General features: G+C 63.2%; 44 protein-coding genes, 1 tRNA gene and 2 pseudogenes. 23 read left to right on the top strand and 24 right to left on the bottom strand.

The window, feature by feature from the left end; all coding sequences use genetic code 11:
- The first annotated feature begins 395 nt into the window (after positions 1–395).
- On the top strand, positions 396–1592 hold the full coding sequence (locus KUO17_RS07205; RefSeq protein WP_217974598.1) for an HPP family protein: 1197 nt from the start codon (positions 396–398) through the stop codon (positions 1590–1592).
- Here the strand turns inward: KUO17_RS07205 and KUO17_RS07200 are convergent.
- On the bottom strand, positions 1533–2396 hold the full coding sequence (locus KUO17_RS07200) for a LysR family transcriptional regulator (protein ID WP_217974596.1): 864 nt from the start codon (positions 2394–2396) through the stop codon (positions 1533–1535). The two genes, KUO17_RS07205 and KUO17_RS07200, sit on opposite strands and share 60 nt — an antisense overlap.
- Before the next feature lie 60 nt (positions 2397–2456).
- The gene (locus KUO17_RS07195) at positions 2457–2966 is read right to left on the bottom strand and encodes an Lrp/AsnC family transcriptional regulator (RefSeq protein WP_217974594.1); all 510 of its coding nucleotides are present in this window, start codon (positions 2964–2966) and stop codon (positions 2457–2459) included.
- Between the two features lie 123 nt (positions 2967–3089).
- Here KUO17_RS07195 and KUO17_RS07190 point away from each other — a divergent pair, with 123 nt between their 5' ends.
- The 6 genes from KUO17_RS07190 to KUO17_RS07165 all read left to right on the top strand — a co-directional run bounded on the left by KUO17_RS07190 (position 3090) and on the right by KUO17_RS07165 (position 10526).
- Positions 3090–4124, top strand: a complete 1035-nt coding sequence (locus KUO17_RS07190) for a histone deacetylase family protein (RefSeq protein ID WP_217974593.1) — start codon at positions 3090–3092, stop codon at positions 4122–4124.
- Positions 4125–4222: 98 nt separating this feature from the next.
- Positions 4223–5623, top strand: coding sequence for an amino acid permease (locus KUO17_RS07185; protein WP_217974592.1), 1401 nt, complete (start codon positions 4223–4225; stop codon positions 5621–5623).
- A gap of 52 nt (positions 5624–5675) precedes the next feature.
- A complete protein-coding gene (locus KUO17_RS07180) occupies positions 5676–6620 on the top strand; it encodes a LysR family transcriptional regulator (RefSeq protein WP_217974591.1) in 945 nt (314 codons plus the stop codon).
- Between the two features lie 82 nt (positions 6621–6702).
- Complete coding sequence (locus KUO17_RS07175) at positions 6703–8124, top strand: DOPA decarboxylase (protein WP_217974590.1); 1422 nt, start codon at positions 6703–6705, stop codon at positions 8122–8124.
- 225 nt (positions 8125–8349) lie between these two features.
- Positions 8350–9519, top strand: coding sequence for a p-hydroxyphenylacetate 3-hydroxylase oxygenase component (locus KUO17_RS07170; RefSeq protein ID WP_217974589.1), 1170 nt, complete (start codon positions 8350–8352; stop codon positions 9517–9519).
- Positions 9520–9581: 62 nt separating this feature from the next.
- Entirely contained in the window at positions 9582–10526 is a 945-nt protein-coding gene (locus tag KUO17_RS07165; RefSeq protein WP_217974587.1) for a p-hydroxyphenylacetate 3-hydroxylase reductase component, read from the top strand.
- A gap of 13 nt (positions 10527–10539) precedes the next feature.
- Here KUO17_RS07165 and KUO17_RS07160 read toward each other — a convergent pair whose 3' ends face one another.
- Together KUO17_RS07160 and KUO17_RS07155 are read right to left on the bottom strand one after the other, a co-directional pair.
- A complete protein-coding gene (locus KUO17_RS07160; RefSeq protein ID WP_217974585.1) occupies positions 10540–10929 on the bottom strand; it encodes a VOC family protein in 390 nt (129 codons plus the stop codon).
- Between the two features lie 35 nt (positions 10930–10964).
- A complete protein-coding gene (locus KUO17_RS07155) occupies positions 10965–12902 on the bottom strand; it encodes a DNA topoisomerase III (RefSeq protein ID WP_217974584.1) in 1938 nt (645 codons plus the stop codon).
- A 198-nt stretch (positions 12903–13100) separates the two neighbouring features.
- Between KUO17_RS07155 and KUO17_RS07150 the strand changes: the two genes are divergently transcribed.
- Positions 13101–15527: a TonB-dependent receptor gene (locus KUO17_RS07150; protein ID WP_217974582.1), complete on the top strand. Its 2427-nt coding sequence runs from the start codon at positions 13101–13103 to the stop codon at positions 15525–15527.
- A 148-nt stretch (positions 15528–15675) separates the two neighbouring features.
- Here KUO17_RS07150 and KUO17_RS07145 read toward each other — a convergent pair whose 3' ends face one another.
- Entirely contained in the window at positions 15676–16956 is a 1281-nt protein-coding gene (locus KUO17_RS07145) for a bifunctional O-acetylhomoserine aminocarboxypropyltransferase/cysteine synthase (protein ID WP_217974581.1), read from the bottom strand.
- Positions 16957–17143: 187 nt separating this feature from the next.
- Here KUO17_RS07145 and KUO17_RS07140 point away from each other — a divergent pair, with 187 nt between their 5' ends.
- Entirely contained in the window at positions 17144–18610 is a 1467-nt protein-coding gene (locus tag KUO17_RS07140) for a SulP family inorganic anion transporter (RefSeq protein ID WP_217974579.1), read from the top strand.
- Here KUO17_RS07140 and fusA read toward each other — a convergent pair whose 3' ends face one another.
- The 7 genes from fusA to KUO17_RS07105 form a co-directional block, all read right to left on the bottom strand.
- On the bottom strand, positions 18611–20716 hold the full coding sequence (fusA, locus tag KUO17_RS07135; protein WP_217974577.1) for an elongation factor G: 2106 nt from the start codon (positions 20714–20716) through the stop codon (positions 18611–18613).
- Positions 20717–20813: 97 nt separating this feature from the next.
- Positions 20814–21203, bottom strand: coding sequence for a tautomerase family protein (locus tag KUO17_RS07130; protein ID WP_217974575.1), 390 nt, complete (start codon positions 21201–21203; stop codon positions 20814–20816).
- Positions 21204–21351: 148 nt separating this feature from the next.
- Positions 21352–21750: an ACT domain-containing protein gene (locus KUO17_RS07125; RefSeq protein ID WP_217974573.1), complete on the bottom strand. Its 399-nt coding sequence runs from the start codon at positions 21748–21750 to the stop codon at positions 21352–21354.
- A 100-nt stretch (positions 21751–21850) separates the two neighbouring features.
- Positions 21851–22747, bottom strand: a complete 897-nt coding sequence (locus KUO17_RS07120) for a Gfo/Idh/MocA family protein (RefSeq protein WP_217974571.1) — start codon at positions 22745–22747, stop codon at positions 21851–21853.
- Entirely contained in the window at positions 22684–23013 is a 330-nt protein-coding gene (locus KUO17_RS07115; RefSeq protein ID WP_217974569.1) for a hypothetical protein, read from the bottom strand. Before KUO17_RS07115 ends, KUO17_RS07120 begins: the two co-directional genes overlap by 64 nt.
- Positions 23010–23468 (bottom strand): type II 3-dehydroquinate dehydratase, encoded by a 459-nt coding sequence (gene aroQ / locus KUO17_RS07110; RefSeq protein ID WP_217974568.1) that lies wholly within the window; start codon positions 23466–23468, stop codon positions 23010–23012. Before aroQ ends, KUO17_RS07115 begins: the two co-directional genes overlap by 4 nt.
- Before the next feature lie 34 nt (positions 23469–23502).
- Positions 23503–24555 carry a Gfo/Idh/MocA family protein gene (locus tag KUO17_RS07105; protein ID WP_217974567.1) on the bottom strand — a complete coding sequence of 351 codons (1053 nt, stop codon included), beginning with the start codon at positions 24553–24555 and terminating at the stop codon, positions 23503–23505.
- Between the two features lie 78 nt (positions 24556–24633).
- Between KUO17_RS07105 and KUO17_RS07100 the strand changes: the two genes are divergently transcribed.
- Entirely contained in the window at positions 24634–25575 is a 942-nt protein-coding gene (locus KUO17_RS07100; protein WP_217974566.1) for a LysR family transcriptional regulator, read from the top strand.
- A gap of 39 nt (positions 25576–25614) precedes the next feature.
- Here KUO17_RS07100 and KUO17_RS07095 read toward each other — a convergent pair whose 3' ends face one another.
- Positions 25615–26262: a TIGR04211 family SH3 domain-containing protein gene (locus tag KUO17_RS07095; RefSeq protein WP_217974565.1), complete on the bottom strand. Its 648-nt coding sequence runs from the start codon at positions 26260–26262 to the stop codon at positions 25615–25617.
- Between the two features lie 211 nt (positions 26263–26473).
- On the opposite strand from KUO17_RS07095, the gene KUO17_RS07090 reads away from it, so the two are divergent.
- Positions 26474–26881 (top strand): DUF4398 domain-containing protein, encoded by a 408-nt coding sequence (locus KUO17_RS07090; protein WP_217974564.1) that lies wholly within the window; start codon positions 26474–26476, stop codon positions 26879–26881.
- Positions 26882–26892: 11 nt separating this feature from the next.
- Positions 26893–27663, top strand: a complete 771-nt coding sequence (locus KUO17_RS07085; protein ID WP_217974563.1) for an OmpA family protein — start codon at positions 26893–26895, stop codon at positions 27661–27663.
- A gap of 3 nt (positions 27664–27666) precedes the next feature.
- Here the strand turns inward: KUO17_RS07085 and KUO17_RS07080 are convergent, their stop codons facing one another.
- The gene (locus tag KUO17_RS07080) at positions 27667–29283 is read right to left on the bottom strand and encodes an inorganic phosphate transporter (protein WP_217974561.1); all 1617 of its coding nucleotides are present in this window, start codon (positions 29281–29283) and stop codon (positions 27667–27669) included.
- Between the two features lie 117 nt (positions 29284–29400).
- Here KUO17_RS07080 and KUO17_RS26565 point away from each other — a divergent pair.
- The 9 genes and pseudogenes from KUO17_RS26565 to KUO17_RS07040 all read left to right on the top strand — a co-directional run.
- Positions 29401–29556, top strand: a pseudogene (locus KUO17_RS26565) (DUF488 family protein, N3 subclade); the annotation flags it as partial.
- 51 nt (positions 29557–29607) lie between these two features.
- Entirely contained in the window at positions 29608–30069 is a 462-nt protein-coding gene (locus KUO17_RS07075; RefSeq protein WP_217974559.1) for a GNAT family N-acetyltransferase, read from the top strand.
- Positions 30070–30255: 186 nt separating this feature from the next.
- A complete protein-coding gene (locus tag KUO17_RS07070) occupies positions 30256–30600 on the top strand; it encodes a helix-turn-helix domain-containing protein (RefSeq protein ID WP_217974557.1) in 345 nt (114 codons plus the stop codon).
- Positions 30601–30701: 101 nt separating this feature from the next.
- Positions 30702–31343, top strand: a complete 642-nt coding sequence (gacA, locus tag KUO17_RS07065) for a response regulator transcription factor GacA (protein ID WP_163941957.1) — start codon at positions 30702–30704, stop codon at positions 31341–31343.
- Between the two features lie 2 nt (positions 31344–31345).
- Positions 31346–33169 carry an excinuclease ABC subunit UvrC gene (uvrC, locus tag KUO17_RS07060; protein WP_217974555.1) on the top strand — a complete coding sequence of 608 codons (1824 nt, stop codon included), beginning with the start codon at positions 31346–31348 and terminating at the stop codon, positions 33167–33169.
- Between the two features lie 32 nt (positions 33170–33201).
- Positions 33202–33762 (top strand): CDP-diacylglycerol--glycerol-3-phosphate 3-phosphatidyltransferase, encoded by a 561-nt coding sequence (pgsA, locus tag KUO17_RS07055; protein ID WP_217974553.1) that lies wholly within the window; start codon positions 33202–33204, stop codon positions 33760–33762.
- Positions 33763–33827: 65 nt separating this feature from the next.
- Positions 33828–33903 (top strand) — tRNA-Gly (locus KUO17_RS07050).
- A 228-nt stretch (positions 33904–34131) separates the two neighbouring features.
- A complete protein-coding gene (locus tag KUO17_RS07045; RefSeq protein ID WP_217974551.1) occupies positions 34132–34392 on the top strand; it encodes an Arm DNA-binding domain-containing protein in 261 nt (86 codons plus the stop codon).
- A gap of 605 nt (positions 34393–34997) precedes the next feature.
- Positions 34998–35300: a thioredoxin family protein gene (locus KUO17_RS07040; protein WP_217974549.1), complete on the top strand. Its 303-nt coding sequence runs from the start codon at positions 34998–35000 to the stop codon at positions 35298–35300.
- A gap of 221 nt (positions 35301–35521) precedes the next feature.
- Here the strand turns inward: KUO17_RS07040 and KUO17_RS07035 are convergent, their stop codons facing one another.
- From KUO17_RS07035 to tssB, 10 genes and pseudogenes are all read right to left on the bottom strand, one after another.
- A complete protein-coding gene (locus KUO17_RS07035; RefSeq protein ID WP_217974547.1) occupies positions 35522–36040 on the bottom strand; it encodes an Hcp family type VI secretion system effector in 519 nt (172 codons plus the stop codon).
- A gap of 425 nt (positions 36041–36465) precedes the next feature.
- Positions 36466–37305: a type IVB secretion system protein IcmH/DotU gene (gene icmH, locus KUO17_RS07030; protein ID WP_255263459.1), complete on the bottom strand. Its 840-nt coding sequence runs from the start codon at positions 37303–37305 to the stop codon at positions 36466–36468.
- A 1-nt stretch (position 37306) separates the two neighbouring features.
- On the bottom strand, positions 37307–38644 hold the full coding sequence (gene tssK / locus KUO17_RS07025) for a type VI secretion system baseplate subunit TssK (RefSeq protein ID WP_217974545.1): 1338 nt from the start codon (positions 38642–38644) through the stop codon (positions 37307–37309).
- Positions 38645–38687: 43 nt separating this feature from the next.
- Positions 38688–39467, bottom strand: coding sequence for a type VI secretion system lipoprotein TssJ (tssJ, locus tag KUO17_RS07020; RefSeq protein ID WP_217974543.1), 780 nt, complete (start codon positions 39465–39467; stop codon positions 38688–38690).
- Complete coding sequence (locus KUO17_RS07015; RefSeq protein ID WP_255263460.1) at positions 39464–39970, bottom strand: FHA domain-containing protein; 507 nt, start codon at positions 39968–39970, stop codon at positions 39464–39466. The genes tssJ and KUO17_RS07015 overlap by 4 nt, the downstream gene beginning before the upstream one ends.
- Before the next feature lie 56 nt (positions 39971–40026).
- Positions 40027–41041, bottom strand: a pseudogene (gene tssG / locus KUO17_RS07010) (type VI secretion system baseplate subunit TssG).
- Positions 41005–42771, bottom strand: coding sequence for a type VI secretion system baseplate subunit TssF (gene tssF, locus KUO17_RS07005; protein WP_217974541.1), 1767 nt, complete (start codon positions 42769–42771; stop codon positions 41005–41007). The pseudogene tssG and the gene tssF overlap by 37 nt, the downstream one beginning before the upstream one ends.
- 7 nt (positions 42772–42778) lie before the next feature.
- Positions 42779–43198: a type VI secretion system baseplate subunit TssE gene (gene tssE, locus KUO17_RS07000; protein ID WP_217974540.1), complete on the bottom strand. Its 420-nt coding sequence runs from the start codon at positions 43196–43198 to the stop codon at positions 42779–42781.
- 12 nt (positions 43199–43210) lie between these two features.
- Positions 43211–44689 carry a type VI secretion system contractile sheath large subunit gene (gene tssC / locus KUO17_RS06995; RefSeq protein WP_217974539.1) on the bottom strand — a complete coding sequence of 493 codons (1479 nt, stop codon included), beginning with the start codon at positions 44687–44689 and terminating at the stop codon, positions 43211–43213.
- An 82-nt stretch (positions 44690–44771) separates the two neighbouring features.
- A complete protein-coding gene (gene tssB / locus KUO17_RS06990; protein WP_217974538.1) occupies positions 44772–45275 on the bottom strand; it encodes a type VI secretion system contractile sheath small subunit in 504 nt (167 codons plus the stop codon).
- Positions 45276–45727: 452 nt separating this feature from the next.
- On the opposite strand from tssB, the gene KUO17_RS06985 reads away from it, so the two are divergent.
- Both KUO17_RS06985 and KUO17_RS06980 read left to right on the top strand, forming a co-directional pair.
- Positions 45728–47293, top strand: a complete 1566-nt coding sequence (locus KUO17_RS06985) for a sigma 54-interacting transcriptional regulator (RefSeq protein ID WP_217974537.1) — start codon at positions 45728–45730, stop codon at positions 47291–47293.
- Positions 47286–47555 (top strand): type VI secretion system-associated protein TagO (locus KUO17_RS06980; RefSeq protein WP_217974536.1); only part of this gene is annotated, 270 nt, incomplete at its 3' end. The genes KUO17_RS06985 and KUO17_RS06980, both read left to right, overlap by 8 nt.

Genomic DNA, 47555 nt, shown 5'->3' with positions numbered 1-47555 from the left:
GCGGCGCTTCGCTGGCAAGCCAGCTCCCACATTTGCTTAAACGCACCATGGCCTGTGAGATTCGAGTTGTCAGCCTTGGTGGCCCGGCGACAGATCCCGGCGTGGCCACCAGGCGCCAGTCAATACATCTCCTGCGACCTCAAGATCGAGCGCCGCTAGCCTTGTTTGACCCACTTCAACTCTCGCCAAGGCATCCAACCAGCAAAATTATTGCAGTCAGGCTGCATTTTTTTGCATTGGAGTCACGCCACGCTTTTGTTCAGACTGCGCGCATCCGCAAACCCTGCCGGTTTCCATCTCCAGGGACGGAGCCCTTTGCGTATTGCCCCCTCGCGATACAAAGCCCCTTCGTCTTGAACGGGCTTATTTTCTTTCCACAGGTAACCGGTTTTCCCATGCCTACCCGTAGTCTGAATACCTGGCTCGACCGCTTCATCCCCGCCGCATTGCATATCCCACCCAAGGAATGGCTGCGTGCCGGCCTCGGGGCGGTACTCGGTCTGCTGCTGGCCGGCGGGCTGTGCAGCCTGGCGTTCGGCAACGCAGTGACGCTGCACCTGATGGCGCCACTGGCCGCCTCGGCCGTGCTGCTGTTCGGTGTGTCCTCCGGCGCACTCTCTCAACCCTGGCCGCTGCTGGGCAGCTACGGCTGCGCCATGCTGGTCGGGCTGGGCCTGCACCATTGGCTCGGGGCCAGCCTGGCCGTGGTGTGCATGGCACTGGTGCTGGTGGTGCTGCTGATGTGTCTGCTGCGCTGCCTGCACCCGCCAGGCGCGGCACTGGCCGTGAGCCTGGCACTGGCCGACCCGTCGCTGGCCAGCATGGGCATGCAGGTGATCGAGCCCGTACTGCTCAACGCACTCTGCCTGCTGCTGGTCGCGGTGGTGTACAACCGCCTGACCGGCGTGCGCTACCCGAAGATCGTGGCACCGCGCAAAGACCTGCATCACACCCAGGACGCACCCGTCAGCGAACGGATAGGCGTCAGCGCCGGTGACCTGGACATGGCCCTGGACGAACTGGGTGAGTTCGTCGACGTCACCCGCGACGACCTGGAACGCATCATCCTGGCCACCGAGCGGCATGCCTTGCAACGCAGCCTGGGCGGCATGACCGCTGCGCGGGTGATGTCGCGCGATGTGCAGCTCGCAAGCACTGCCACCACCCTTGAGCAGGCGTGGGCGCTGTTGGCCAACCATCGGCTCAAGGCCTTGCCGGTCGTGGACCAGGCACGCAAGCTGGTGGGCATCGTCAGCCTCAGCGACCTGATGGCCCCGGCCATGGCAGCACGCCGTTTCAGCTGGCGGTCGCTGTTCGGCAAACGCCGCCCGGTACTGCTTGAGCAGGTCATGACCCACCCGGTACGCAGTGTCGACAGCGATGAACCTGCCGTGGCGCTGATCCCGCTGCTGTGCGATCAGGGCCTGCATTGCCTGCCTGTACTGGAGGCTGGCGCGTTGGTGGGCGTGATCACCCAGACCGACCTGATCGGTGCCCTGCACCGGCAATTGCTGCAACGCGAACAGGCCGGCCTAGATGAGCGGGTCCCAGCGCTGGGACCAGTCGCATTCCCCCGCGACCACGCCGCGTAGCAGGCTGAAGGCCTGCTGCAACGCCGCCGAGTCGCGCTCGCGGGCATACACCAGGTAGGTCGGGTAGGTGAACTCGGGGGCATGTGGCACCCGTTCGAGCACGCCGTTGTCCAGGTAGCTCTGCACCACACGTGTGCGGAAATAGCCGCTGCCGCCATGTTCGAGGATGTACTGCAGGGCCAGCGGGCCGAGGTTGAAACTCAGCGCCGGGCGGGCGCACTCGGGTAGCGCGATGTCATGCTGGCGGCGGAAGGCTTCACCCCAGTCGATGTAGATGTAGGGTTCGGGCTGGCTCACGCGGCGTACCCGCACCAGCTTCTCTTCCAGCAGTTGCTCTACCTGAAGCCCCGGGCCATAGGCCGGCTGGTACACCAGCACCGCATCCAGCACACCCATCTCCAGCTTGCGCAGCAACGTCTCGCTGTCACCCACTTCGCTGCGGATCGCATGGCTGGGCACCTCCTGGTGCAGCACCCTTACCCAGTCCAGCACCAGCGGGTTGCACAGGCTGACCTCGCCGCCGATGTGCAGCACCTGATGACACCCCTCCGGCAAGGGCAGGTCACGACGCGCCGCCTCCCAGGTGTGCACCAGCTGGTTGGCATAGGCCACGAACCCTTCGCCGTCGGCGGTCAGGCTGGCGCCGCTGCGGCTGCGCACGAACAGCTGGCAGCCGAGCAACTGCTCGAGTTTCTGCACCCGCGCGCTGATGGCGGTCTGGGTCACGTGCAGGCGTTCGGCGGCGGCGACCAGGCTGCCGCTGCGCACGATTTCGATAAAGGTACGCGCCAGGTCGATATCCATGGGGGCCTCGTGTTCAACAAGCGCTCATTCTAGAGCTTTCGTCGTCTGCGCGCTGGCCGATCAGTCGTGTTCGTGCCGGCTTGGCGCAGGTATTGCGATACGGTGGGTGGCCTTGACCTCGCGCAGGGCCAGGCTCGACTGGATCGAGGCGATGCCCAGTTGGCGGCGCAATACCCCCTCGACAAAATCGCTGTAGCTGTCCAGGTCCTGCGCCAGCACCTGCAGCAGGTAGTCGGCGTCGCCGGTGATCTTGTGGCAGGCAATTACCTCGGGCAGGGTGTTGATCACCGCCTCGAACGCCTCGGGGGTATGGTCGGTGTGGGTCGAGAAGCGGATATGCACGAAGGCCATGATGTTCAGCCCCAGCAGGCGTCGGTCGAGGTTGGCCTGGTAGTCCTGGATCACGCCTGCCTCTTCCAGGCGCCGGCGCCTGCGCCAGCACGGCGTAAGGCTCAGCGACAGCCGCTCGCTGAGTTCGGCATTGGAGATGCTGGCGTCGGCCTGCAGCAGCGCAAGGATGGCGCGGTCGGTATCGTCGAGAACAATGCGTTTGGATATTTTTTTCGACATGCTGATATCTCGGGGTAAAACTGACTCAAAAAGCTATCACGGACAGAAGAAATAGCAAAAAAAGATCACGAGCTCCGGAATAGGCTATTTGCACACCCACACTGTGCAAAGACGAGCCTTTCCATGCTGACCATCTTTAGCGAGTCCCACCGTTTGCATCACGGCACCGAGTTGAAGGACGGCGTACTCAAGCCGTCCTTCGAGCAGCCCAGCCGCGCTGACACCGTCTGCCGGCGGGTCATGAGCGAAGGGTTGGGCGACATCATCGCGCCGCGCCGCTTCGACCGTGCCTGCTACGTCAACGCGCACAGCGAGCGCTACGTCGCCTTCCTGGAGTCGGCCTGGGACCAGTGGAGCGCCATTGGCCGCAGCCACGACGCGCTGCCGCTGGTGTGGCCGGTGCGCGACCTGGCCAATGACCAGGTGCCCGACTTCATCGACGGCAAGCTGGGCTTTTTCGCCATGGATGCCGGCGCACCGATCACCGCCAGCACCTGGCAGGCGGTGAAGACCAGCGCCGACATCGCCCTGACCGGCCTGGCCCTGCTCGACGAAGGCCAGCACAGCGCGTTCGCCCTGTGCCGGCCACCGGGGCACCACGCCGCGCGTGAATACATGGGCGGCTATTGCTACCTGAACAATGCCGCGATCGCCGCGCAGCAGGCGATTACCCAGGGTGCCAGGCGCGTGGCGGTGCTGGATGTGGATTTCCATCACGGCAACGGCACCCAGAACATCTTCTACGACCGCGCCGATGTGCTGTTCGTGTCCCTGCATGGCGAGCCGGCAGTGTCCTACCCGTATTTCAGCGGCTTTGCCGATGAGCGCGGCGCCGGCGCCGGGGAGGGCATGAACCTCAATTACCCACTGCCCAAGCACACGCGCTGGGCCCAGTACCAGGCCGCCCTGGTGGATGCCTGCCAGCGTCTGCGCGCGTTCGGGCCAGAGGTGCTGGTGATTTCGCTTGGGGTGGACACCTTCAAGGACGACCCGATCAGCCACTTCCTGCTCGAGAGTGATGACTATTTCGGTATCGGCGAGGCGATAGCGGCCGTTGGCGTCCCGACCCTGTTCGTGATGGAGGGCGGCTACATGGTCGACGAGATCGGCATCAACGCGGTCAACGTGCTGCAGGGCTTCGAAGGCAAAACCCGCTGAACCCACGGCTGGCTGCAGGCCAGCCGTACCCCACATGACAAGATCGTTCTTCCCATTGCTGCCTCAACTCCAGAACACAAAAACCAAGAGGTTGAGTTATGAATTCTTCCGTGCGTGACGCCGCGTCATCGCCTCAGTTGCAACGTACCCTGAGCAACCGCCACATCCAGTTGATCTCGATTGGCGGTGCCATCGGTACAGGGCTGTTCATGGGCTCGGGCAAGATCATCGCCCTGTCCGGTACCTCGATCCTGCTGATCTACATGATCATCGGTTTCTTCCTGTATTTCGTCATGCGGGCCATGGGTGAACTGTTGCTGTCCAACCTGCAGTTCAAGTCATTCGCAGACTTTGCGGGTGCCTACATCGGCCCGCGCGCCGCATTTTTCCTGGGCTGGTCGTACTGGCTGAGCTGGTGCGTGGCGGTGGTGGGGGACGCCGTGGTGGTGGGCGGCTTCTTCCAGCACTGGTATCCCGACCTGCCGGCCTGGGGGCCGGCGATCGGCATGATGATCACCTTGTTCGCCCTGAACGTGCTCACGGTGCGCCTGTTTGGCGAAGTGGAGTTCTGGTTTGCCATCGTCAAGATCATCGCCGTGCTGGCGTTGATTGCGGTGAGTGGTGTACTGATCGCGACTTCGTTCGTTTCACCTACCGGGGTCACGGCCTCGCTGGGGCACCTGTTCGAAGCCAAGGCGGCGTTCCCGAATGGCCTGATGGGGTTCTTCGCGGGCTTTCAGATCGCGATCTTCTCGTTCGCCGGCACTGAGCTGGTGGGCACCACGGCCGCCGAAACCCGCTCGCCCGAAAAGGTCCTGCCCAAGGCGATCAATGCGATCCCGCTGCGCATCATCCTGTTCTACGTGGTGTCGCTGGCGTGCATCATCGCGGTGACGTCGTGGCAGCAGGTGTCGCCCAGCAAGAGCCCATTCGTGGAGCTGTTTCTGGTGGCCGGCTTTCCAGCGGCGGCAGGTATCGTCAACTTCGTCGTGCTGACCTCGGCCGCATCGTCGGCCAACAGCGGGGTGTTCTCCACCAGCCGCATGCTGTTCGGCCTGGCCCGCCAGGGCAATGCCCCCGCGCGCCTGGGCCGCCTGTCGCGCCACAGCGTGCCGGTGGCGAGCCTGGCATTTTCGACCGTGCTGATGTTGCTGGGGGTGTTGCTGCTGTTCATCTTCCCGGAAGTGATGACGGTGTTCACCATCGTCTCGACCATTTCGGCCATCCTGGTGATCTTCACCTGGTCGACGATACTGGTGTCGTATATCTGCTACCGCAAGGCGCGACCTGACCTGCATGCGCAGTCGCGCTACAAGATGCCGGGCGGTGTGGCGATGGCCTGGGCGACCCTGGGGTTCCTGGCGTTCGTGCTGTCGCTGCTGGCGCTCAGGCCGGACACCCGGTTGGCCTTGTGCGTGATGCCGTTGTGGTTCGTCGGCCTGGCCATTGCCTACCAGCGCACCCGGGGCAGGGCGCAGCGTGCGGTGGCGGCGCTGTAAAAACCTGGAAAAACCCCTTAGCCTTGGGCCTTCATCCGTGCCGGAGCCCGCCGTGAACCCCACCTTTGCCTCGTTGAGCCTGGCGCACCTGCACGCCCTCGATACGCTGCTGCAGTTGAAGAACCTCAGCCATGCCGCCCAGCGGCTGGGCAGCAGCCAGTCGGTACTCAGTCGGCAACTGGCGCACATGCGTCAGGCCTTCGGCGACCCGTTGCTGGTGCGTCAGGGCCGTGGCTATGTATTGAGTGAGCAGGCCCAGGCGCTGGTGGGGCCATTGCGCCAGGTGCTGGAGGACCTGGAGGCATTGCGCCAACCGGGCACCTTCAGCCCGCAACGCTGCGAGCGGCGCTTCTGCCTGGCGGCTTCCGACTATATCGCCGAGCACATGCTGCCGCTGCTGGTGAGCCGCCTGGCCGAGTTGGCACCGGGCGTTTCGCTGGAGTACCGCAGTTGGTCGCCCGACCAGTTCGAGCGCCTGGCCAGTGGCGAAATCGACCTGGCCACGACCCTGTTCGACCACGCCCCGGCCAACCTGCACGGGCGCATGCTCGGCGAGGACCGTGCGGTGTGCCTGATGCACCGTGACCACCCGCTGGCGCAGTGCGCCGAACTGAGCCAGGACGATTATCGCGCCTGGGGGCATGTGCGCATTTCCGGTGGCGGCGACAAGGACAGCTTCATCGACCAGCACTTGCGTGCCCAGGGGCTGAGCCGGCGCATCACCCTGCAGGTGCCGTTCTTTGCGGCGGCGGTGCAGGTGGTCTGCGCCAGTCAGGCGCTGGTGACAGTGCCGGAACATATCGCCCGCCAGCTCAGCCGCCTGCACCCGGTGGTATGGCGCCCGCTGGGGTTTGTCGAGCGCACCCAGCGCTACTGGGTGGTGTGGCACCAACGTTTGCAGGCGTCGGCCGAGCATCGCTGGTTTCGCGCGCTGGTGTTCGAGCTGTGGCAGCAGTCGCAGTTCGGTGTGACCGGCAACTATGTGGATTCGCCATAGCAGCTATGCGCCGCGTGGCGTATTTCACGGTTCAAGCAGCGCCTAGACTCGGTGGCAGTGCAACCACCACAGGAGCAAGCGCGTGAGCCCAGAAGAATTTCGCCAGCAGGGTCATCGACTGATCGACCGTATCGCCGACTACCGCAGCAGTGTCGCCAGCCGGCCGGTGATGGCGCAGGTCGCACCGGGCTACCTGAAGAACGCCTTGCCGCCGGCAGCGCCGCAGCAGGGCGAAGCGTTCGAGCAGATCCTGGCAGATGTCGACCAGTTGGTGATGCCGGGCCTGTCACATTGGCAGCACCCGGATTTTTTCGGCTACTTCCCCTCCAACGGTACCCTGTCCTCGGTGCTGGGTGATTTTCTCAGTACCGGCCTGGGCGTGCTGGGCTTGTCCTGGCAGTCGAGCCCGGCGTTGAGCGAACTGGAAGAGACCACGGTGGACTGGCTGCGCCAGATGGTCGGCCTGTCCGGCGCCTGGAGCGGCGTGATCCAGGACACCGCGTCGAGCAGCACCCTGGTAGCGCTGATCTGTGCCCGCGAGCGCGCCAGCGACTATGCGCTGGTCAAGGGTGGCCTGCAGGGCCTGGCCAAACCGCTGATGATCTACACCAGCGCCCAGGCCCACAGCTCGGTGGACAAGGCCGCCTTGCTGGCCGGTTTCGGCAAGCACAACATTCGCTACATCGAGGTCGACGAAGCCTTCGCCATGCGCCCCGAGGCCCTGGCCGCAGCGATCGAACAGGACCTGGCGGCCGGGTTGCAGCCGTGTGCGGTGGTTGCCACCACCGGCACCACGACCACCACGGCACTGGACCCGCTGGCGCCGATCGGGCGGATTGCCCGCGCCCATGGGCTGTGGCTGCATGTCGACTCGGCCATGGCCGGTTCGGCGATGATCCTGCCGGAGTGCCGCTGGATGTGGGAGGGCATCGAGCAGGCCGACTCCATCGTGGTCAATGCGCACAAGTGGCTGGGCGTGGCGTTCGACTGCTCGCTGTATTTCGTGCGCGACCCGCAGCACCTGATCCGCGTGATGAGCACCAACCCCAGCTACCTGCAGTCGGCGGTCGACAGCGAGGTGAAGAACCTGCGTGACTGGGGCATCCCGTTGGGGCGCCGGTTCCGTGCGCTGAAGCTGTGGTTCATGGTGCGCAGCGAAGGGGTGGAGGGTTTGCAGCAGCGTCTGCGGCGCGACCTGGACAACGCACGCTGGCTGGCCGAGCAGGTGAGTGGTGCGGCGCAGTGGGAGGTGCTGGCGCCGGTGCACCTGCAGACCTTGTGCATTCGTCATCAGCCGGGCGGGCTGGAAGGTGATGCGCTGGACCAGCACACGCGGGCCTGGGCGGATCGCTTGAATGCCTCGGGGGCGGCGTATGTGACCCCGGCCACCTTGAACGGTGAGTGGATGGTGCGGGTGTCGGTGGGCGCATTGCCGACCGAGCGCGAGCATGTGGCACGGCTGTGGGCGCGGTTGCAGGAGGTCGTTCAGGTACAGCCCCGCTGACGCCTTCGCTGGCAAGCCCGCTCCCACAGTGCTTTGTGTAGACTGCATGACCTGTGGGAGCTGGCTTGCCAGCGAAGAGGCCCTCAAGGCCCATGAAAAGTACAATCTTGCCTCTGGAAGGTGCATTTTCCCGTCGCCTTGCCCCTCCCATACTGGCCCTGCATCCAGCGCTGACTGCCTTTGTCGCAGCCCGGCGCGGACATCCAATAATAAGCAGGGCCACCCATGAAAAAGCCAAACCCGCTGCTTGAAGACCTCAAGCCACTGTTGCCGATCATCGCCGCCAACGCCGCCCGCGCCGAGCAGGAACGCCAGGTCCCCGCCGAGAATATCGCCCTGCTCAAGGGCATCGGCCTGCACCGCGCCTTCCAGCCCCAGGCCTACGGCGGCATGGAGATACCGCTGCCCGCATTCGCCGATTGCATCGCCTTGCTGGCCGGCGCCTGCGCCAGCACCGCCTGGGCCATGAGCCTGCTGTGCACCCACAGCCATCAGTTGGCGATGTTCCCGGCGCGCTTGCAGGAAGAGATCTGGGGGCGTGACCGCAATGCCACTGCCAGCAGCAGCATCGCCCCCTTCGGGCGTGTCGAGGAAGTCGAAGGCGGCCTGCTGTTCAGCGGCGAAATGGGTTGGAGCAGCGGCAGTGACCATGCCGAATGGGCCATCGTCGGCTGCCGTCGCACCAATGCCGAAGGTGGCCAGGACTATTGCTTCGCCGTGCTGCCGCGCAGCGACTACCAGATCCGTGACGACTGGCACGCCGCCGGCATGAAGGGCAGTGGTACCAAGACCCTGCTCATCGACAACGCCTTCGTGCCCGAGTACCGCATCCAGAAAGCCAAGGACATGATGGAAGGCAAGTCGGCCGGCTTCGGCCTGTACCCGGATAGCAAGGTATTCTATTCGCCTTACCGCCCCTACTTTGCCAGCGGCTTCTCCACGGTCAGCCTGGGCATTGCCGAACGCATGCTCGAGGCGTTCCGCGAAAAGACCCGCACCCGCGTGCGCGCCTATACCGGTGCCGCAGTGGGGGCGGCCACCCCGGCGCTGATGCGCCTGGCCGAATCGACCCATCAGGTGGCTGCTGCCCGCGCCTTCCTGGAGAAAACCTGGCAGGAGCATGCCGAACACAGCGAACGCCACCAGTACCCGAGCCGCGAGACCCTGGCGTTCTGGCGCACCAACCAGGGCTACGCGGTAAAGATGTGCATCCAGGCCGTGGACCGCCTGTTCGACGCCGCGGGCGGCACCGCCTGGTTCGAGTCCAACGAGATGCAGCGCCTGTGGCGTGATGCGCACATGACCGGCGCACATGCCTACACCGACTACGACGTGTGCACCCAGATCCTCGGCCGTGAGCTGATGGGCCTGGAACCCGACCCGAGCATGGTCTGAACCACGCGGTCCTCACATAACAACAACGTACGGCTGCCCTGGCGGCGGCCGGGGAGTCTTGCATGTCTGATCAACCCCTGACGGGCTTCGACAGTCGCGCGTTTCGTCGCGCCCTGGGCAACTTCGCCACCGGCGTCACCGTGGTCACGGCCGCCGATGCGGCCGGCAACAAGGTCGGCGTCACGGCCAACAGTTTCAACTCTGTCTCGCTTGACCCGCCGTTGATTCTCTGGAGCCTGGACAAACGCTCCAGCAGCCTGGAGGTGTTCCAGGCGGCCAGCCACTTTGCGGTAAACATACTGGCGGCCGACCAGATCGAGCTGTCGAACAACTTCGCCAAACCCAGGGACGATCGCTTCGTCGGTATCGAGTACCGCGCGGGTGAGGGCGGGGCGCCGCTGCTGGCCGATTGCTCGGCGAGTTTCCAGTGCCTGACGCACAAGTTGATCGATGGGGGGGACCACTGGATCCTGCTGGGCAAGGTGGTTGCCTTCGAAGACGGTGGACGTTCGCCCTTGCTCTATCATCAGGGTGCGTACTCCATGGTGCTGCCGCACACCCGCATGACCCGCCGTGAAGAAGGCCAGGCGCCGAGCAGCCACTTCCAGGGACGCCTGAGCCACAACCTGTACTACCTGATGACCCAGGCGTTGCGTGCCTATCAGGCCAGCTATCAGCCCAGGCAACTGTCCAGTGGCCTGCGCACCAGCGAGGCACGCATGCTGATGGTGCTGGAGAACGATGCAGGGTTGAACCTGGCCGATTTGCAGCGGGAGGTGGCGATGTCGGCGCGCGAGATCGACGAGGCGGTGGCCAACCTCAAGCGCAAGGGCCTGGTATGTGACAGCGAGGCGGCGGGGCATGTGCGCCTGAGCGTGGCGGGCATCGACCAGACCGAGGCCTTGTGGACGATTGCCCGCGAGCAGCAGGACGCGGTATTTGCAGCCTTCAGTGACGAGCAGATCGAGACGTTCAAGGCGGTGCTCAAGGCCGTGATCCGCGCTTGAGCGAAGCGCCAGATCAATTCATCGGCGAGCACAGCTCCACCAGCACACCGGCCGGGCAGCGTACGTAGGAGACGGTCTGCCCCCAGGGCTTGGTTTCGGGTGCCTTGAGTTCGGTGGCACCGTTGACCAGTGCCTCGGCGTGGGCGGCTGCCACGGTGTCGGTCACCAGGGCGATTTCCATGCCCAGTGGGCGCTGGCTGTCGCTGGCCGCGACAAAACCCTCCGGGAAGTTGCTGTTGCCCAGTTCCAGCGAGGCGAACGCCAGGGTCGTCGGGCCGGTGTCCAGCTCGCCATAGTCGCCGGACTCGTGCAAGAAGCGCCGGGTCAAACCGAAGGCGTTCTCGAAAAAGCTCAGCGATGCCTCGACATCGGGTACATAGACGATCGTGTAGCCCAGTTTCATGAACAGTCCTTTGTCAGTAGGTAAAGGTGTGAAGGCTAACCCTTTTTCGCCTTGGGCGCCCGTGGCCGCTTGGCCGCCCCGGTACTCTTGCGCTTCTTCTTCCACGGTGCGCCGCCACGCCCGGCAGGCGCCGCAGGCCCGGCAATACTCAGGCTCATGCCCGAGCAGCGTTGCACCTGCTTGCTCATCCAGGCCGATTGCTTGGCAACGAAGTCTTCCAGGCTCATCTCGCCGCTCTGCACCATGTCCAGCGCCTGCTCCCAGATTGCCGTGGTGCCCGGGTCGGCAATCGCCCGGGGTACCGCGTCGATCAGGCTGAACGCGGCGGGGGTGGCCGACAGCGCCTTGCCCTGCTTGACCAGGTAACCCCGGTCGAGCAGGCCCTGGATGATCCCGGCGCGGGTCGCCTCGGTGCCGATCCCGGTGGTGTCCTTGAGCTTCTGCTTCAGGCGCGGGTCGTCCACCAGCTTGGCCACGTTCTTCATGGCCTTGATCAGGTCGCCCTCGGTGAAGGGCTTGGGCGGCTGGGTCCACAGGTCTTTCAGGTTGACCCCGGCCACCTCGCACCGTTGCCCTTGCTGCAATGCCGGCAGCACTTGTGCCACCGGGGCCTCACGGCCCTTGGGCGGTGTCAGCGCCTCGGGCAGTGCCCGCCGCCAGCCTGGCTCGACGATCTGCTTGCCCACCGCGCGCAGGGCCTGCCCGGCGCAGTCGAAATCGGCCTGTGTGCGGTCGTATTCGTGGTTGGGCAGGAACTGCGCCAGGTAGCGGGCGCGGATCAGCACGTACACCGCCTTGTGCTTGGGCGGCAGGCGCGACGGGTCGACGGCGGCAGCGGTGGGGATGATGCCGTGGTGGGCGCTGACCTTGGCGTCGTTCCAGGCGCGTGAACGGCGTTGCGCCTGCAGGTGCGGCTGCAGCGGCGCCAGGCTCGGGTCGCTGCGCCCCAGCGCGGCCAGAATGGCCGGCGCTTCGGCATGCTGGCTAAGGGGCAGATAACCGCAGTCGCTGCGCGGGTAGGTGATGACCTTGTGGGTTTCATACAGGGCCTGGGCGATGTCGAGGGTTTCCTGTGCGCCCAGGCCGTACTTTTTCGAGCACAGCTCCTGCAGGGTGCCAAGGTCGAAGGGCAATGGCGCCGCTTCACGTACCCGGTCGGTGGCAAGGGTCAGCAACTGCGCCGTGCCTGCGGCCTGCATGGCCGCCGCGGCCTGCTGGGCGAAGGGCTGGTTCAGGCAGCGCCCCTGGTCGTCGCACAGCTCGTCCGGGGCGCGCCATTGCGCGGTGAACAGGCTGCCGGCACTGCCCAGCTGCACCTCGATGGCCCAGAAGGCCACGGGCACGAAGTCGGCGATGCTGCGGTCGCGATCCACCACCAGGCGCAGGGTCGGGGTTTGCACGCGGCCCACTGGCAGCACGCCCTGATAGCCGGACTGGCGGCCCAGCAGGGTGAACAGCCGGCTCATGTTCATGCCGATCAGCCAGTCGGCCCGCGAACGCCCCAGCGCCGAGTGGTACAGGTTGAAGGTGTCGGCGCCCGGGCGCAGTGCCGCCAGTGCCTTGCGGATAGAGGCGTCGTCCAGCGCCGACAGCCACAGGCGCTGGACAGGCCCGCGATAGCGGCAATGCTCCATCAGCTCGCGTGCGATCATCTCGCCTTCGCGGTCGGCGTCGGTGGCGATCACCAGCTCGGCAGCTTCGCCCAGCAGGCGCTTGACTGCCTTGAACTGGCTGGCGGTTCTGGGTTTGACCTGCATTTTCCACTGTGCCGGAATGATCGGCAGGTCGGCCAGTGCCCAGCGCTTGTAGCGGGCATCGTAGGCATCGGGCGGGGCGGTCTCGAGCAGGTGACCGATGCACCAGGTGACGGTGACGCCCGTGCCGACCCAGCAGCCATCGCCGCGTCGGGTGGCGCCGAGGACCTTGGCGATGTCCTTGGCCTGGGAGGGTTTTTCGCAGAGGTACAGGCGCATGCCGTGAGGGCTTCTTCATCAGGCTTGGATGGGCGCTAGCATGCGCAGGAAGCGCAAGGCAGGCAAGTTTTATCTGTATGGATATACAGATAAATGTGACGTGGCGGGGTGCCCTGCAAGAAAACGCGAAAAAAGCCTGTCCCCTTTTTGCCGCTCGCTTGTCATCAGGAACACGTGAACCTAACAGAGAGTGCACCAATGCCCGTACTGACCCGCCAGCGGACCCGCCTGGCGTCTTCGCTGTCCCGCCCAACCCTGTGCCTGAGCCTGTTGCTCGCGGCCGGCTCGTTGACGCCCGTGGTGGTTTTCGCCGAAACCGCGCAACGCCTGTACAACGTGCCTGCCGGTGACCTGGGCAGTAGCCTCACGCGCTTCGCGGGCCAGGCCGGGGTGAGCATTTCGGTAGACCCTGCCTTGGTCAGTGGCCGCCGCAGCCCGGGCCTTGCCGGCAGCTACAGCGTCGAAGGTGGTTTTACCGGGTTGCTGCAAGGCAGTGGCCTGCAGCTGTTGCCGGTGGGCGATGGCGCCTACACCCTGGTGCCGGCACCGCAGGATGCCTCGACCCTTGAAATCGCCCCCACCAGCATCACCGGTGCGCGCACCGCGCCGCTGGATGCCGACAGCGAGCATTACGCCGGTGGGCAAGTGGCGCGGCGTGGTTCGCAGGGCCTGCTCGGCTCGCGTGACTTCATGGAAACCCCGTTCAGCATGACCACCTACACCAGTGCGGCGGTCAAGAACCAGCAGGCGCGCACCCTGGGCGACCTGATTGCCAGCGACCCGTCGGTACGCGCAACCAACCCGGCCGGCGGGCGTTTCGAGCAGTTCACCATCCGCGGCTTCAGCCTGTTCAACAGCGATGTGTCGTACAACGGCCTGTTCGGCATCCTGCCGACCTATTCGATCGACATGGAAATGGCCGATCGAGTGGATGTGATCAAGGGGCCCGGCCAGTTGATCAACGGCATCTCGCCGCGCGGCAGCGTGGGTGGTGGTATCAACGTGGTGCCCAAGCGCGCCGGCGACACGCCACTCACCGAGCTGACCGCCAACTATGCCTCGGCGGGCCAGGCGGGTGGGGCGGTGGACATCGGCCGCCGATTTGGCGACGAGAACCAGTTCGGCGTGCGTTTCAACGGTGCGAAGCAGGGCGGTGATACCGAGTGGGAGCATCAGCGCGTGGAGCGCGAGATGGCCGTGCTGGGCCTGGATTTTCGCGGTGAGCGGGTGCGCCTTTCCGCTGACATGGGGCACACCGAGCGCGACACCGACGCGCCGCAGGAGCGCGTACTGGTGGGCGCCAGCGCCAAGGTGCCGGACGCCGAGCGCGTGCACCACAACTACGCCCAGCCGTGGAGCAAGGCACGCACCCACGATACCTTTGGCGCGCTCAAGGGCGAGTTCGACGTGAGTGACGCGCTCATGCTGTACGGTGCGGTGGGGGCGCGCAAAAGCAGCTATGACTTCCTGCGCCACAATGTCTCGATCTCCAATGATGCGGGCGACTTCACCGTACAGCCGCGGGTATTCACCCGTGACGAGGATGTGCGCACCGCTGCCGCCGGTGTGCGCAGCTGGTTTGCTACCGGGCCGGTCAGCCATGAGGTCAACCTGGCGGCCAGCTACTTTTCCCTCGACTTCGAAAACGGCGGCGCGCGCTACGCCAGTGGGCTCAGCAACCTGTACAACCCGGTACGGATACCGGCTCCAGGCGCGCCCACGCGTGATGATGGGAAGGACTACACCGAGAACCGCTTCAGCGGCGTGGCGTTGTCCGACACCCTGGGCTTTGCCGATGACCGCCTGCTGCTGACCCTGGGGGCGCGCTGGCAGCGGGTCGAGGTCGATGACTGGAGCGATGGCATCAAGGGCGCCACCGCCTACGACGAAGAGAAGGTCTCGCCGTCGGGTGGCATCCTGTACAAGGTGACCGATCAGTTGTCGGTGTATGCCAACTATATGGAGGGTTTGAGCCAGGGCAAGATCGCGCCGTCGACCTCGATCAACGAAGACCAGATATTTGCGCCTTTCGTCAGTCGCCAGGTCGAGGTGGGAGCCAAGTATGACCTGGGCACCTTTGCCCTGACCGCCAGCGCGTTCCGTATCAGGCAGCCGGCTTACGAGACCAATGCAGGCACGCGGGTGTTCGGCCCCAACGGCAAGCGCGAGAACCGGGGTGTGGAGTTGAGCATGTTCGGCGAACCATTGCAGGGTGTGCGCCTGCTGGGGGGCGTGATGTTCATCGACAGCGAGCTGACCGGCACCACCGGTGGCGTCTATGACGGCAACCGTGCTCCGGCCACGCCTGAGTACAACGTCAATCTGGGTGCCGAATGGGACGTGCCGGGGATGCAGGGGCTGACCTTGACCGGGCGCGGTATCCATTCCAGCTCGCAGTACCTGGACCAGGCCAACAGCAAGCAGGTCGACAGCTGGGAGCGCTATGACGTGGGCGCGCGTTATGCGTTCAAGGTCGAGGGCAAGGAGGTTACCGTGCGTGCCAGTGTCGAGAACGTGCTGGATGACCGTTACTGGAGTTCGGCAGGGGCGCCGGATGACAGCGAGCCGGGTTTGACCTTGGCTACGCCGCGTACGTACCTGGTGTCGGCGACGGTCGGGTTTTGATGGGGGGATTTAACAGGGGGCTGTCGCTGAACAAACAAGGCTGACAACGCCGATCCTGCAGGCCATTGCACACGCCGGCCTTGCCGGCCAAGCGCCGCCCGCGCTTGACCGGCAAGGCGGCGTGTGTCTTCAGATCGCTCGGGTGCCGTTACGCACCACGCGACGCCTCCAGCGCCTGCGCCAGATCAGCCAGAATATCTTCACTGTGCTCGATACCGATCGACAAACGTACCATGTCACGCGGCACACCCGCCTTCTCCAGCTCTTCGTCATTCAACTGGCGATGGGTGGTAGACGCCGGGTGACAGGCCAGCGACTTGGCATCGCCAATGTTCACCAGGCGCACCACCAGCTTCAACGCATCGATGAAGCGCGCCCCAGCTTCTTGCCCACCCTTGATCCCGAACGACAGGATCGATGCCGGCTTGCCCTCTGTGTAACGCAGCGCCAGCTCATGCTCGGGATGATCAGGCAGCCCGGCATACTTCACCCACGCCACCTGTTCGTGGCCCTTGAGGTAGTTCGCCACCTTCAAGGCATTCTCGGTATGGCGCTCCATGCGCAAGGCCAAGGTTTCCAACCCCTGCAGAATAAGGAATGCATTGAACGGCGACAGCGCCGCACCGGTGTTGCGCAGCGGCACCACGCGGCAACGCCCGATGAATGCCGCCGGGCCGAACGCTTCGGTGTAGGTCACGCCGTGGTAGGACGGGTCGGGGGTGTTGAGCAGGGCAAAACGCTGCTTGTGCTCAGCCCACGGGAAGGTGCCCGAATCGATCACGATGCCACCGATGCTGGTGCCGTGCCCGCCGATGTACTTGGTCAGCGAATGCACCACCACGTCGGCACCATGCTCGAACGGCCGGCACAGGATCGGCGTGGCCACGGTGTTGTCGACGATCAGCGGCACGCCATGGCGGTGCGCAGCATCGGCCAGCGCACGCAGGTCGACGATGTTGCCGGCCGGGTTGCCGATCGACTCGCAGAACACCGCCTTGGTCTTGTCATCGATCAACGCTTCAAGCGCTGCAATGTCGTCATGCGCGGCAAAGCGGGTCTGGATGCCATAGCGCGGCAGGGTATGCGCCAGCAGGTTGTAGGTGCCGCCATACAGCTTGGCCACCGAGACGATGTTGTCGCCGGCCTCGGCCACGGTCTGGATCGCGTAGGTGATGGCCGCCATGCCCGAGGCCACCGCCAGCGCACCGACACCGCCCTCGAGGGCGGCCATACGCTGCTCCAGCACATCGTTGGTCGGGTTCATGATGCGGCTGTAGATGTTGCCCGCCACCTTCAGGTCGAACAGGTCGGCCCCATGCTGGGTGTCATCGAAGGCAAACGAGGTGGTCTGGTAGATCGGCACCGCAACCGCTTTGGTGGTAGGGTCGGGGCTGAAGCCCGCGTGGATCGCCAAGGTTTCCAGCTTCATGGGGCAGTCGTTCCTTGAAAGTCATGGGGAACCGGAGCATGCGCGGCGAGCCAAGGCAGGGTCAAGCCTTGTACCGCTGGCTGCTCGCACAGGCGAATTGCGCTAAGCTGGCCAGCCGTTCTCAACCCGTGTTCCCCCACGCCCTGGCCCTGCGCCACCGGGCGACGCCCTGCCGATTGGAATTCCGATGCAACCCACACGCAAACTTCACCGATTCGCCCCCGTGCGCGCCGATGTACTGGCTGGCCTGACCACCGCTTTCGCGTTGGTGCCCGAGTGCATCGCCTTTGCATTGGTCGCACACCTCAACCCGCTGATGGGCCTGTACGGCGCCTTCATCATCTGTACCCTGACCGCGCTGTTCGGCGGACGTCCGGGCATGGTTTCCGGCGCCGCCGGATCGATGGCGGTGGTGATCGTGGCCCTGGTGGTGCAGCACGGCGTGCAGTACCTGCTGGCCACCGTGCTGCTGGGCGGGGTGATCATGATCCTGTTCGGCCTGCTGCGCCTGGGCAAGCTGGTGCGCCTGGTGCCCTACCCGGTGATGCTCGGCTTCGTCAACGGCCTGGCAATTGTCATCGCGCTGGCTCAACTGGAGCACTTCAAGGCCGGCCAGGTGTGGCTCAGCGGTCCTGCGCTGTACCTGATGCTTGGCCTGGTGGCGCTGACCATGGCGATCGTCTACGTGCTGCCGCGCCTGACCCGCGCCGTGCCACCGGCGCTGGTGGCGATCCTCGGCGTGGGCCTGTTGGTGTATCTGTTCGACCTGCCCACCCATACCCTGGGCGACATGGCGCACATTGCCGGCGGCTTGCCGAGCCTGGCCCTGCCTCAGTTGCCATGGAACCTGGAGACCCTGCGCATCATCGCCCCCTATGCGGCACTGATGGCCATGGTCGGCCTGCTGGAAACCCTGCTCACCCTCAACCTTACCGATGAATTTACCGAAACCCGTGGCCACCCTGACCGCGAGTGCGTGGCTCTGGGGGCCGCCAACATGGTGTCGGGGCTGTGCGGCGGCATGGGCGGCTGTGCGATGATCGGGCAAACCGTCATCAACCTCAGTTCGGGCGGGCGAGGGCGCGTGTCCGGTGTCGTTGCCGGGGGGATGATCCTGATGTTCGTGCTGTTCCTGGCCCCCTTGATCGAGCGCATCCCGCTGGCGGCACTGGTAGGGGTGATGTTCGTGGTGTCGCAGCAGACCTTTGCCTGGGCCTCCCTGCGCGTGCTGCACAAGGTACCCCGGAGCGACGTGCTGATGATCATCGCCGTGACCCTGGTGACGGTATTCACCGACCTGGCTAGCGCCGTGCTGTGCGGCATTGTCATCGCCGCGATCAATTTCGCCTGGCAGCACGCCCGCGAGCTGTATGCCGACGGTGCCATGCAGGCCGACGGCAGCAAGCTGTACCGGGCTCACGGCACACTGTTCTTCGCCTCGGTCACTCCGTTCCTGAACCAGTTCAGCCCGGCGCAGGACCCCGTGCAGGTCACGCTCGATTGTGCGCACCTGCGCGTGGTCGACTACTCGGCGATCGCCGCCATCAAGACCCTGCGCGAGCGCTATGCCAAGGCGGGCAAGCACCTGCGCGTGGTCCACCTGACCGAGCGCTGCAAGCAACTGCTCAAGCGCGCGGGGGTGCAGCAGGGCTGATCAGCCCTGCTTCTTGATGATCGCATCGGCGATGCTCCCCGGCGCCTCTGCATACTTGGTGAACTCCATCGTGTAGCTGGCCCGGCCCTGGGTCATCGAGCGCATCTGGGTCGAATAGCCGAACATCTCGCCCAACGGCACGTCAGCGCGAATCACCTTGCCGGCCGGCGTGTCCTCGCCTTCCTGGATCAGCCCGCGGCGCCGGCTGAGGTCACCGAGGATGTCGCCCTGGTACTCCTCGGGCGTCACTACCTCGACCTTCATCACCGGCTCCAGCAGCACCGCCCCGCCTTTTTGCGCCAGTTGCTTGGTCGCCATCGAGGCCGCCACCTTGAAGGCCATCTCGTTGGAGTCGACGTCGTGGTACGAGCCATCGAATACCGTGGCCTTCAGGCCGATCAACGGATACCCGGCCAGCACGCCGTTCTTCATCTGCTCCTCGATGCCTTTCTGGATGGCCGGGATGTACTCGCGTGGCACCACCCCACCGACCACCTCGTTGACGAATTCCAGGCCTTCCTTGCCTTCCTCGCCCGGCGCGAAGCGGATCCAGCAATGCCCATACTGCCCGCGCCCACCCGACTGACGCACGAACTTGCCTTCGATCTCGCAGGTATTGCGGATCTTCTCGCGGTAGGCCACCTGCGGCTTGCCGACATTGGCCTCGACGCCGAATTCGCGCTTCATGCGGTCGACGATGATGTCCAGGTGCAGCTCGCCCATGCCGGAGATGATGGTCTGCGCGGTCTCTTCATCGGTGCGCACCCGGAACGAAGGGTCTTCCTGGGCCAGCTTGCTCAGGGCGATGCCCATTTTCTCCTGGTCGGCCTTGGTCCTGGGTTCCACGGCCACCGAGATCACCGGGTCGGGGAAGTCCATGCGCTCGAGGATGATCGGCTTGCCGATGTCGCACAGGGTGTCGCCGGTGGTCACGTCCTTCATGCCGATCAGCGCGGCGATGTCGCCGGCGCACACGGCCTTGATCTCGGCGCGCTGGTTGGCATGCATCTGCACCATGCGCCCGACCCGTTCCTTCTTGCCCTTGACCGAGTTGAGCACGGCGTCGCCAGAGTTCAGCACCCCCGAATAGACACGGGCAAAGGTCAGGGTGCCGACGAACGGGTCGGTGGCGATCTTGAAGGCCAGCGCCGAGAACGGCTCGCTGTCGTCGGCATGGCGTTCCAGGTGCTTGTCTTCATGGTCCGGGTCGGTGCCGTGGATCGCGGGAATCTCGGACGGGGCGGGCAGGTAGTCGATCACCGCGTCGAGCATCAGCGGCACGCCCTTGTTCTTGAACGAAGAACCGCAGATGGCCGGGACGATTTCGTTGTTGAGCGTGCGCTTGCGCAGGCCGGCCTTGATCTGCTGATTGTTCAGCTCGGTGCCGTTCAGGTACAGCTCCATGAACTCGTCGCTGGCCTCGGCGGCCGCCTCGATCATGTGGGCACGCCACTCGTTGGCGAGGTCCTGCATGTCTGCCGGGATCTCCTCTTCGCGGTAACTGGTGCCGTTGTCGTCCTCGTTCCAGTAGATGGCCTTCATCTTCACCAGGTCGATCTGCCCGATGAAGTGTTCCTCGGCGCCGATGGCCAACTGGATGGGCACCGGGTGGTGACCCAGGCGCTTGTCGATCTGCTTGACCACGCGCAGGAAATCCGCGCCCTGGCGGTCCATCTTGTTCACGTAGGCCAGGCGCGGCACATGGTACTTGTTGGCCTGGCGCCACACCGTCTCGGACTGTGGTTCGACCCCGTCGGCGCCGCTGAACACCACCACGGCCCCGTCGAGCACGCGCAGCGAGCGTTCCACCTCGATGGTGAAATCGACGTGGCCGGGGGTGTCGATGATGTTGAAGCGGTACTTGTCGGGGAACTGCTTGGTCGAGCCTTGCCAGAACGCAGTGGTCGCCGCGGAGGTGATGGTGATGCCGCGTTCCTGCTCCTGGGCCATCCAGTCCATGGTCGCGGCACCGTCGTGCACTTCGCCCATCTTGTGGTTGACCCCGGTGTAGAACAGGATGCGTTCGGTGGTGGTGGTCTTGCCCGCGTCGACGTGGGCGACAATGCCGATATTGCGGTACAGCTCGATGGGAGTGGTGCGCGCCATGGTCGTTCACCTGTGCAAAAGGCGGGCAGCCTGTGGCCCGGGTTCTTCCAGTTAAGCAGAAGAATACGCCGGTGCCGCGACCGGTCGGCGCGCGCGCTCAGACCTGCACGGTGTAGTTCAGGCCCAACTCGTCGCCGGGTACACCGCGGATGCCCCAGTTTTCGCGGGGTGTCTCGAACAGGGTGATTTCAATGTCCTGGGCGCGGATGCCGGAGTGCTCGCCGATGCGCTGGAACAGCTGGCGGATCAGGTCTTTCTTGGCCGCGGTGGAGCGGCCTTCGAACAGGCTGATCTCGATGATCAGGTAGTGTTCGCTGCGGTCGTCGGGGTAGAGAAAGTCGGCGGGGTCCAGGGCCAGGTAGCGCTGGAAGCGTTTTTCCGGCGGGTATTGCAGGGCGCTCACCACGGCGTTGTGGATGGCCTCGGCAAGGGCAGGGCGGTGCTGGTCGAGGGTGGTGCGCACTCCATAGATCTTGATCTGGGCCATGACGACGTTCCGTGTGGGGCTGGGGAGGTGCATCGTGGCCGGTGGCCCTTTCACTGGCAAGCCAGTTCCCACCGTTGACGCAGTGCGCTCAACGGCGCTGCAATCCTTGTGGGTGCAGGCTTGCCAGCGAAGAGGCGCACGCTCTTTTTCAGGCCCCTGCCGCCAGCTCTTCCAGTACCGCCATTGCGCGCTGCGCATCGGCCTGTGCGACAAAGATATGGTCATGGTAGAACGCCGCCACCACGTTGCAACTGATCCCGGCCTGGCCCAGCGCCGTGGCGAACGCCGCTGTCAAACCCACTGCCTCGAGTGACGAATGCACTGTCAGCGTGATCCACGCAGCCGCGTAGCTGAAGGGCAGTTGCAGCGCCTGGGCCCGCGCACGCGGCACGATCACTGTCAGCCCCTCCTGCTCGCGAAAACTGCCGATCACCTCGTCAGGCTGCAGCCCCGACCAGTCGGCCAGCGTGCAGAACACGTAGCTGCCTTCATTCAACCGCGGCCGCATGCTGCGCAACAGTGTGGCCAGACTCGTTTCACCCGACATGATCGTGCTCTCGCAAAAGAATTCGGCTGCCAGTCTGGCAGCCGGTCGGTGATCAGAAAAATCAATCCTGCTTGGCCTGCATTAGCGCAGCTTCTGATGATCAGGCATCGGTCCAGCGTCCCTGCGCCGCATCCGAACGCACGCACGCCTCGATGAAGGCCATGCCTCGTACGCCGTCCTCGGCACTGGGGCACAGCAGTGACTGGGCGCTGGGGGCACGCCGCTCGCGACGCGCCATGATGCGCTCGGCCGCCTCGCTGTAGATGTTGGCGAACGCCTCCAGCAGGCCCTCCGGTTGCCCGGCCTTGATGCGCGTCGACCGCTTGGCCGATTCGCTCAGCCAGGCCTCGCCGCGCCGCAGGATCTGGTGCGGCTGGTCCTGGTGGCGAAGTTCGAGCCGGTCGGGCTCTTCCTGATGCCAGTAGATCGAGCCGGTCGATCCGAATACCCGCAACTGCAAGCCATGCCGGTGCCCGGCTGCGACGAAACTGGCCCACAGCATGCCACGTGCGCCATTGGCCAGGCGCAGTTTCACGTGTGCGTTGTCATCGGACTGTCGCCCCGGCACCAGCGTGCTCAGCTCGGCCGAGACCTGGCTGACCTCCTGCCCGGTGACGAAACGCAGCAGTTGGTGGGCATGCACGCCCACATCGGCCAGTACCGACGAGGCGCCGGCCTGTGCCGGGTCGGTGCGCCACATCAGGGCCTTGGCTCCCTGCTGCTCCAGCGGGTGGGTACCGAACGCACTGGCGTGTTCCACCTGCACCAGACGCACCTCGCCGATGGCGCCACGGGCGATCAGCTCGCGGGCCTCGCGCACCAGCGGGTAGCCACTGTAGTTGTGGGTCAGCAGGTGCAGTGCCGGGCCCTTGCGCGCCCGCTCCAGCAACTGCTGCGCCTGGGCGAGGCTTGAGGCCAGCGGCTTGTCGCAGATCACGTCGATGCCCTGGTCGAGGAACGCCAGGCTGGCCGGCACGTGCACGGCATTGGGTGCCATGATGGCGACTGCCTGTACGCCGTCCGGGCGCTTTGCCTCGGCCTCGGCCATGGCTGGTAGTCGGCATACACGCGCTCCGGTGCCACGCCGTAAGCCTCGGCGGCCGCACGGTTGCGCGCCGGGTCGCGGGCGAACACGCCCGCCACCAGCTCGAAGTGGCCGTCCAGTTGAGCGGCATAGCGGTGGGTGGCACCGATCGACGACTCCAGGCCGCCGCCGACAAAGCCCAGACGCAGACGCTGGCTGGGGTTGGCTACGGTTTTCATGGCAGGTTTCCTTGCGCGGTGCGCTGCAGGTGGGCGAAGTGGCTGATGGCAAGCGCGTAGCCATGGGTGCCGAAACCGGCCAGCACCGCGTTGGCCACCAGCGATACGTAGGAGTGATGGCGGAACGCTTCGCGCCGGTGCACGTTGGAAATGTGCACCTCGATCACCGGCACTTCGGCGGCGATCAGCGCATCGTGGATCGCCACCGAAGTGTGGGTCCAGGCGCCGGGGTTGATCACGATGCCGGCCACCCGGCCACGGGCCTGGTGGATCCAGTCGATCATCTGGCCTTCGTGGTTGGTCTGCTGGAATTCGATGGCCAGTTCAAGGTCGGTGCCGGTACGTCGGCACAGTGCTTCGACATCGGCCAGGGTTTCACGCCCATAGACCTCGGGCTGACGCAGACCGAGCATGTTCAGGTTGGGGCCGTTGAGTACGAGCAGGGTGTTGTGCATGCGGTGGTGTCTCTTGAGCAAGTGATGGTGAGGTTCAGAGCGGCTGGATGTCGACCGTGTGGCCGCTGCGCGCGGCTTGGCCGATGGCGTCGATGATCTGCAGGTTGCGCAGGCCGTCGCGCACGCTGACCAGTGGCTGGGCCTGGCCGCGGATGACCTGGCAGAAGTGCGCCAGCTGGCGCACCAGCGGGTCGGCCTCGCCGAGGCTGGCGGTGGCGCACTGGAACGGCCGCCACCAGGAGCGCTGCTCGTGGCGAGCGTAATACTTCAGGCGCATGGTCGGGATCGACAGCGAGCCCTGGGTGCCGGCCAGCACGTAGCAGTCTTCGTCGGCATAGCTTGGGTAGTCGAGGTTTTCACGGGAGGTCTGCTCCCAGCTGCGGGCACAGGCCGCCGTGTCGGACAGCATGAAGGTGCCCAGTGCACCACTGGCAAAGCGCAGGCTGATGGCGATGCTGTCTTCCACCGCAAAGCCACGGGTGGCGTTCGAGCTCTGGGCCTGCACGGCGATGATCTCGCCGCACAGCGAGCGCAGGTTGCCGATCTCGTGGATCAGGTTGATCAATACCGGGCCGCCCCCGGCTTCGCGGCGCCAGGGGGCGGCGTCGAAGTAGTCGTCGGGTTTGTAGAACAACGCGCTGCCCATCACCGCCACCAGTTGGCCGAGCACCCCCTCGGCGATCACTTCGCGGGCCTTGTGCAGGATCGCGCTGTGGGCGCGGTGGTGGCCCACCAGCAGGCGTGCACCGCGTTGTTCGGCGATGGCGAGCAGGCGCTTGCCTTCGTCAAGGGTGTGCGCCACCGGCTTTTCGATCAGCGCAGGCACGCCTCGCTCGACACAGGCCAGCGCGCCCTCGACATGCAGTTGATTGGGGGTGGCGAGAATCACGCCGTCAGGCCGTTGGGCGACGAACAGGCTGGCGAGGTCGGGGTACAGCGGCACGTCACAGGCCTGCGCCAGTTCGCCAGCGGCGCGAGACGGGTCGACGATGGCGGCCAGGGTGCATTCGGCGCTGGCCTGAATCAGTTCGATATGGCGGCGGCCGATCAGGCCGGCACCGGCGACGGCAAGGCGGATTGAGGTCATGGTTCTCACGTTCTTGTTCTTGGACGAAGCAGGTTTGTGAGAGGCTAATAAAAAAGCGACAGGAGATAATCAGCTCAAATGAAGAATCAGAATGCGCTGGTAGCGAATAATGAGCCGTTGCTGCGCGACCTGCAGTTGTTTTGCGAAGTGGCTCGCCGTTCCAGTTTCATCGCGGCGGCGACCGAGACCGGGTTGTCACCGGCGCATGTGAGCAAGCGCATCGCGACCCTGGAAACCATGCTGGGGGTCAAGCTGTTCAACCGCACCACGCGCCGGGTCAACATCACCAGCGACGGCGAGGCGGCATTCGTCTGGGCGCAGAAGATCCTGGAGGATGTCGGCGCCATGCTCGATGCCCTGTCGGGGGGGCAGAGCGAGCCGCAGGGCACCTTGCGTGTGTGCACCAGCCTGCGCCTGGGGCGTGAGCATGTGGCGCCTATCCTGTCATTGCTGCGTCGCCAGTACCCGGCGCTGGACGTGTGGGTAGAGCTGCTGGACCGACGTGTCGACCTGATCGCCGACAACTTCGATATCGACGTGCGGGTGGGGGAGGTGCAGGAGAAACACGTGATCGCGCACCGTATTGCCAGCAGCTCGCGGGTGCTGGCGGCGGCCCCCGACTACCTGGCGCAGCGCGGTCAGCCGCGGGTACCGGCAGACCTGGCCCAGCATGACTGCCTGTTGTTTCGCAGCCGGGACGATCGCTTCGGGGTGTGGCGCCTGCTGGGCCCCAACGGCGCCGAGACGGTCAAGGTCACCGGGCCCATGGCTTCCAACCACAGTGATATCGTGCGCCAGTGGGCACACGACGGGCACGGCATCATCATGGCTGCGCGCTGGGATGTGCAAGCGAGCCTGAACAGCGGGGCGCTGGTGCAGGTACTGCCGGGGTATTCCCAGCCGGCGGACATCTGGGCGGTGACGGCGGCGCGCTCCTCGAGCTCGGCCAAGGTGCGCACCTGCGTGGCGTTCCTGCGTGAGCAACTGGTGCAGGGGCCGTATGCGCTGGGGGGGGATTAGGGTTGGCCTGCGAATGGGCTGCAAAGCAGCCCCCACGCCTCAGAACCAGCGGTCGTTGCGCTTGCGCCCGCGGCTCAGCATCGGCAGGATCAGCCCCGCCAGCAGGCCGGCCCCGGCAATGCCGCCGCCGTACACCATGTAGCGCATCAGCACCTGCTTGTTCTCATCGCCCAGGCGCGCCTGGGTCGCGCGTAGTTCCGACTGTGCCTCACCCAGCTCGGCATTCAACGCCTGGCTGCGCGACTCCAGTTCATCGATCAGCGCCTTGCGCGCATCCAGCGTCTCCTGCATGCCCTGCACGCGGGTTTTCCAGGTGTCGTCAATGCCCTTGAGCTGCTCGCTCAACTGTGTCACCTGCTCGGTCAACTGGGGCACACGCTCCGCCTGGCCAGGCACCGCCTGCAGGTCGCTGTTGCTGATCCACACGGTATCCCCCGACTCGCCCCGCACCTGGCTGTAGTTGCCCTGGCTGGTGAGCAAGGTGACCTTCTGCCCGGATTTGAGGTTGCCGACGATGCGGTGGCCGTCGGTGGGGCCGCTGCGTACATAGGTGCTCAGGCTGTCACTGACCCAGCGTTCGTTGCCGCTGGGTTGTTCGGCATGGGCCGGGCCGCACAACAGGATCAGGCCGCCGAGCAGACCAGGGATAAGAGAGCGCCGTGCGCAAAGCTCAAGAGATGGGGGCATGGTGGTCTTCTTGAAAACGGAAAAAATGAAACACACAGACCGTTTTTTGGCGCTCAGGTTCATTACAACGGTCAGACCGTTTTCGTTGTGTGTTAACGGAAATTTCTGACTTTGCGTGAGGCGGGCTCCGATAGGGTTGCCCTAGACACTGGGAATAGTCTTACACCGCTTGAACACCGGATGTTTTTTCCCACGTTTCTGGAGTCTTCCCATGGTTGCTATTCGCACCGTCAAACCCCTGGCCGCTGGCGCTTTGGTGGCCACCCTGATGGCCGCGCTGGCTGGTTGCGCTGGCGTACCGGCACCCACCGATCAGGTCGAGTTGAGCCGTAACGCGGTCAGCCGTGCGGTGGCCGCCGATGCCACCCAATACGCGCCGGCCGAGATGAAGTCTGCCCAGGACAAGCTGTATGGCGTCGAGCGCGCTCTGGGCGAGAAGAACTACACCGCGGCCCGCACCCTGGCCGAGCAGGCCGAGGCCGATGCCAACCTGGCCGAGCGCAAGGCCCGTGCGGTCAAGGCGCAGCAACAGTTGCAGAGCGCCAACAACGGTATCGAAGTGCTGAAGCAGGAAATGCTCCAGGCCCCCGACACCCTCATCAACACGATCACTCCGTGAGAACTTCTGTCATGCGTATCAACCCCCTGTTGCCTGTCCTGTCCGTGCTGGCGGTGTTTGTCGTCGGTTGCACCAACACGGCCGAACACCCTGGCCTGGTCGAGGCTCGTGAACATTTCAGCGTGCTGCAGAGCAAGCCGGCGTCCAGCCGCCTGGCCGCGCTGGAAACCAAGGACGCTTTCACTGCGCTGGGCAAGGCCGAGCTACTGTCAATCCAGGACCGCAAGGCGCCGCAACTCGATCAACTGAGCTACCTGGCCAACCAGAAGATCGCGGTGGCCGAGCAGACCATCGCCCTGCGTCAGGCCGAGGCCGGCCTGCAAGGCATCGAAGCGCAGCGTACCCAGGCCCGTCTGGATGTGCGTACCGCCCAGCTCAAGGCGCTGCAGCAACTCAAGGCCAAGCAGACCGACCGCGGCACCGTGGTCACCTTCGGTGACGTGCTGTTCGATACCGGTCGTGCTGAACTCAAGGGCAGCAGCCAGCGCAACATCGAGCAACTGGCCGATTACCTGCGGGCCAACCCCGAGCGCAAGGTGCGGGTTGAAGGCTTTACCGACTCCACAGGCGCCGACGCCTTCAATCAGCAGTTGTCGGAGCAGCGCGCTGCTGCGGTAGCCAATGCCCTGCGCCGTCAAGGCATTCAGGCCCAGCGCGTGATCAGCACCGGCTATGGCAAGGCGTACCCGGTGGCCTCCAATGCCAGCGCGTCGTCGCGCCAGCTCAACCGCCGCGTCGAAGTCATCATCTCCCACGGCGACAGTGTTGTCGGCGGCCGCTGACGGCTACAGCAACTGGCTCAGCAACCAGTACAGCCCGCCCGACAGCAGCATGGCTGCGGGCAGGGTCAACACCCAGGCCATCGCCAGGTGGGCGAGGGTCCGCATCTGCAGGCCCGAGCCGTTGGCCACCATGGTCCCGGCCACCCCGGACGAAAGCACATGGGTGGTCGACACCGGCAACCCGTACAGGTCCGCCGCACCGATGGTGCACATTGCCACCAACTCTGCCGATGCACCCTGGGCGTAGGTGAGGTGGGTCTTGCCGATCTTCTCGCCCACGGTCACCACGATGCGGCGCCAGCCCACCATGGTGCCCAGGCCCAGGGCGATGGCCACGGCGATCTTGACCCACAGCGGGATGAACCGCGTGGCGTCGTCGATGCGCGTCTTGAACATCTGCACCTGGCTGGCCGTGGCCGCGTCGAGCGCGCCGTGCTGGTGGCGTTGCATCAGGCGGATGGCTTCGCTGGTCAGGTACATGTCGTTGCGCACGTTGGCCATGGCTTGGGCCGGCACCCGTGTCAGCGAGCCATAGCTTTGTACCTCGTCACCGATCAGCCCCGCCAGTGCGCCGAGCGCTGGCACCAGTTCGGCACTGGGCTGCTGTTCTCGCAGGTACAGGGTCAGGGTGGCACGCGGGTCCTGTGGGGCAGGGTGCGCGGTGTGGTGTTGCAGCGCCTGCTGCGTGAGCTGGGCCACCTCGGCAAATTGCAGCGACTGCTCGACCGGCATGGTGCGGTTCAGGGCATAGGCCATGGGCAGGGTGCCGACCAGGATCAGCATGATCAGGCCCATGCCTTTCTGGCCATCGTTGGAGCCGTGGGCGAAGGAGACGCCGGTGCACGTCAGGATCAGCAGGCTGCGAATCCACCACGGCGGCGGTGTGTCGCCCACCGGCGCCTGGTACAGCTCGCGGCGTTTGACCAGCATGCGCAGGGCCACCAGCAGCAGCGCCGCGCAGGCAAAGCCCACCAGCGGCGAGAGCAGCAGCGAGTAGCCGACCTTGCCTGCCTGCGACCAGTCCACACCACTGCTGCCGTCGCGCCCGTGCATCAGCGCGTTGGCCACGCCCACGCCGATGATCGAGCCGATCAGGGTGTGCGAAGACGAGGCCGGCAGCCCCAGCCACCAGGTGCCCAGGTTCCAGATGATCGCGGCCAGCAGCAGGGCGAAGACCATGGCAAAGCCTGCCGCAGAGCCCACTTGCAGGATCAACTCCACCGGCAGCAACGCAATGATGCCGAATGCCACCGCGCCGCTGGAAAGCAACACCCCGATGAAATTCCAGCAGCCCGACCACACCACGGCGAAGTGTGCCGGCAGCGAGTGGGTGTAGATCACCGTGGCCACGGCGTTGGCGGTGTCGTGAAAGCCGTTGACGAACTCGAAGCCCAGTGCGATCAGCAGGGCTAAGCCCAGCAGCACGAAGGGCGTCCAGGTGGTGACCACGGTGCCGGCCGCATCGATGTCGCGAAACAGGCTCCAGGCGGTATACACCAGGCCGCCGAGCAGCAGGGTGATGAACAGGGCAATGGTGGTGCGGCCGGCGCGGGCGGCCGGTTTAGGCAGGGCGTCACGTACACCCGGTGGGGCGAGGGTGGCGCTGGTCGGGATGGTCATGCTGGCGGGTCCGGTAGGTTGAATTCGTGCCTGGCGCAGTCAGCATAAAAACCCTGGGTGATGGCATAGTGATTTCGGTCAACGAAAGCAGCGGTTGAGTGACCAAGCTTATAAAAGGCCGAGAAGAGAGAGCTGACGCTGGTGTACGCGGCCAGGGATGTACGACACAACAATGCGCAGGTGCTGGCCGGGTGGCTGGATGATGAGCTGGAGCGCCACGGGCCGGGCAGCTCGCCGGTTTGCTATGGGGACCTGCTGGGGCCTACAGTGTGAGGCTGTGAATCAGCGATAGACGCACCGCAAGCCTCCTGACGGGCGCCCGAAATGACCCCAACCCTCATCCCCGCCACCGACCAGTATCTGACCTTCGCCCGCGACCTCACGCGGCGCGCCATGCTGCCGTATTACCGCCAGTTCGACCTGCTGTGGATGGAGGAAGCCTTCAACCAGGCCTGGGGCTGGCGCGAACAGTGGCTGGTCGTCGACGGCGAGCGCGTGCTGGGCTTCTGCAGCCTGAGCCAGGACAGCCGTGCGCTGTATATCCGCGAACTGCACCTGATCGAGGCCGCGCGCGGCCACGGCGTCGGCAGCTGGGTACTGGCGCAATTGCCGGCCTGGGCAGCCAGGCGCCGGCTGGCGCTGTTGCGCCTGACCGTGTTCAAGAGCAATCCGGCCCAGGCCCTGTACCTGCGCCACGGCTTTGTCGCCCAGGGCGAGGACGAGTGCTTTGTGCGCATGCAGCGATCGATCGACCCGAACGCTGCAGACACACCGTCACACGGCTGACCCGTACCACGCAGCCCAGGGTGCGCCATCGCGTCAGAAAATGAAGTGATTCGGTAGGGTCCGGCATTTTCCAAGTGGTGGCTCATTGTCTTTTTTGCACGCTTAAACCTTTCTGCGCGGTGTTCGTTCTTGTTCAGAAGCGCTGCGCAACGTCGCGTGGCTGAACGTAGAGGGTTGATCATTCAAATGGACGGTATGGGTGCGCGCCTGCGCGAAGAGCGGGAGCGGCTGGGATTGACGCAGCGGGCGTTCGGCGACATCGGCGGCGTCGAGGCCAACGCGCAGGGCAAATATGAAAGCGGCGAGCGCACCCCCAAGGCCGATTACCTGGCGGCCGTGGCTGCTCGCGGCGTCGATGCCTTGTATGTGTTGAACGGGGTGACGACGCAGTTTGCAGCGGCAGGCTTGAGCGCCGCCGAAGCGCGGTTGCTCGGTTGTTTCAGGCAGCTCTCGCTGGCCGACCAGCAGGCCATCGCGCAGGTCGTGTGCAGTCTGGCAGGCGCGGGGCACACGCCCAGCGGCACAGGCTGAAAATTGACGTCATTGCAATGACGTTTACTGTTAGGTGCCCACGGCAATTTTTTTGCTAAGGTGGCCGGATCCAATTTCACACCGTAACGCGAGGTGCTTGCTTGATTAGGGTGCTGGTGGTCGATGACCACGATCTGGTGCGTACGGGCATTACCCGCATGCTGGCCGATATCGACGGCTTGCAAGTGGTGGGGGAGGCCGATTCCGGCGAAGCGGCACTCAAGTCGACCCGCGACCTCAAGCCCGACGTGGTCCTGATGGACGTCAAGATGCCTGGCATCGGTGGCCTGGAGGCGACCCGCAAGCTGCTGCGCAGCCACCCCGACATCAAGGTGGTGGCGGTGACCGTGTGTGAAGAAGACCCGTTCCCCACTCGCCTGTTGCAGGCCGGTGCGGCGGGCTATCTGACCAAAGGTGCAGGGCTGGGTGAAATGGTTCAGGCCATTCGTCTGGTATTTGCCGGCCAGCGTTACATCAGCCCGCAGATTGCCCAGCAGTTGGCACTCAAGTCGTTCGAGCCGCAAAACGCCTCGCCATTCGACAGCCTGTCGGAGCGCGAGATCCAGATCGCCCTGATGATCGTGGGTTGTCAGAAGGTGCAGATCATTTCCGACAAACTGTGCTTGTCGCCCAAGACGGTTAATACGTACCGTTACCGCATCTTCGAGAAACTTTCCGTTACCAGTGATGTGGAACTCACCTTGCTGGCCGTGCGCCACGGTATGGTCGACGCCAACCTCTGATCATGACCCCAGCGTTTGATTCAAGTGCCTTTCTGGCAACCTGCAGCGGGCGTCCGGGTGTTTACCGGATGTTCGATGAAGGCGCGCGCCTGCTGTACGTGGGTAAAGCCAAAAACCTGAAAAAGCGCCTGGCGAGCTACTTTCGCAAGGCCGGCCTGGCGCCCAAGACCGCAGCCCTGGTGGCGCGCATCGCACAGGTTGAAACCACCATTACCGCCAACGAGACCGAGGCGCTGCTGCTCGAGCAGACCCTGATCAAGGAATGGCGCCCGCCGTACAACATCCTGTTGCGCGACGACAAATCCTATCCGTATGTGTTCCTCGGTGACGGCGATTACCCGCGCCTGGGCATTCATCGCGGTGCCAAGAAGGCCAAAGGCAAGTATTTCGGGCCCTACCCCAGTGCCGGCGCGATCCGCGAAAGCCTGAGCCTGCTGCAGAAGACCTTCTTTGTGCGCCAGTGCGAAGACAGCTACTACGCCAACCGCACACGGCCGTGCCTGCAGTACCAGATCAAGCGCTGCAAGGCGCCCTGTGTCGGCCTGGTCGAGCCCCAGGAATACGCCGATGACGTACGTCACTCGGTGATGTTCCTGGAAGGGCGCAGCCATCAGTTGACCAACGAGCTGAACGCTGACATGGAGCGTGCCGCCATGGCACTGGAGTTCGAGCGGGCTGCCGAGTTGCGTGACCAGATCGCCCTGCTGCGCCGGGTTCAGGACCAGCAGAGCATGGAAGGCGGCAGCGGTGACGTGGATGTGGTGGCGGCGTTCATCAACCCGGGCGGCGCGTGTGTGCACTTGATCAGCGTGCGCGGTGGACGGGTGCTGGGCAGCAAGAACTTTTTTCCGCAGGTAGGTATCGAGGAAGACGTGGCCGAGGTCATGTCGGCGTTTCTTGCCCAGTACTACGTGGGCAACGCCGAGCGCGAACTGCCGGCCGAGCTGATCGTGAACGTGGTGCATGAAGACTTCGAGGCATTGTGCGACGCGATCCATGCCCTGCGCGGGCGCGAGCTCAGCATCAGCCACCGCGTGCGTGGCACGCGGGCGCGCTGGCAGCAGTTGGCGGTGACCAATGCCGAACAGGCGCTGATGGCGCGGTTGGCCAACCGTCAGCACATGGCGGCGCGTTTCGATGCGCTGGCCCAGGTACTTGACCTGGAGCAGACGCCGCAGCGCCTTGAGTGCTACGACATCAGCCACTCCAGCGGTGAGGCGACCGTGGCGTCGTGCGTGGTGTTCGGCCCCGAGGGGCCGATCAAGTCCGACTACCGGCGCTACAACATCGAGGGCGTGACGGCGGGTGATGACTATGCCGCCATGCACCAGGCCCTCACCCGGCGCTTCTCGCGCATCAAGGATGGGGAGGGCAAGCTGCCGGATGTGTTGCTGGTGGACGGTGGCAAGGGCCAGTTGAACATGGCGCGCGAAGTGATGCAGGAACTGGCGGTGCCTGACCTGATCCTGCTGGGTGTGGCCAAGGGCACCACCCGCAAGGCGGGTTTCGAGACCCTGTACCTCAATGATGTGGCCCATGAATTCACCCTCAAGGGTGATTCGCCGGCCTTGCACCTGATCCAGCAGATCCGTGACGAGGCGCACCGGTTTGCCATCACCGGGCACCGTGCCCGACGTGGCAAGACGCGACGTACTTCGACCCTCGAGGGCGTGGCCGGGGTGGGGCCCAAGCGTCGTCGTGACCTGCTCAAGCACTTCGGTGGCTTGCAGGAACTGAGCCGCGCGAGCGTTGAAGAAATCGCCAAGGCGCCGGGAATTAGTAAAAAGCTTGCCGAGTCGATTTATGACAGCCTGCATAGCGAGTAGAATGCCCGCTCACCTCGCAGCCAGTTGTGCCGATGAATATCCCTAATCTGCTTACCGTACTACGTGTTCTGCTCATTCCGATTTTCATACTGTTGTTCTATGTGCCGTATCACTGGAGCTACATAGCCGCCAGCAGTGTGTTTGCCGTTGCCGCCGCCACCGACTGGCTGGACGGCTACCTGGCCAGGCGGTGGCAGCAGAGCACGCCCTTTGGTGCCTTCCTCGACCCGGTCGCGGACAAACTGATGGTCGCCGTGGCCTTGGTGCTGCTGGTGCAGGTGCATGCCAACCTGTGGTTGACCTTGCCGGCGGCGGTCATCATCGGTCGTGAGATCGTGGTGTCGGCGCTGCGCGAGTGGATGGCCGAGATGGGCGCACGTGCCCACGTGGCGGTGTCCAACCTGGGCAAGTGGAAGACGGCGGCGCAGATGCTGGCGCTGGTGATCCTGCTGGGCAACCCGCCGGTGTGGGGCGTGTGGGTGGGCTTGGGTTATGCGCTGCTGCTGGTGGCTGCCGGGTTGACCCTGTGGTCGATGGTGCACTACCTGCGGGCCGCCTGGCCGCACCTGCGTGAAGGTTCGGAAATAAAATAAACTTTTTTGAATCAAGGGGTTGACGGGGTTTTTTAATTCGCTAGAATGGCACCCATCAACACGACGCGGGAATAGCTCAGTTGGTAGAGCACGACCTTGCCAAGGTCGGGGTCGCGAGTTCGAGTCTCGTTTCCCGCTCCAAATGTTGATCTACAGATTTCCAGCGAAGGCTGTAGATCATGAAAATAGAGGCTTCGGCCTCTTTTTTCGTTCCAGTGCCATCCACCCAAAACCACCCCCAGCCACGCATTTTAAGTACATCAATGTGTACATCGAAATCGGGGTAAGCAGCACGGCGGTTTGTTGGTGGGTCCCCCCGGTCTGGAAGCGTTAGACATCTCCTCTATCCACGAGACGGGAGATGCAATCATGACCTTGACCGACACCGCCGTTCGCCAGGCGAAACCCTCCGGTAAGAACTACTCGATCAAAGATCTGGATGGCCTTGCATTGTTTGTCAGTGCAAGGGGCGCCAGGCAGTGGCATTTCCGTTTTTACGGGTTGTGCCGGCAGGCAGGTATCCCGCTGGGCAGTTATCCGGCGGTCAGCCTGAAAGATGCGCGCACAGCGCGGGATCAGGCCAGGGTGCTGGTGGCTCAAGGTACGGATCCGCGTTCCAGTCGCCGGTAGGCCCGCCTAGCTGCTGTAGGCCGCTGAGAACTCGTTTGCCACTGTACGCCCAATGGCGGGCCTTCCGCGCGATTGCCTCAAGCAGGGACCGATCCTGGTGCGCATCTCGACATCAACCCGCATCTGCGTATGGATCAGCTGCCGGACTTTCTCCGCAAGCTGCGTCGCTATGGCGGGCATCCCCGGGCCGTACTGGGAATTCGCTTGTTGTTGCTCGCGGGCGGGCGGACAGGGGAGTTGCGTGCGGCTGTGCCTGAACACGCTTGTTTGGCGCAACCAGGTCGGCGGCAAGGATTGCACCAATTCCGAAGAGTGCGCCGTGAGTCAAAGAGGTCACCAAGCGACCGGTCTTCATCAGGCTGCTCGACGGTGGAAGTCAGGCATTTTGCCAAATCTAGAAGGTTTCTTCAGAGCATCCTTAAGCTGCCAAGGCGTACATATGAATAAGCGGCGGACGTTTAGTCGGTGTCTGGTTATGTTTTTTAGTGATGACTGAAATTAACTTCAGGTCTAGCCACCTGGTATTTATGCCAGTTGTGTCGGAAATGTGGGGGTTGATAATGGCGTCGTAACTCTACCAATAGCAGACTTCGGGTGAGAATGTCATGAATACATTTACCGCCACAGATCTCTCGGGTTTCAATGAGTCCACGGTACTGCTTTTTACCGCTAAATGGGCTTCTCCAGGGAAGGCTATGGTCAGTGTGATTGAAGAACTTGAGGGCAGGTATAAGGGAGTGACGTTCCATGAAATTGACGCTGAGTCTAATGGAGAGCTGGTGTCGCTTCTGCACGTAAAAGCAGTGCCCAGTCTGTTTTTCGTCAGGCAAGGTGAAGTGAAGAGTGTTTTAATCGGCGCAAGTAAAATCGAAAAGGTATCAAGTTGGATTGAAACGGCGCTTAACTGAGGTGGATTTGGCTCACAAGGTGAGCGACGCAGGTATATCGTCAGCGACACTGAATTCGATCACATCGAACTGTGCCGGGCTGCTCTCGGGTTCAAAGGTAAAGCGCAGATCTGATTGACGTGGCATGGGTCCCTATCCGTGACTGCTTTGAAGGCCTGGGCGGCGTGGGTCGCCCAGGTCACAGCGAGCGCCCGCATGTGTTGGCATGCAGGCGAGCGCGGTCAGGCTTCGATAGGTTTGCGCCAGTCGTCGGAACCTTCGGTACCGGAGACTTCGTGGGTCCAGGTGATCTTGCGATAAGCCAGGCTGACCTTGATCAGCTGGGTGAAATCCTTGTTGCTCTCCATCTGGGCGTGGGGCAGCACGGTGTCGATATCGACGATGGTGGCGTCCTCAAGCTCGGTGCTGAAGAAGTGCTCCTGCTTGCCCTCGGTGGAGGTGCGGAACCAGCGGATCATCACGTTCTCGAGTTTTTCGCCGGAGGCCAGGGCCTGATACATCAGCGGGGTGGCCTTGTTCAGCGCGCTGGTGAACACGAACGGCTTGTGTACGCGTGGGCCGGAAGGCTGGCCGCTTTGCGGGTCGGTTGGTACGCCGATGCGGTGCTGGATTTCCTGGATCAGGATTTCGTCTTCATGGCCTTCGACGTAGACGTTGCCGACCGAGTCAGCCGTGAATGCGCCGCTGGTAATCGCGCCCTGGGTAGCACCGGTCATGCTGATGTAAGCGGGTGTTGGCATGACAATCTCCTTTGTCATTGAAAGACAAACCACATGAGGTGGTTTTTCCATCGTTTGATGGATGAAGGAGACAGGGCAGGATCAATGCCAGATGCGATGCGAGAGGTGTAACAAGAAAATTAAATTCAATTAAATCAATTTGATAAGTGATTTTGATAACCTAATCTCGAGCATTTGTTTTGTTATAAAGTAACTGTTTTCTTTCATTTTTAGCTGTTTTTGCGGGTCATGAATGACTCGATTGTTGTAAGTGATTGATTTTATTGGATTGCATCGGGCCATTTGTGGCTCGATTGCTGGAAGGTCGGGTCATTAATGGCCAAAAAGCCACTTTTTCAAGGGTGTTCGGGGTTAGGTGGTGCGGATTTCTGCACAGCCGGGTGTGGTGGAACGGGCTGTGCCAGAGCCCGTGCGCAAGTGACAGATCAAAGCTTGAGAATGTTATCCAGCGACTGCAGCACCTGCTGGGTGATGGTATTTAACCGCAGCGAGTAGACTGCATAGATTCCCGCCAGCAGCATGCTGGCGGCGAGCCAGGGGGACCACCACGGCCACTGTCGGCTGATGCGAAAGTTGCGTGGCGCGACATTGGCCAGTGGGTCTGTCAGTTGCTGCGGCGTGGGGCCTCGCAGTTCACGAATGATGCGTTGAAGCCTGGTGATGAGCTTCTGGATCTCTTCATCGCCCTTGTCGTGTACGGCGTACTTGCCCTTGAGCCCCAGGCACACGCAGAAGTACATGAACTCGACCACATCCTGGTACCTGGCTGCTTCGGTCGACATGCGTTCGAGCAGGGTGAAAAACTTCTCACCCCCCCAGGTTTCCTTGTGAAATTCACTGAGCAAGGGGTGATGGCTCCATATGGACCTCACCCCCCAGGGGCGGCCCATCACCGTCTCGTCCATGAACAGGCACAGCGAGTAGGAGTAGGCCTTGAACGAGGCATCGTCGTACTCCAGCTGACGCACCTCCTCAAGAATGGTACGGATCTGGTTGCTCACATCATCGTAGAGCTTCTTTACATTGTCGTGATGGTCCAGGGTGGCCAGCCGGAACGACAGGCCGAACAGCGCCATCGCTGCGTCGAGCATCGGGTTCTTGAACGCGCCACGCAAGCGGAACTCAGGGTCATGCAGGTAGTGGTCGATTTCAGTGGCGGTGTTTTCACTGCTGGCTATCGCAGCCCCCGCAACAGAGGCTCGCTGCATCTGAAGCAGGTTTTCCAGAGCCGAACCGGCATCCACCCTAGGTGGGGTTGTGCTCATCTCATTCTCCTCTGATGGCCCAGAATTGAAGCTCCAGGTCCGGGAAGTCTCCTGCTACATGGAAGCCGAAGCCGCTGCTGCCTTTCAGGCTGTGCCAGGCCGCGTGGTGACGGTCGAGTTCGAAGTAGCTGAAGCCGGCATGGAACGGCAGATGGCGCGGTGCCACGGGCAGCGGTACCAGGGGAATGCCGGGCAGTTGCAAGCGAATCAGTTCGGTGAGGCCTTCAATTGAGGTGACCTTCGCCTGCAGCAGGAAGCGCTGGCGCAATTCGTCCGCCGGCAGCCGGGCGCGAACCGCCAGGATGAACTCGGCGTTGTCGAGCAAGCGCTGCTCACTGAGCGTCGCGGTCTGCACACCGTACTGTTGCTCGATAATTGGCAGGGACACAGCGCGTGGCTGCAAGATGGTGCTGAGGGCGCGCCGAAGTGTCTCCTCCAGCAGCTTGAACGACTCGATCAGGTTGTCGTGCTGGTAGGCCGGGTAGTCCTGAGGCAGGCGCCCGTCATCGGTGAAGGTGACCAGCTCGCCGCACGCCTGGCTGAAGGCGATGTAGAGCTGTTCGGGATGTACATTGTGTCGACGTGCCAGGTGTTGGAAATACGGGTGCAGCCGGTTCATCACCTGCAGCAGGTTGAAGTCGGTGACATCCGCGACACCGGATTGGCCGGGCGAGCAGACACGCCCGGCAAGGTTGCGCGCACGCTCGCGCAACAAGCCTGCTATCTCCTCCAGAAAACCACGCAGTGCTGGCACGGCCTGCAGCGAGACGGCGGTGGGATAGAAGTGCTCATCCATGACCAGGCTGCCATCTGGCCGCTTGTCGAGGATCTTGCCCAATGCGAGACAGGTGTAGGCGCTGCGGTCATCTTTCTCCAGCCTCAGCTGCAGGTTTGGGATGGCGAGATCCACGGTTGTGGCGTCTCCGTCCACACTGTGGGTGTCTTTGATGAACGCCGCTTGAGCGATGTAGCGGCTATTGGCATCGCTCCCCGGCCAACGTACTTCCAGTACGCCGGCGGTACGCAAAGGCAGGCAAAGGTAGATGACTTGGTTTGCCGCCGAACCGTTCGCGATCTCCAGTGGTGGTGGCGGGTCCATATCGCCGGGGATATCGAAGATCGTACCGTCGGGCATGATGCCGCGGGCGCGAACGATAGCGATCTTGCCGAAGCTCAGGTACTCATGGTTCAACTCCAGTTCGCTGAAGCCATAGAAGGCATCGTTCAGGCTGCTGATGCGCTGCTGGATGAGGGCGTCGGTCGAGTTGGCCATTTGTTGAAAATGCTGCGGCTTGACGAACAAGCCCTCGTTCCACAACACCGGGTTGCGCGAGCTCATAGGGGGGATTCCTTGGTCATTTGAGTAGGTAGGGCAGGACGCTTCAGCCATCGTTCTTGAGCACGACGCCGTCGTCTTCGAACTGAACAAGCAGGGCGTGCTGTCGGCCGCGTGGTTCGATGCGCAGCGCACGTTTCCACTCGGCCTTGTCGCGGTCGTGATAGTTCGCGATGACCGCCACGTAGCGTGTGTTCGCGTTGATTTCCTCCAAGCCCACGAACTTGAACTGACCGGGTAGCAGGCGATAGTCGTCCACCTGCACCAGCGTGCTGCCCAAGGCCTTTTCAAGGTCTTTTTCAAGCAGCTCGTAAGCCGCATTGAGCAGTAGCGAATCGTCCTTGAGCTGGAGCACCTTGAACGCAACCGGTGTGGTCACATCCTCGGTAACTGGCGTGACGCGAACGGTTCTGATGCCGAGCTGGATATGCGGATCTTCATAGCTGCCAACATCGGTATCCACGGGCGACATGACAGGCTCGTTGAGATCGTCCTGTTCTATTTGCGATATCGCCGGGTGCTGCTGATACAGGTGATCGAGCAGGGCTTGCAGCTTCTGGGTCAGTTCCAATGGGTCCCCCGCGCTCAGGTTCACCGCCAGCGGGGTGAGCTGCAGGTGGTTCTGCACAAGCGGTTCGTCAACTGCGCTGCTGGGGTTGAGGTTGATGGTGGGGCTGGCGTACAGGCTCAGCGAGAACTGACTGAGCTGGTCTCCCGCTCCACCTAACTGGATTGATGGGTCCATGATCACCTGCCCCATCTTGCTGAGTGCCGTACACCCTCCCAGCGCCAGGCAGACCAGTAGCATCAGGGGGGCAGGGTTCATTTCGACCCCTTGGACGGCGTGAACAGATCACCGAATAGCCAGGTGCCCTGAGACCGTTGAGTGGCCGCTTCAAGAGCGATGAGGGGATCAAGGTCTGAGGCGTCGGTGAATTGCGCTGCGCGCTCGGGCAAGGGGCGGACCAGGTCCTGCAACGGGCACTGGTCACCATTCATCAACTCGGTCAGTGAGTGCTCACCCAGGTGCCGTTTGCCGGTGGGGCCGTTTGGTTCACCTATGTAGGCAATGATCACGTAGTCACCGATCTGAAGCTGGTCTTCGTTCTTGAGCCGAACGTGGGTGCCGGGCGGCAGGCTGAGGTCGTTGCCATTCAGGTAGGTTTCGCCGCTGTGGTCGATGACGCAGAAGCCTTCTTCCCGCCAGCGAATTTCGCAGTGCAGCGGGTGAATGCGTTGGGCTTGGTCCAGCAATTGCCAGTCGCATTGCTGGCTGCCCAGCGTCCCGCCTTGGCGGGTAAAGCGGTGATAGGCCGTGCAGCCGTGCATCAGCATGCCCGGGTTTCTGATGGCCAGAGTAATGCCGGGGGAGGGTGTGTGTCGGTTCATGAGCGCACCTTGATACGTACGACAGGTAGTTGCTGACGTGTCTTGTGGTCGATAAAGCTGGTCCAGCCCACGTGGGTGCCATGCTCTCGGCGCAGGCTGAAGGGGGGGCGCCTCTTCCTGCTTCAGGCGAAGCTCCACGTCGTAGGCGGTGGCATCGCGCAGCAGGAACTCGATCAGCCTGCACAGGCGTTGATGGTTGATGCCGCTGGGCAGGAAGTCGCGAAACCGCGCCTGATCCAGCCCGGCGATGACCAGGGTGAACTTGCTGCTGCGGGTGCGGGTTTTGCCACCGGCAAAAAATGTCTGGCCCAGTACGCAGGTCTGCGTGCCGATCACGTTGCGCTGCGCCTTGGCGATGATGACCTCGCGTACCTCGAACTCCCGGATGGAGACCTGATGAAGGTCGAAGCAGTGCGCGATGATGCCGGCAACGGTGGCAGGCGCACGACTGCGACTGGCGATGACGCCTGCGTAGCTGAGCAGGCGGCTCCAGGGCAGCGGCGTGGTGCCGCGCAGTTGCTGGTCGTTGAGGCCGATCAGTGCGAACACGTAGCGTGAGAAGCCATCGGTGGCCTGCTGCTGGAAGCGCCGGTAGTAGCGATACTTGCGCCACGCCTGGTGCAACAGATTCAGCAGCGAGTGGTTGAAGTAGTCCAGGAAGGCAGGTCGTATGCCGTTGCCCTGGGCGTACTCGTACGCGCTGGCGTCCAGATAGTAGCCGGGCAGGGGGGAGTCGCTGCCATGCAGGCCAAAGAAGTTCGCCTGCACCCGGTAGCGGCCCTCTTGCTCCCCGCGCGCCGCCTCGGCGACATCGGAGGTGGGGAAGTTCAGGCCGGGCGAGCTTTGCAGGCGTAGCCGACGCTGCGGTGCGGTGAACGCCTCGGCGCTTTCCAGGTTGTCACCGTGCAGCTTGTGCAGGTGTTCCAGCAACTGGAAAAACGAGTAGTTATGCGCATCCGCCAGCAGGGTGTCAGCTAGATCACGGGTTGTCGGCCGGTCAACGGGTGCCATGTGTAGTGCTCGTTATTGCTGGTGTTGATCACGTCCAGCTTGTGAAAGGAGTTGATGCTCGCGTACAGCGCGAAGAAGTGGGAGAGCACGGTGGCGAACAGGTACAGGTCGCCTTCGCAGAGGAAGGCGCTCTGGTCCATCTCCAGCTGTGTGCTCATGCCGCGGATGGGCAGGCCCTTCATCATCCAGTCCAGTGGCTCGGTCTTCGCTTGCCCGATGCCATCCAGGCGTTTGCGTGTGGCCCTGGCCTGCTGGATGTCGTGCAGCGCGGCAAAGTCGTAGGCGCGGATCACGGCCTTGAGCGGTTCTGCCGACAGCAGCGACAGATAGTTCAGGGAGAGGTTGGAGATCAACGTCCACTGCAGGCTGCCGTCGAGCACCGGGCGATAGGGCCGTGTGGGGCAGGTGATGTTGCTGTAGGTGGCGAAGGTGGGGGTGGCTTCGGTGGCCAGGCAGATGTCGCCCACGCCCAATGCCAGTGGCAGGTCGCGATTGGTGCAGGTCAGCTGAACCGAAATCGTTTCCCGTTCGCCGATGTAGGCGCTCTCGTCCCCACGAACAAAGGCAATGCGGTGCTGAAGGCCACGGTAGCGCAGTGATTCTTCGACACGGCAGCGGTAATACAAGGCAGTACGACCCTGTGCTGTCTCGATTTCGTGGGCAAAGGATTCGAAGGGGTGGAACACGCGCAGCTTGTCCGCTTGGTCGCCCTCGCTGTTGCGTCGCCAGCCGACCACCTCGTCGACGCTGAAGATTTCATAGGCGAACGGGCGTTGTCCGCTGGGCTGCAGGTGCACCTGCTCCCCGCGTCCGTCCAGATCGATCGGTTCGGCGCTGTGCTCGAACAGGTTGATCGCAGGGGCGCAGTACAGGCTGATATCCCCATCGCCAATTCGTGTACCGGCGGGCATTGGTCGGTCGAAATGAAACTCGATGCGTACCTGGTCGGCGCTCGCTGCCGGCCACAGGGTGCTCAACTGAGCAACGCTGAAGAAATGGAAGCGTTGGGGGAAAACGAAATATTCCTGCAGGATGCGGTAGCCATCGAACACGTTGCGCGGGTACGGCAGCAACGCTTCATCGGGGCTGAAACCGGGGAACCGCAGGGCGCTCGATGGCAGGCAGCGTACCTCGCCATTGCACATCAGCCGCACCTCCTTGAGGTAGTTGGCCAGCCACAGATAGAGCGTCAGTGCGTTGCTGTCGTCACCACTGAGATGAAAGTCCAGTTGATCGCAGCCCATGCTGTTCAGGGCTTGATCGCAGGTTGTCCCCAGGTCGATGCGCACAATGGACTTGTCGCGGGAGTGGGTATCGCTTATCAGGTTCATTTCAAGCGGGAACAGCACGACGTCGGTGCAGGTGCGAAATTCGCAGCTGATGCCGTCGACCGGTACCGAGAACAGGCGGGTACCCTTGGGTAGCACCTGGCGCTCGGTGATCGCCTGACGCAGCGGGTCGAAGCGCATGATGGTCGCGCTCGGCAGCGGGCGCAGGTAGTTGGGCCAGAGCATCTGCAGCATGGAGTGGGTCAGCTCGGGAAGATCGTCATCGATCTTCAGGCGCAGCTTTGCGGTGAGGAAGGCGAAGCCTTCCAACAGCCGCTCCACGTCCGGATCGCCGCTCTGTTCGCCGAGAAAGCGCGCCAGCTGGGGGTTGTCTTCGGCAAACTCACGGCCCAGTTCGCGCAGGTAGTGCAATTCGTCGCGAAAGCCTTGTCTCAAGGGCATGGGGTTCTCATTTGACTTGGGTGTGTCGATGATTGATGACCAGGTCGATCTGCACGGACTCATCCTGGTAATGGCTGCGCACTTGGCAGTCGAGCCGGAAGTTAAGCTCCAATGGCGCGCCGGGATTCGGGCGGAAGTGCAGGCCGAGCACCGTCAGGCGGGGCTCGAAGGCTTCCACCGTGCGCCGGATGTCGGCGCCGATGCGGGCCATCAGGTCCGTACCGCCGCAATGGCCATTGAAGTCGCTCAAGCCCAGATCAGGGCGGCTCTGCGAGCAGCCCTGACGGGCGTTGAACAGGCGTTCCAGGTGCGACTTGATGGCGTCAATGCGCAGCGTGGTCTGCTCTGCGCGTGACAGGCTGTGGTACGGCCTGGCATCCGGGGCCAGGCGCTCGAACAGGCTGCCGCGACCGCTGCTTCTAGGCATCGGTGTGCTCCGTTACTGGGTGTCCAGCCGCCCGACCAGCGAAATCTCGAAGCTTGCGCCCATGTACTTGAAATGCGGGCGCACCGACAGGGCTACCTGATACCAGCCCGGGTTGCCTGCCACGTCCTGTACTTCGATTCGTGCGGCGCGCAGGGGGCGACGGCTACGCACATCGGCTGAAGGGTTCTCCTGGTCGGCCACGTACTGCTTGATCCAGCGGTTGAGTTCGGCTTCCAGGTCCTGGCGTTCCTTCCAGCTGCCGATCTGCTCGCGTTGCAGCACTTTCAGGTAGTGCGCCAGGCGGTTGACGATGAACAGGTAGGGCAGTTGGGTACCCAGCTTGTAGTTGGTCTGGGCTTCCTGACCTTCAGGCGTCTTGGGGAAGCTTTTCGGGCGCTGGATCGAGTTGGCGGAGAAGAACGCCGCGTTGTCGCTGTCCTTGCGCATGGTCAGCGGGATGAAGCCTTCTTCGGACAACTCGTATTCCTTGCGGTCCGAGACCAGCACCTCAGTTGGAATCTTGGCCTGCAATTGGCCCAGGGATTCGTACAGGTGCACCGGCAGGTCGTCGACCGTGCCGCCAGACTGCGGCCCGATGATGTTCGGGCACCAGCGGTAACGGGCGAAGCTCTCGTTGATGCGCGTGGCCATCAGGTAGGCGGTGTTGCCCCACAGGTAGTTGTCGTGCCTGGCATCGACCGACTCGTCGTAGGCGAAGCTCGACACCGGCTGCTCGACGGTGTGGTAAGGCTGGCGCAACAGGAAGCGTGGCATGGTCAGCGCGAGGTAGCGGGCGTCTTCGGACTCACGCAGGCCCCGCCATTTGGCGTGCCGCGGGCCCTCGAAGATATCCTTGACCTCTTTCAGGTTGGGCAGGTCTTCAAAGCCCTCGATGTTGAAGAACTCGGGGCTGGCGGCGGTGACGAACGGGGCGTGCGACATCGCGCCGACCGAGGCGACATAGCTGAGCAGCTTGATGTCCGGGGAGGAAGGGCCGAAGGTGTAGTTGCCGATCATGCTGGCCACCGGCTCGCCGCCGAACTGCCCGAACCCAGCGGTGTAGACGTGCTTGTACAAACCGCTGCGGGTGATGTCGCCGGCGTTTTCGAAGTCTTCGAGGAGTTCTTCTTTGGTAGCGTGGAGGACTTCCAGCTTGATGTTCTCGCGAAAATCGGTGCGGTCCACCAGCAGCTTCAGGCCGCGCCAGGCCGATTCCAGGTGCTGGAACTCTGGTTGATGGAGAATCTGGTCCATCTGTGTACTCAGGGCCCGGTCCACTTCGCTGATCATCTGATCGACCATCTGCTTGTTGACCGCCTGCTGCGGCTCGTCGCTCTGGATGATCTCGGTGATGAACGCCGCGACCCCGCGTTTGGCGATCAGGTAGCCCTCCTGGGAGGGCTGCATCAGGGTTTCGGCCATGATCTGGTCCAGCAGGCCGGGTGGTGTCTGAGTGTCGAGCAGGGTGGCAGTGGCGCTTTGTGTTGGCATGTAGATCTTCCTTTTGAACGCGCAGAGTAGGGCTGTGCTTGAGCGACGGAGCCAGTCGTGAAGTCGGCTCAGGCATCACGGATCAGTCTTGCGGGGTATCCAGCACCAGGTTGAGTTCACTGGCCAGGCGCGCGCGCGCCTCTTCGTCTGCCAGCAGGCTCTGCAGCTGTCTGCGAAATGCCGGGACGTTGCCCAGCGGGCCCTTGAGGGCAACCAGCGCTTCGCGCAGTTCTAGCAGCTTGTTCAACTCCGGCACCTGGCGCGCAATCGAGTCAGGACCGAAGTCGTTGATCGATTTGAAGCTCAGGTGCACGGGCAACTGCGCCTCTGGGTCCTTGCTGAGCGTTGAGGGCACCGACATCGCCAGCTGGATATCCGCTTTGGCGAGGACGTCGTTGAAGGTGTCCTTGTCGATGCGCACTGCTTGGCGTTCCTCCAGCGCGGTTTCCTCCGGCTGGCCCTTGAAGTCCCCAGTGATGAGCAGCTTGAGCGGCAGCTCAACCTCCGACTGTTGATCGCCTGTTGCAGGCACGTACTTGATATTGATGCGTTCTTTGGGGGCAACAGAGCCTATTGATTTCGACATTAAAAATTCCCTCTTTTACTTTAATAGTTGCTTTATTGCGGCCTACTTGTATTTCTGTTTTTTGAGTAGGATTTTATTTTGTGCAATGTAGGATTTATCTTTTTGTTGTTGGCTGATTACGCCTGGTTTGTTTCTGACCGTGCGTGGCAGATATAAATGCTACGAAATTAATAGAAAAAGTAGTCGCATAAAATGTAAGTTAATATTTGTTTGTCTATGTGCTTCTTGGCAGGCTAGAGTCCACGGCCCCTAGGAGGTTGGGCGATTCCCTACTGATAAAGTTGGTCTTAAGTTTCGGCTTGCGAGTTGGGGGTTGCAGCGGATCGCGTTCTGGGTTGAATGTGCTCGTTGATTTGTAACGGTTGTTGGAGATGTGGCCAGTTTGAGTACCGGAACTCAACGGGAATAATGTTTTTTCATATGCATAGTTTGACGTGGTGCGAGGGTTTTTCATGGATGCGGTAGGGGTGGCAGGGATTGTTCAGGCGTTAGCCAATGCTGGGCATGTCACCGAGTTGGCCGTGCGCTTATTGCAAGGCGTGCGCCTGTACAGTGAAGTTGCAACGGCGCTTTGTTACCTGCGTGATGCCTTGGGCGAGCAGTTGCATGCGGTAGCCAGTGAGGGTGTAGCCCTGGAGGTGCTGCCGCCTATCTCCGGGGCGAGGCTTGATAGCCCCCTGTGGTACTGCATGCACACCAAGGAGGTTTGCCTGGTTGAGCAACCCTGCGGTCTGCTCGGACTAGGGGCGGATTTCGATGCATTGCGCACCGTGTTGGGCGCGCGAGCGGCGCTGCTGGCATGGCCGATTCTCGATGATCAGGGTCAGTCGCGCGGGGTGCTATTGCTCAGCGGCGAGGCAAGTACGTTGCATGCATGGCGAAATGATCGAACCTGGGCCGCCGTCATGGCGGTGTACCAATGCCTGTTTGGCACATTGTCTGAGCATCAGATGGGATGCGGCAGACGTACGCCCGACGAGCCCATGCAGGCGCAGCGCCTTGAAGCACGCACGCTGATCAAGCGGGAATTCGTGGGCGATAGCGCGATAGCGCGACAGCTTCGTGACGAGCTCCTGCTGCTGGCCGAGTCCAGGCTTGCCGTATTGATCACCGGCGAGACCGGCGCTGGAAAGGACCACGCCGCCTGGTTGATCCATCAGGCTTCCTGCCGCAGTGGGCATGCGTTTGTTCCGCTCAACTGCGCCGCCATACCCAAGGACCTGATCGAAGCTGAACTGTTCGGTTGTACGCGAGGCGCTTACACCGGGGCCACTGAGGCCCGCGAAGGCCTGGTGGCCGCAGCCGATGGCGGAACCCTGTTCCTCGATGAGATTGGCGATATGCCGTTGCCGCTTCAGGGCACCTTGCTGCGATTGCTGAACGAGAAAAAGTACCGACCCGTCGGAGCGGTCGAGGAACGGAACTCTGACTTCCGCCTGCTCTGCGCAACCCATCAACCGCTGTCCCAACGCGTACGCGAGGGGCGTTTTCGGCAAGACCTGTATTTCCGTATCTGCCAACTGAGCCTTCACCTGCCCACCTTGCGCTCCCGGCGCGAGGACCTGGGGCCGTTGGTTGCCGCCCTGGTGCGTGAGCACAACGGCCAGGAACGTCGCTTCGTCGCCGGCGCTACTGCCGCGAGCCTGCAGTTGCTGTATGCGCATTCGTTTCCGGGAAACATCCGTGAGCTTCGCAACCTTGTGATGGCGGCCTGCGAGCGAACACCTTGCGGCCAGCCGATCGAGCACGAGGTGCTGAGGCAGCTCATGCATCACTCGCTGGCGTCAGCGCCTGAAAAGCGCGTGCCTTCATCGGCAGGTGGCGAAGCGCTCCAGTCGCTGTTGGCGACCGACGATCTTCCGCAGGCTCTGGAAGCCTTCGAGCGCCTGATGATCGATGCGCGTTTGCAGCAGCTTGGCGGCTCGCGCAGGAGGGCGGCGGAGAGTCTGGGCGTACCCAAGCGGACGCTGGCCCGCAAATGTCAGAAATGGAGCCTGGAGGCTGCGTCTCATGAATAGCTACATCGGCTGTGTGATCGCCGGCACATTGCTCTGGTGCGCACAGGTCGCGGCAACGCCTGCGACGGATCGGGACTGCACCCGTATTGTTTCTTCGCTGGAGCGCCTGGCCTGCTTTGACCAGGCTGCCGGCACCCCGATTCTCGTCCCTGCGGTCAAGTCCCGACCGGCGGTGAGGGCGATGCCCCCCACGATTGCGCTCTTGCAGGCCAATGAGGCAAGGCGCCAGGCAGGCAGTCAGGCTTCGTCATGTCGATCACTC

Origin of the sequence: Pseudomonas aegrilactucae, assembly GCF_019168305.1 — a bacterium.
In the GTDB taxonomy this organism is placed as follows: Bacteria; Pseudomonadota; Gammaproteobacteria; order Pseudomonadales; family Pseudomonadaceae; genus Aquipseudomonas; species Aquipseudomonas aegrilactucae.
The sequence above is the reverse complement of the archived record's forward strand: the minus strand, read 5'-3'. Positions and strand labels throughout refer to the sequence as shown.

Coding starts and splice junctions, on each gene's coding strand:
- KUO17_RS07080 (WP_217974561.1), bottom strand. CDS start 29,283: ATGACCATCCCGACCAGCGCCACCCTCGCCCCACCGGGTGTACGTGAC.
- KUO17_RS07190 (WP_217974593.1), top strand. CDS start 3,090: ATGCTGACCATCTTTAGCGAGTCCCACCGTTTGCATCACGGCACCGAG.
- KUO17_RS07095 (WP_217974565.1), bottom strand. CDS start 26,262: ATGCCCCCATCTCTTGAGCTTTGCGCACGGCGCTCTCTTATCCCTGGT.
- KUO17_RS07195 (WP_217974594.1), bottom strand. CDS start 2,966: ATGTCGAAAAAAATATCCAAACGCATTGTTCTCGACGATACCGACCGC.
- KUO17_RS07120 (WP_217974571.1), bottom strand. CDS start 22,747: ATGGCACCCAATGCCGTGCACGTGCCGGCCAGCCTGGCGTTCCTCGAC.
- tssF (WP_217974541.1), bottom strand. CDS start 42,771: ATGCCCTTGAGACAAGGCTTTCGCGACGAATTGCACTACCTGCGCGAA.
- KUO17_RS07130 (WP_217974575.1), bottom strand. CDS start 21,203: ATGGCCCAGATCAAGATCTATGGAGTGCGCACCACCCTCGACCAGCAC.
- KUO17_RS07085 (WP_217974563.1), top strand. CDS start 26,893: ATGCGTATCAACCCCCTGTTGCCTGTCCTGTCCGTGCTGGCGGTGTTT.
- tssJ (WP_217974543.1), bottom strand. CDS start 39,467: ATGAACCCTGCCCCCCTGATGCTACTGGTCTGCCTGGCGCTGGGAGGG.
- KUO17_RS07170 (WP_217974589.1), top strand. CDS start 8,350: ATGAAAAAGCCAAACCCGCTGCTTGAAGACCTCAAGCCACTGTTGCCG.
- tssC (WP_217974539.1), bottom strand. CDS start 44,689: ATGCCAACACAAAGCGCCACTGCCACCCTGCTCGACACTCAGACACCA.
- KUO17_RS07105 (WP_217974567.1), bottom strand. CDS start 24,555: ATGACCTCAATCCGCCTTGCCGTCGCCGGTGCCGGCCTGATCGGCCGC.
- KUO17_RS07115 (WP_217974569.1), bottom strand. CDS start 23,013: ATGAAAACCGTAGCCAACCCCAGCCAGCGTCTGCGTCTGGGCTTTGTC.
- tssK (WP_217974545.1), bottom strand. CDS start 38,644: ATGAGCTCGCGCAACCCGGTGTTGTGGAACGAGGGCTTGTTCGTCAAG.
- aroQ (WP_217974568.1), bottom strand. CDS start 23,468: ATGCACAACACCCTGCTCGTACTCAACGGCCCCAACCTGAACATGCTC.
- KUO17_RS07070 (WP_217974557.1), top strand. CDS start 30,256: ATGGACGGTATGGGTGCGCGCCTGCGCGAAGAGCGGGAGCGGCTGGGA.
- KUO17_RS07145 (WP_217974581.1), bottom strand. CDS start 16,956: ATGAAGCTGGAAACCTTGGCGATCCACGCGGGCTTCAGCCCCGACCCT.
- KUO17_RS07165 (WP_217974587.1), top strand. CDS start 9,582: ATGTCTGATCAACCCCTGACGGGCTTCGACAGTCGCGCGTTTCGTCGC.
- KUO17_RS07205 (WP_217974598.1), top strand. CDS start 396: ATGCCTACCCGTAGTCTGAATACCTGGCTCGACCGCTTCATCCCCGCC.
- tssE (WP_217974540.1), bottom strand. CDS start 43,198: ATGCCTAGAAGCAGCGGTCGCGGCAGCCTGTTCGAGCGCCTGGCCCCG.
- KUO17_RS07075 (WP_217974559.1), top strand. CDS start 29,608: ATGACCCCAACCCTCATCCCCGCCACCGACCAGTATCTGACCTTCGCC.
- KUO17_RS06985 (WP_217974537.1), top strand. CDS start 45,728: ATGGATGCGGTAGGGGTGGCAGGGATTGTTCAGGCGTTAGCCAATGCT.
- KUO17_RS07040 (WP_217974549.1), top strand. CDS start 34,998: ATGAATACATTTACCGCCACAGATCTCTCGGGTTTCAATGAGTCCACG.
- pgsA (WP_217974553.1), top strand. CDS start 33,202: ATGAATATCCCTAATCTGCTTACCGTACTACGTGTTCTGCTCATTCCG.
- fusA (WP_217974577.1), bottom strand. CDS start 20,716: ATGGCGCGCACCACTCCCATCGAGCTGTACCGCAATATCGGCATTGTC.
- KUO17_RS07185 (WP_217974592.1), top strand. CDS start 4,223: ATGAATTCTTCCGTGCGTGACGCCGCGTCATCGCCTCAGTTGCAACGT.
- uvrC (WP_217974555.1), top strand. CDS start 31,346: ATGACCCCAGCGTTTGATTCAAGTGCCTTTCTGGCAACCTGCAGCGGG.
- KUO17_RS07155 (WP_217974584.1), bottom strand. CDS start 12,902: ATGCGCCTGTACCTCTGCGAAAAACCCTCCCAGGCCAAGGACATCGCC.
- tssB (WP_217974538.1), bottom strand. CDS start 45,275: ATGTCGAAATCAATAGGCTCTGTTGCCCCCAAAGAACGCATCAATATC.
- icmH (WP_255263459.1), bottom strand. CDS start 37,305: ATGAGCACAACCCCACCTAGGGTGGATGCCGGTTCGGCTCTGGAAAAC.
- KUO17_RS07140 (WP_217974579.1), top strand. CDS start 17,144: ATGCAACCCACACGCAAACTTCACCGATTCGCCCCCGTGCGCGCCGAT.
- KUO17_RS07150 (WP_217974582.1), top strand. CDS start 13,101: ATGCCCGTACTGACCCGCCAGCGGACCCGCCTGGCGTCTTCGCTGTCC.
- KUO17_RS07045 (WP_217974551.1), top strand. CDS start 34,132: ATGACCTTGACCGACACCGCCGTTCGCCAGGCGAAACCCTCCGGTAAG.
- KUO17_RS07090 (WP_217974564.1), top strand. CDS start 26,474: ATGGTTGCTATTCGCACCGTCAAACCCCTGGCCGCTGGCGCTTTGGTG.
- KUO17_RS07200 (WP_217974596.1), bottom strand. CDS start 2,396: ATGGATATCGACCTGGCGCGTACCTTTATCGAAATCGTGCGCAGCGGC.
- KUO17_RS07160 (WP_217974585.1), bottom strand. CDS start 10,929: ATGAAACTGGGCTACACGATCGTCTATGTACCCGATGTCGAGGCATCG.
- KUO17_RS07015 (WP_255263460.1), bottom strand. CDS start 39,970: ATGCACGGCTGCACGGCCTATCACCGCTTTACCCGCCAAGGCGGGACG.
- KUO17_RS07035 (WP_217974547.1), bottom strand. CDS start 36,040: ATGCCAACACCCGCTTACATCAGCATGACCGGTGCTACCCAGGGCGCG.
- KUO17_RS07125 (WP_217974573.1), bottom strand. CDS start 21,750: ATGTCGGGTGAAACGAGTCTGGCCACACTGTTGCGCAGCATGCGGCCG.
- KUO17_RS07100 (WP_217974566.1), top strand. CDS start 24,634: ATGAAGAATCAGAATGCGCTGGTAGCGAATAATGAGCCGTTGCTGCGC.